The organism is Flammeovirga aprica JL-4, from assembly GCF_012844305.1.
Classification (GTDB): domain Bacteria; phylum Bacteroidota; class Bacteroidia; order Cytophagales; family Flammeovirgaceae; genus Flammeovirga; species Flammeovirga aprica.
Genome location: NZ_JABANE010000076.1, coordinates 1 through 42153, shown reverse-complemented (window position 1 = coordinate 42153; position 42153 = coordinate 1). Strand labels below are relative to the sequence as shown.

The following is a 42153-nucleotide window of genomic DNA, read 5'->3' as shown; positions in this document are numbered from 1 at the left end:
ATGAAGATTTTATTAAATTTAAATTATCGCTGACTTACTTTTTGTCTAATTTAATGTCGGTGAGTAGTTACAAAATTTCAATACGATTACTAAATCAATTTTGTTATTGGCATGTCCATTTTTTTTGGTTGGTACTGCATTAATGACCTATTCCTTTGTTGACCCATTGTTCGATTCATCGAGTTTAGGAAGTTCTGAAAAACTAATTTCATATATAATTACAGTAATGTTGAGCCCAGCTCTTTGGGTGGGAGGACTTATTATCCATGTTGGTTTTTTAATGCTTATTACCATGGGGCCAAGTATCGTAAAGGCCTACATGGATAAAAAAGAAAACTTTACAATTTCAGATGTCAGAAAGATCACTTTTGAGTATTTACCCAAAGTTTTTGTGATTTCAATACTGCTAGGCATCCTGATTATTATTTCTTCATTTTTCTTCTATCTCCCCGGCATATACGTAATGATCACCTATTCTATTGCTATTCCTATTATTGTATTTGAAGATCTTGATATAATGGGGACAATGAAAAGATGCTCTTACCTGATAAAACATAATTGGTGGTCTTCCTTTGGTTATATCTTTATGACTATGATGATCGTATCACTTATAAATCAGATCATTGGATTTGGTCTTACTGCAGTATCATTTATAGTACCTCTGCTCTACATTGGTGAAAGTATCGTACAGATTTATATGATAGTATTGATCAGCTGTTCGTGTTTAACATTGATGATCACACCATTGGTTGTGATAATTATGCAATTAGGCTTTACCGTTTTATATTTTTCATTAAAAGAAAAGAAGGAACTCACAAGCTTAGTGAGAGAAGTTGAATTGATGGCGTAGCTATTTCCTTTTTGATTGAAACCTTAGTATTTATTGCTGTAATCACCTTTACTGCATCTATACTATACAACTTCATCTCCCATTACTACAACATATTATTTTTCTAAGTATCATCGTCTTCTTTTTCCCTTTAAAAAAGAGAAAGAAGTCTTGCTTAATAAGTGTTGTAGAAAATAGAACATGAACACTGGGGAATTATAGTATCAATGTAATCATTTCATTCAGGTTTTTAATGAAGACAAATTTAAAATGAGAAAATATATAGTTCTAATTTACATATTCTTTGTCGCTTTTGCTGTCAATGCACAAGAGAGGGAATTCTCTAAAGAAAAGCTGAGTGATCTGAAGGAAAACGGTGATTATACTTATGAGTTACCGACACATAAAATATCAGCCAGTGAAAAATTCAGTGATTGGTTTGTAGACTACCTTTCAAAATTTTTTGATGTTGCGCCAGATATCAGCCTTGAATATGTTGTAGATATCATTAAGCTTTCCATCGCAATATTATTTATATGGGGAATATTTTTGGTTTTAAAATCAAATCATATTATTGTTTTTAGAAATCGTGAAAAATTTGATGAAAAAGGTTTCAATACTATCTATTCTCCTAACCAAGATATCATACCACTTAGCACTCAACTGAAAGAAGCTATTAAAGCAAAGGATTATCATGAAATTGTAAGACTGTATTATCTTCTTTCCATCGATCAATTGGATAAGAAAGGAATAATCAACCTGAAAAAAGTTGATCACCATAATGATATTTTACTTCAGCTAAAAGAAGAACTGATCAAAAAAACGTTTCATTCCATTGGGGTTTATTTCCAATACTGCTGGTATGGTGAATTTGATGCAAATGAGACAATCTATCAGCAAGTTAAAGATATGTACAACGATTTTGAAACTGCAGTAAGTCAATATGAAAAAGTTCAATAAGCAATACCTCATTTTAATTTTTGCTGTGGTGCTGTACCTCGTCATTAGTGTCAATTCAAAAAATGAAACAAACTGGACTGCTCATTACAATTCTAACTCCAAAGATCCCTACGGTACTAAAGCATTGATGGAACTGCTCAAGGATGAAGAGATGAAAATGAATATAAAGTATTCTAGATCCACAGCCTATGAAATATTGGTTACTGACAAAGAAGACTATTCAACCGAAAATCTTTTTATAGTAGGCAAAAAACTGACATTTGATAAAGAAAGCGTTGATGCTATGCTTCAGAGTGCATCATCAGGAAATACGATCATCATTGCCACTGAGAAACTTAATCATGACATGACGAAAGCTTTAGGGGTCGAACTTGATATTGATTACTCTAATATATCTATCAAAGAGATGATCCAAAAGAAGGATTTCAATTTTGACTTGGACACCACATTGATTGAGTTTAATGAACAGAAAGGCTATTTTTCAAGTTTTGATATGACTACTTCATTTGATAAGTATGATACTCTTGACACTGAAGTACTAGCACGCAATACCAATTTTGACGCTGTGTTTCTCAAAAAAAATGTAGATCAAGGAGCTATTTACCTTTTAAGTATACCTAAAGTTTTTACTAACATAGCACTTTTACATAATGACAATCACCTTCTTGTCAATGAAATAATAAAAGAATTTCCTGAGGGAGATTATATTAAAACGGAGTATTACTCTTTGGGAAGAAAAGGCCACAATTCACCTTTGCGTGTGCTTTTAGGGAATGATGGATTAAGAGAAGCCGTTTATTTACTGTTGTTGATCATCTTTATCTACTTGATTTTTGAAGCCAAAAGAGAACAAAGACCTATTCCTAATATCATTCCTCCTAAGAATGAAAGCCTAAAATTTGTAAATACACTTGGACAACTCTATTTAGGACAGAAAAATAACAAAAATATTCTAGACAAAAGAAAGCAGTATTTACTGAATCATATTCTTAATAAGTACAATATCAACCTAAACAAACAGGATAACTGGGAAGATTTGGAATTACTTTCATTCCGTTCTGGAATTGAAATTGAGAAAATAAAGAAGCTTTTCATCAGTTTAGACAAACTGGTAATGTACTCAATGAGCGATGAGAGTTTCAAAAATGTAAATGAATTAATAGACGACTTTTATTCAAACGAAATATAAATATGGAAGAAAATATAATTAACAAATTCACAAATAGAATTGATACTTCGGAGCTGGTTCATGAACTTAATAAACTTAGAGAAGGCATTAATAACGTTGTAAAAGGACAGCAAAAAACAATTGATCTTTTATTGACAGCCATCTTAGCAGACGGTCATGTTTTGTTGGAAGGCGTACCCGGTGTCGCTAAAACTTTAACGGCAAAAACACTGGCAACAATGATTGATGGAAAGTATTCTAGAATTCAGTTCACGCCCGATTTAATGCCTTCAGATGTTATCGGAACAAATATCTTCAATGCTTCTACCAATACTTTTGAATATAGAAAAGGACCTGTTTTCGGAAATATCGTTTTAACGGATGAGATCAATAGAGCCCCTGCCAAAACTCAAGCTTCTTTGTTTGAGGTAATGGAAGAACGTCAAATTACTTATGATGGGCAAAGATATGCAATGGAAGAACCTTTTTTAGTGATTGGTACTCAAAATCCAGTAGAACAAGAAGGCACTTATCCACTTCCTGAAGCTCAATTAGATCGTTTTCTTTTTAAAATAGATTTAGAATACCCTGAGGAACAAGATGAATTAGAGGTATTAAAAATGCATCATCAGCATCAAAACCCCTCTAATTTAATACAAGAAGAGTTTAAACTTTCTCCTGCTAAGTTGAAAGAATTTAGAGAGCTTGCCAAAAAAGTGATGGTGAAAGAGGATCTTATGACATATATCTTGCAACTGATCCGAAGAACTAGAATGAGCAGTGACCTTTATTTAGGGGCATCTCCACGTGCCGGTGTAGCTCTCCTGAATGCTTCAAAAGCTTGGGCTTGCCTTCAAGGAAGAGATTTTATCACACCTGATGATATTGCTTATGTGATAAAACCAGTTTTAAGACACCGTTTGATTATGACGGCAGAAAAAGAAATGGAAGGTGAAAATATGGACCGTATCATTGATAAGATCGTTCATTCTATCGAAGTACCTAGATAATCGGTTATGCGTTTTTATAAACAACTTTTCTTCTCAGACCGGTTCTATCAGATTGGGAGTAGTCTTGTTTTCCTTTTTATTATCGCTCACTTTGTTCCATTGCTTTATGGATTTGCAATTTTGCTTTGTTTGGCGTTTGGGGTATTGACGATTTTAGATATCATTCTTCTTTTCGGTTTGAAAAAAGATCTATATGCGGAACGTCAAACACCTGAAAAGCTATCAAACGGGGAAGAAAACGACATTCTACTTCATGCGGTCAATAAAGGAAATCAAACCCTTCACCTTGAACTGATTGATGAAGCTCCTATTGAATTTCAGCTAAAGAATCTCCGATTTAAGTTCAAATTAAAAGCAAATGAGGTAAAAGATATCTCATATACCATTGTTCCTAAAGAAAGAGGTGAATATCATTTTGGTGATCTGATTCTTTTTGTCAAATCAAAACTAGGGCTGGTCAGAAGAAAGATAAAACAGCACTGTGATATTCAATCTGTAAAGGTCTATCCTTCTTTCAGTAAGCTGAAAAAATATGAATTGATGGCCCTTAATACGGGACATATTGAGGGAGGAATTAAGAAAGTAAGGAAAATTGGACAGCAGAAAGAATTTGATCAGATAAAGGAGTATGTGGCTGGAGATGATTTTAGAACCATCAACTGGATGGCAACTGCCCGTTCACAACAATTGATGGTCAATCATTATCAAGATGAAAAAGCACAGCAGGTCTACGCAGTTTTGGATATGAGCAGAAATATGAAACTGCCTTTCAATGGAATGACATTGTTAGATTATTCGATCAATGCCAGCTTGGTTTTACTTCATATTGCTCAAGTAAAACAGGATTTGATTGGGGTTTCTGCCTTCGACTATAATAACAGTAATTTTCTGAAAGCCAGCCGAAATTCTGGACAGATGAAAAATGTACTTGAACAGCTTTATAACCTTAATCCAAGCTATAAGGAAACGGACTTTGCCAATATTACTACTTTATTGAGAAGGCAAATAAAACATAGAAGTCTCCTACTCTTTTTTACTAACATTACGCATAAGGAAAGCTTTAAAAGAAAACTCCCGTATTTAAAACGATTAGCTAAAAAACATTTGTTGGTTGTAGTATTATTTGAAGATACAGAAATCAAAAATGAGCTGAGTAAAAAAATAGAAAGCCTTGAAGATATTTATATTAAGGCGTTGCAGGAAGAAAATATTCTCGAAAGGAAATTTATGGCAAAGGAGTTACAACAAAATGGCATTCATACAATTTTGACCACTCCTGAAAAATTGAATGTCGATACGATCAACAAATACCTTGAACTAAAAGCGAGAGGGCTATTATAAAAATAGAGCATGCCTTGTGACATGCTCTATTTTTGGTTAAAAAGTAATTTTTGAATCAACGGCTAAAATCACCAATACAAAATCACTTCCTCTGCCAGAGGACCACGGTGTAAACGTTGGTTGCTCTGTCGTTTTATAATTCCCAATGACTAACTTTTCGCCAGATCTAGGATTAAACCAATAAGCTTTCACTTCCCGATTCCCTAATTCACTTAGATCTAACTGAACTGCTCTACCCCAAGGAGAATAAGCTAAAATAAAATCTTTATCCTGCCCCATAGAAGCCAAAATATAGCCTTGGTCTTCTTCATTATCGCTTAAAATTAAACGCTGATTATTTTCCATTTTCTGCCAAGGAAAGCTTGTAAATAGTTGCTTCATATATAGCATATGTTTCGAACCTGATAAATGTAAAGCCTCTTTCCATCCAGTTCTTACTTTATTGACCGGTTCTTTATCCAAAGTATACATTTGCAAAATATCATGACAACCATATGTATACCCTGCCGCTCCTGCCAACATCGTCCAGTAAGCAGTTGTTCTTACATCTGAGTCATCCATCCAGTCATGCTCTCCATCTTCCCAAAATTTCTCAAGGGAATTCTCGTAACGGGGTTCTGCTTCAATAACAGGACGAAGAGGTTTGACTTCTCTGCTTCTAAAAACAAATTCATATTCTTTAAGGTCTCTATCATGTCCGCTCTGAAACATATCAAAGTCCAGCCACGGTTCATTGACACTGTCAGTAGCCAAAAACGGAGCTGCAGGATGATAGGTAATAAGATGTCTTGTATCTTTTGATTGAATTCCTTTCGCCATCCCTTCTATCACTTCACGCTGCATTTCATCTTCTGGCATTCGATCGCCTCCCAATACCCAAATCAAGTTATTTTTATCAAGATATCTTTGGGCTACAATTTCTCCAAAACGTTCAGCATTTTCACCGTTGAAAATTATAGGACCTTCCCCCCATTTTAAATTAAACTTATCGCCCCATGTTGGAAGCAAAGCGATATACATTCCTAATTCATCTGCCTTGTCAATCACATAATCTACCAGTTCAAAATAATTCTCATTGATCTTGGTAGGATCATTATTGACCAACGGTTTATGTCCATAAGCATTGGGCGTATTCAAACCATCAAGTTCAGCCAACACTACGGTTTGTATCACTGTAAATCCTTTCGAGTGACGATCTTCCATGTATAGATCAATTTCTTCTTTTGTCAAACGATGGATCATTTCCCAAGCTGTACCGCCTAACCAGAAAAAAGGCTCATTGTCTACCGTCTCAAGGTATTTGCTGTTTTCTGAGACTTTTAAGAGTTTAGTGTTTTGAGCACTTACGGTATTAAAAAACATGCCAATACAAAGCATTAAAAAAAGTGGTCTCATATTCATTCCATTTAAGTTGTTTGCTAATTCTTACATTCATTTCATTGTAAAACTAATGGATTTATGAGATAATACCCTGTTAAAATCTGTGATATATAATAAACAATGTCCACATAAATACCCGCTAAACATTGTATCAAGTGTTATACTTGTAATTCATCAATTCTTGAATCACACTTGTTCTCAACTCATAATCATAAGAAGAAATACACGCATCAATCTCCCCTAATTTTGATTGTATTTTTCTATAGTTATTGTCCAATTCTCTATAATAATCAAGATAATTTACTGGTTTAACATAAAGCTCCTTACTCCATTCTAGCAGATCTTCAGTTTCATCATACAACTCAAGTGAGAATAATACTAAAAAGAGATTCATCAGAGGTTTTCCATCCGAAAAATCCCCATATTCATCATCCACAAGAATTTTAAAACTTTGGCCATCTATGGTGAAGTCCACATAAAATAAGTCCGCCCGGATCACCTCACTTTTTCTAATGAATATCTTATGTTGATTATAGTAACCTTTTAACTTTTCGATTTCAGGATAGCCCATTATTCACCTTCATTAGAGTCAATCGTTTGTAATTTTAGACGGTCTTTCTCCATCATCAAACGGTCTGAATTATTAATCAAAAGCCACTTTCCTTCAATATTCATCAAAACTATATAATAGGTAATATCAGAAGTCCGATCCAATTCCCCACTGTTCTCATCTATATATAATACCCTTTCAAGGTCAAGAGCAATTTCTTTATCATCTACTTTCACATGATCAATTCTATAAAAATAACTCCCGTGATCTTCCACATAAAAAATGGGGTAATCGCTATAATCTATATGTTCTAAGTTTAGATCATTTGATTGAGACACAAAAAAAGCTTCCAATTCAGCAAAGGCATTATCATTTACATACTCACCATTATCTTGCTTTCTTACTAATCCGAATATATTATCTCTATCATCAAATCTTGTCGTATAAATATCCATATCACTCATTAATAGATTGAATAAATGTGGATTGAATGCTCTGTCAATGGTGGTAAAATACTTTTGATAAAGAAATTCATGAGTATCAAGAGAGGAATGCTCTTTCATATCTACTCCAAATCGATCATTGAACTTTTCAGTCTCACCAATATTATACTCCAAATTCCCTTGCTCATTAAAAGTAAGGTAATCGTGCTGAATTTTCTGAAAAGGCATCATCCCATCTCCGTTAGGTACCTCTTTCATTCCGAAAATTTCATAGGAAACAACCAATCCATTTTTATCATTAAAATCTATTGAAATTTCATAAGGCTTGATTGTAATTGTGGCCGCATTACCGTATTGATGCAGAACAGAAATCGATGAAGTATTAATTTTATCCAATACATAGGTTCCATCCTCTTGAGGCAAAAGGGTAAAATAATTTGTGGTTCCATCTTTTGTCACTACGATAAACACCCCTTCTTCCTTTTTAAACTCAGATAACTCAAATATTTTATAGATTTCATCTGGAGCTCCTCCTAAATATTGATTCCATGTAGCATTAATATTTTCTTCCCAAGTATACCTTGGATTTAGATCTATAGGAGAAATGGGAAAGGTAATTTCAGGGACTTTCTTTACTTCAATCACTGTCGTTTTTTCAAGATGTTCCTTTTCAGTGGAATTTTCTTTTTGCTTCTTTTGATTACATGAGAAAAATAAAAATAGCGTAAGTAGCAGTAGTAAAATTTTCATAGCAAGTTTCGAGTAAGTAAAATTGAATAGAGAATATTATAATTTAATAAGATTAGGTCTTACATTCAATTATACAACTTGATGAATACAAAAAAGGCCCTTCAAATTCTTGAAGAGCCCTTAATACTAATATGTCAAGGTATTTCAGATTTTATTTTTGATAAGGTCAAGTACTAGGACAAAAGTAAACGAGTGTTTCTTGCACCATAGTTAAAACTATGGACAGGTGATAAGGCAACCTAACCAAGACTAAAGTCTTGAAGGTCGTGATAACGGAGATAACACTTTAGTGTTGTCGGAGTAAATATACTAGCCCATGACTTCAGTCATGGTGAACGAAATTTTTGTTCCATTTCTTTTGTCACACTACTCAACTATTCTTTAGTCACCTCTGCCTTCTCCATTCTTAAAGACTTCCAATTGGAGTTGCCATGATGCATCACTTCCTGAAATTCTTTAAAAATCGCATCCAAAATTTTATCATCATTTCTTTGTTGCTCATCCATCATTTTCATTTTAAGTTGAATGGCACGCAGTTGATTTCTTGATTCGCCATAATTGATCCAAAGCTGTTTATGATTATAAAAACCATCCCAAGCGGCTAAAACAGTAGTTACTCCACTCAATAAAAGTGTGAGTATTTTTGCATGCAATTGGTATTCTTCTGGGACATCGCTAGAGATTGCCACCAAAATAGTGATCAATGCAGAAGCTATGGCTATTCCCAAGTAAATTCTGAATGACTTTAATTTATTTTCCTGACTACGATAAGAAGCTCTATCTGCAATGGCTGAAATTTCATCAAATAGAACATCGTATTTTGCTTTTGTAGTACTCATTGTTTAGCTCAAGTATGAAAAAATTGAAGTTTTTACTTTTTGAACTATCAATTTACATAATTGAACTTTAAATATCACACCGTTTTACATTTTGGAGCTTAATTCTTTTTATTCAATTCCTCTTCTGTAGTAGCGTAGTATTTTTTCTCTTCTGCATATGGAGACTGACCTCCTGCAAAATAGTCCTTTATTTCTTGAACAGGAATTGTATCTTTTAAAGATTCAGCCGCATGGAAAATGTGATTACCATGGAAATCATGACACTGTAAACACGTATTCCATCTATTCTGCCCGATCAATTCTTTGTGTGATACTTCTAATGGATCATTTTTCATTTCTGTATCCTCATGACATGACTTACAGTAACCAATATTAGTCTGCGTAATACGAACGCCATTATGTTCCTGATGACATGATTCACATTCGGTAACTCCTATATCTTTTCTGGCTTGAGCAAAACGAGGTTCTTCAAAACGGTGCAATGGATGTCTGTCGTTTGCTCTGTCATGACAATCCAAACATTTTGTATTATCTACATTCTGTGTTCCAAAATCTGCCTCTGATCTTCTTAAACCTACTGTGTGCATTAAATTGGCTTGTGCTTGCTGAAAAACATTTCCTTTTGCTGGAGTATGGCAAGTTTCGCATTGGAGATTTTCATGCCCTGTATTTAATGGTCCTTTGGACAGAAAATCATCATTTTGAGGAAGAGAAAGCGTAACATAAGTAATGGCAGAAATAAAAATCCCTGTACATATCCCTATGAACTGCCTTTTTCTTTTTCTACTTATTTTAAACATTGTATTGATGCCTTTTTAAAGTTTTTTTGGGAGAGAATCAAATGCTACAAGGTTGACTTTTGCTAACTCCCATAACGCATTGTGAAAACCATTCATGTAGCATTGATTCAATAAGATCTTATATTTTGAAAATGAAAATTATGCATATTCAATCACCACATTATTGGTAACTGGATTACAAATACAAGGCAGTATATAACCTTCATCTACCTCCTTAGGTGTAAGAACATGTCCTTTTCGCATATACACTTCACCTGAAGTCACCTTCGCTTTACAGCTGCCGCATATGCCATCCATACAGACATATGGAAGTTTTAATTTTTCATCCAATGCTGCTTCTAGAATATTACTTTTTGCTAGAACTGTAAATTGATGAGAAGCACCTTTATGCTTGATTTCAATTTCTCTATTTTCCAAGAAGGCACCTTGGGTTTGCATTTCTTGAGCTGTTGGAGGCGGTGCTGAAAAACGTTCGATATGAATAAACTGTTCTGGAACATTACATAACTTCAAACCTTCTTCCGCCTCATTCATCATTCCTGAAGGACCACAAATGTAATATTCAGTTTCTTCCACCGCCCATTTAGGCACTTTCTCTAAGTAAACGGGCACTTGTGTCCTCTCTACTCTTCCTTTGTAACAATCACTGAAATCACCTGGTTTTTCAAGAATATGAATCAGATTTAAACGTTCTGAGAATTCGCTTTTCAGATTAGCCAAAAGTTCATTGAATATGATCGATTCAATATCTCTATTCCCATAAAATAAGGAAACAATACTTTTAGGCTCTTTATATAAAGTTGATTTTAAAATAGAAAACAAAGGTGTAATTCCACTACCTGCACCAAATAATACAATATGTCTCTTTGCATTAGGGTCGGGTTCCATTGTGAATTCACCCATTGGGTAAAGTACCTTTATTTTATCTCCTTTTTTTACAGTATCAAAAAGGAAATTGGACACTTTACCATCTTTAATTCTCTTCACTGTCACACTAATCGTTTGATCCACTTTAGGTGCACTATTTAGAGAATAACAACGTCTGATCACTTTACCATCAATGTTGACCAATAGTGTCAGAAATTGTCCTGGAGTATATTTTATTTTTTTGAAAAAAGGCTGTTTGAAATGTATACTGATGGCATCACTTGTTTCTTTGATGACATCAACAACTTTTAGCGTTTTAATTTTTTCCATGGGAGTTGATTTAAAGGATTATTCGTAAAAGAAAACGACCCAAATATGATAGAAAGTAAGAGAAGTGATAAACACCGACAAAGAGACATGTACAATCATCCAACCTTGAAAAAAGAGCTGTGATTTGCTTCTAATAACATCAAAATTGAACATTCCCATTATGAAATTACTAAAGAACGTAATACTCAACACTAGTAGATAGGCAAAGCCTAATTCCATGGAATGTACATAAAAAATCAATGGTGTAAATGCTCCAAGCCAGTTATGTATTTTATGAAATACAATAGATTTATCTTCCCACCTTGGTACACTCCTTACCAAACTTAAAGTCCACTGAAAGAGGATGACAAGCAAAACCCCCAGTCCGGACCACCTTCTGTACATTTGCTCCTCCTGCAACTCATATAAAGCTTCCCATCTCAATTCAAATACATCTTGAATTACAAATAAAGCAAACAGAAAAGAGCCTATATATATAAATTTTAATTTATGCATAACCAAAATATTTAAATGTAGACTCCCCTCAAAAGATGAAAAGTAGATTAGAATAGATATACGTATTTGTAAAAAAAATATGAAACCTAGAGGGGAGTCGCACAACAACAGGTAATTAAGTACTTGGACTTAACAGATTACAATTTCAGAATACCGTTTAATGTTTCTTCAGAAGTCAATAATCCTACACTGTCTAAGAAGATATTTGGACTAGGCAATTGATAACCACCTGATGGCCACTCTTCTCCTACTACAGGAATATCGCTTTCTTTGAATGTTTTAGTTTTGTCAATATATTTTTGGAATGTATTAGCAGCTCCGTTTCTGTAAGCCATAATAATACCTTCTAATTCTTCAAAACTTACTGAATCTTCAGGATACGTCCATGTTGTAGCACCTTGAATATCACCCAATACCCAATCTGATTTAGTAGTTTCAGGGTGTTGGTTGTGACAGCTTACACATGCACCAGCAGAAGCAAAATCAGGGAACATTGCTGTATATAATTTATTTTCCGCATCGTAGAAGAACTTTGGTTTTTCGTCCTTTCTCATTTCAGCAAATAACTCTGCTTGCTTACCTTTGAACTTATTTGATTTTCTAATCGGGAAGTCTGAACCTAAGAATAATCCTAAAGGCACCTCACCTTTCTTACGGATATCACCTGCAATTCCTCTTAAAAATAATGCTGGAAGTGGACCTGCTTCAATGTGATCTTTTTCCCAATCCTCATCGAATTTCAATCCTTTTTTCTTACCTGCACCAACAATTGCTTTTGTATAAAGTGTTCTTGCAACATCGTTTTCCTTTGATACAATTGTAAATGCTTCTTCAATAGAATATTTTTTATTGGATACCTCAGCGGTAGAATCCTCTGGCAATGGCTGGCAATTATAAAATCCTACAGTGGTTAATGATAGTAGAATATAACTTTGTAGCTTATTAAATTTGAAGAAAGTTTTCATGAATCTATTTTTTAGTGTTTAAATGTTTGTTTAAAGTTTTTTTGGGAGTTGTTGTAGGAAGTAATAGTAGCAAAGGAGCCATGGCGAATGAACCCCTCTGCTATGGAACTATATTACTCAAGAAAAGAGATTTTCAATTTTAAGAAAGACTATTCTTCTACTGTTTCAACAGTAGCTGCAGCATCTTTCATTGTAGTAGCTAACACTACATATACAGTGGTCCAAGCCTCTTTCACTTCCTCATTCCAGTTGTCACCAAGACCTGTCTCCAAAGTGTATAATAAAGCGGCAGCCACAGTATCATAATGAGAATCCTCTACATTATAACCTACGTGTCTTTTACCTAAATCCTGTACTACAGGCACTAAAGCTTCCAAGTTGTTCAAGCCATTTACAGCGGCCGCCAACATTGACATCAACTTTTTACCCTGTTCTGCCATGTCTGATGTAAACATAGATTTAAGCGAAGGGTCCAGCTCAAAAAGTTTTGCATAAAAGATTTCCGCGGCTTTGTCTGCGATTGGAGCGACCATTGCAAATGTACTTTGCACTAACTCAATTTGTTTTGCGGAAACTGGTCCTTCTTCTTTTTTTGTTTTCTTGCCGAAAAGTGATTTAAAAAAACCCATAGTAAATTAAATTTTTGAAGTGTGAATACTAGGCTCTTCAAGCATAAAAAGTGCTTTGAGTGCCTCATTTAAAGTAGCAACATTACCTTGCTTACAAGCTTCTTTGAGTTGTAGTGTTGGGAGTTGTACAATCTTTTGAATCATCCTATTCGAAACCCTTTCTATGGCCTCCAATTCAGACGAATTAAATTCTTTTTTAAAAGTAGCTAACGAATCTCTCCTTACCTCTTCTAATGCATTTTTTAAAAGTAATACAGTAGGTGTGAAATAAGTTTCTTTGAGCCACCCGTTGAATTTGATCAGTTCCTCCTGAAAAATTACGTTGACATCAGGTAATGCGGCCTTACGCAATTTTATCGTTTCATCCAGTTGCAACCCCAGATCATCAATATTCAATACTTTAGTACCTACCTTATTAAATGCTGGAGAAACTGTTCTTGGAGAACACAAATCAATGATTAACTGAGGTGATTTCGCTTTTGATGTTGTTGGCTCATAAACTATTTTCTCGTGATGAGCTGATGTTATTACAACATCAAATTCTGATAGTTTATCTATATGCTGTTTGTAGTCTATTACTTCGAAACCAAATGTTTTATTGATTTGAAGAGACCTTTCAACAGATCTATTTGTAATTGAAACGTTCTTGATTTCTTTTTTCTGAAGATATTGACAAACATCTTTTCCCATCTCTCCTAACCCTATAATCAATACTTTAGCTTCAGGCTGATGCGTACAAAACTCATCCGTTACCTTCACTGCAGCGTATCCATTCGAACTTATTCCTTTCTTAAAGGATGTTTCATTTGAAATTCTTTTATGGAAATGAAAGAAGGTGTGCATCAAACGATGTAAAAAAGCCTGACACATATTTTCATCTGTTGCAGATTGATAGGCATTCTTCAGTTGTCCGTATATTTGCAAATCGCCGAGTAATAGTGAATTCACACCTATCCCAGTAGAAAATAAATACTCTACAGCATCATCACCTTCTTTATCGTCAATATATTGAGTGTATTGATCCGAAGGAATAAGACATTTTAAAGCACAGAGTAACTTTAGAATATCTGTAGTTTGCGATAATTTAGAGACATAATATACTTCAACTCTGTTACAAGTTGACAACACAATGGCTTCCTCTATTGATAGCACCTCTTTTAATTTTTGTAAGAAATGCTTTACCTCTAAATTATTTAAAGAAAATTTTTCACGTACCAACACAGTAGCTTTATGATGCGATATGGAAAATAGCTTTAAATCATTTGTCATGTTAATTCGAGTGTTATGAGAGTTGTTTTCATAGTGTGCGTTAGCTTGCTATGTATTACAAATGTAGAGGGATTAAAAAAGGCAAACTATGTCATATTTCATTGTTAATCTAGTTTTTTAAGGGGTAAAAAACTGTTTTTCAGCAGGAAATATTACGTAACACTTTAAGTATATATACTTATACAAATGTAGTTAAACTGGCCATTAAATACGTATATACACTTTGTTTTATACTTACAAATAATCCTTTATTTTTATTTACTTACCTATTACTTAAAAAACTACAGTTTTTATTATTTTGTTTTTTGCACCATATTTTTTGAGTTTCTATTTCTCACCTTACCTAAATTAAAATCTAATGTACATCCATAATTAACTTCTTGACTTAGTACTAAAAATGGAGAAAAGGAAATGCCGAAAAACCTTGAAAAAGGTATTTCTAACTTAGGTTTTAAAATCAAACCTGCACTCCAATAACTCTCTTGTTCATAAAGATAATTTTCAAGAAATGCTCCCTGATTTACCCAAACCCAATTGGATGGAGATTGCTTCTCACTAATTGATAAACCTAACATTAGATTCGCCCTTACATCTTTATCTTTACTCAATATGAATGTTCTACCGACAAGAAATTGAAATATATTAGTATAATCCATGGGTCTGTTCGTTCCAAAAGTAAAGATGCCGTTTATGACTCCCATGTCATAGTCCTCTGGAGTGGATTTAGCATTTCTCATTCCAGATAACCCGGAGATACCAATGGAATACTTTTCATTAATTATATAATCAAGGCTTACACCAAAGTAGAAATAGTCACCTCCTCCAATTGAAGGACTGATGTACAATGCATCATCTTTTAAAAACTGTCCGAAAGAAGCAAGAGATGTTAGAGTAAAAGCTAGCGTTAAAAAGAGATTTTTCATAAATATTAGTTTTTATAATTTGCTTTGCATTAAGACAAATAAGAATTGTAATTAGACATAAGTAATAAGAAAATTAGTTATCAATTATTTTTGGCTTAGTATTTAGACGATTTTCAGATAGTATATTTGAGTTTAAAAAATTAATATGTCTAGGTCAAATTAAATCCTAGTACATCTTTTTATAATGAAGAGCTATGAGCAATAAAGCATCCAAAGAAGATATAGAAAAAACATTCGGACACCGACTAAGAGTGAGAGTCTGTGGTGTATTGGTAGAAAATGATAAAATATTGATGGCTGTACATCATGGTATTGGTAAAAGAGGTATTTTCTGGGCTCCTCCTGGCGGTGGTTTAGAATATGGAGAATCTGTGGAAGGAGCTTTGAAAAGGGAGTTCCTGGAAGAAACAGGTCTTGAGGTTGAAATTGATGAATTTATGTTTACTCATGAGTTTTTTGATCTTCCATTACATGGTATCGAACTTTTTTTTAGGGTGAAAAGAGTGAAAGGTGAATTGGTGACGGGAATTGACCCTGAAATGGCAGAAGACAAACAAACGATTGATAATATGGTCTTTACTTCTTTTGAAGAACTAAAGGAAAAACATGTAGATGAAAAGCATCATTTGTTCCGTCATTGTAATTCTTTTGAAGAACTCATCAAAATGCGAGGATTTTATACGAATTTGAAAGAAAATTCATAGATTTACAGGTTAGAATCGAAGGGGTAAATTTCCCCGTAATGAATTCTAGAAATAGAAAATGGCAAAAGTAAGCATATTACAAAGTCAATTACTTGACATTACGATAAGTAGACTGAGTCAACAGTTGATTGAGAATCATGGAGACTTCTCGAATACTGTGATTATTGGTCTTCAGCAAGGCGGTATTATTCTTTCTGAAAGAATAAAGAAACGTATTTTAGAACTGGCAAAGATAGAAGTTCCTTTGGGTCAGTTGGATATTACTTTTCACCGCGATGACTTCAGAAGAGGTCAAAGTATCCTCACTCCTAGTAAAACCGATATTCCTTTCCTAGTAGAAGATATGAATGTTATTCTTATCGATGACGTAGTCTTTACAGGAAGATCTATCCGTTCGGCTTTAGATGCTATGATGGCATTTGGTCGTCCTAGAAAAGTGGAGCTACTTTGTTTAGTAGACAGAAAATATAGCCGTGATTTACCGATTGAACCTACTTACGTTGGTAAGGTGGTCAATTCAATTCAATCACAATACATTCAAGCAGAATGGAAAGAGGAGGGTCATCAGGAAGATAACCTTTGGCTTATTAATCAATAATTTTACAACGGCGTTCGTTAGAATGACCGTTTTTTTATATACATCAATTTCTTGCAGATATTCATATAATGTTAAGTCAGAAACATCTACTTGGAATAAAAGATCTCACTAGAGAAGACTTAGAACTGATCTTTCAAACCGCCGATCAATTTAAAGAGGTGATTAATCGCCCCATCAAAAAAGTCCCTTCTCTGAGAGATATTACTATCGCCAATGTTTTCTTTGAAAACTCAACCCGTACAAAATTATCTTTCGAGCTGGCTGAAAAAAGACTATCAGCAGATGTGATTAACTTCTCTTCGAGTGGTAGTTCAGTAAAAAAGGGAGAAACCCTTCTTGATACGGTCAACAATATCTTATCTATGAAAGTAGATATGATTGTGATGCGTCACTCTAGCCCTGGTGCTCCTCACTTCCTGGCTAAGCATATTGATGCTACGATCTTAAACGCTGGTGATGGTACACACGAACACCCTACTCAAGCGATCTTAGATACTTACTCTATTCGTGAGAAATTAGGAACTGTGGAAGGTAAGAAAGTCGTAATTGTGGGTGACATCCTTCACTCTCGTGTGGCATTATCCAATATCTTCGCTTTACAAAAGCTTGGTGCTGAAGTAATGGTTTGCGGACCTCATACTTTAATTCCTAAATACATCAAAGATCTTGGCGTTATCGTTGAGCATGATTTGATGAAAGCTTTGAAATGGTGTGATGTAGCCAATATGCTTCGTATTCAAATGGAAAGACAATTGGTAAAGAACTTCCCATCGGTAAGAGAATATTCTCAGAACTTTGGATTGACAAAAGAGATTTTAGAATCATTGGATAAAGAAATCGTTGTGATGCACCCAGGTCCAATCAACAGAGGTGTGGAAATCACTTCTGATGTGGCGGATGCTGAAAATGCGATCATCCTTGATCAAGTAGAGAACGGCGTAGCTACTCGTATGGCGGCGTTGTACTTGTTGGCAGGGAAGAAAGATGTTTAGTCTTATCTAAGCAAAAATATAGATGGCAGTTATCATGAATATGGTGACTGCCTTTTTTTGTGTTTTGACGTGGGTTGGTCGTGGGTTTCTAGTGGTTCGCAAGGACGTTTTACTAAAACGTCCCTACAGGGAGTACATCCGTTTGGTTATTATTTTGAAAATTATTTCGTTATGATGACTTACTTAGATTGAAAGAGTGCCGATTTGTAGGGATGTTACATTGCAAATTCCACTGAACCACAAGCTAAACCTACATAAAATTCGATTCAAAAAAAGTCGCTCCCAGATTTTACTCCAAAAGCGACTCATATATTTTAATCTAAGATTGATTACCCTTTCAAGAGGTCCACAATCTCATCTGCTGAAAGCATATTCTGCTCGCCTGTACTCATGTTTTTCAATGAGTATTTATTTTGAGCCATTTCATCTTCCCAAGCTAAAACTACATACTGAATACCTTTTTTGTTCGCAAAGTTCATTTGCTTTTTCATTTTGGCATTATCAGGATATAATTCAGCAGAGATTCCAGCATTACGCAATTTTTGTAACAATGGTAATGAATAGTCTCTTCCTTGATCATCAAAGTTTGTCAACATTACTTTTGTTGTCTCAACAGCTGATGACGGATATAAATCCAACTCCTCTAAAACGTCATAGATTCTATCTACACCAAATGAGAAACCAACGCCAGACATTCCGTCTAAACCGAATACGCCAGTAAGGTTATCATAACGACCACCGCCACTGATGGAACCCATATTGGCATTGTTTACCTTCACTTCGAAGATCGCACCTGTATAGTATGAAAGACCACGAGCAAGAGTTACATCAAATTCTACTTTTTCAGTAGGAACACCCATTTTAGTTGTGTAATTGAATACTTCTTCCAACTCCGCTAAACCTTTCAATCCTACTTCTGAAGAAGCTAAAAACGTTTTCATCTTCTCGATTCGCTCGGCAGTTGAACCGCTCATTTCATAGATTGGCGATAATTGATCTACTGCTTCTTGTGTAAAACCTCTTTGTTCTACTAATTCAAGGTTTACTTTCTCCACACCGATCTTGTCCAATTTATCGATCGCAACACAAAGTTCTGACTCTTTACCGTTTTCACCGATAGCTTCAGCGATACCTGTCAAGACTTTTCTGTTGTTCAACTTGATCGTGTGATCTGTGATTTGAAGATTCGTCAACGCCTCACCCATCATTGCTAGGATTTCAGCTTCACATAATAATGAATCTGTTCCTACCACATCGGCATCACATTGATAGAATTCTCTATAACGTCCTCTTTGAGGTCTGTCTGCTCTCCAAACAGGTTGAACTTGATATCTTTTAAATGGAAAGCTTAATGTACCTTGGTTCATCACAACGTATCTTGCGAAAGGTACTGTAAGGTCATATCTTAAACCTTTGTCAGAGATTTTTGGAAGCATATGCTTCGCTCCTTTTTCAAGATCATCTGCATTCACTTTTTTCAAGTAATCACCAGAGTTGACAATCTTAAATAAAAGCTGATCCCCTTCGTCACCATACTTACCTGTCAATACTGAAAGGTTTTCCATTGTTGGTGTCTCCAGGTTTTGAAAACCATATTTCTTGTAAACGTCTTTAATTGTTTCCAAAATATAAGTTCTCTTGGCCATTTGCTCGGGCCCAAAATCTCTAGTACCCTTAGGTACGCTAGGTTTCTGCTTTGCCATTTATATAATTATATAGTATTCTTTTTCTATTAAGAATGCGCAATTACATCATTTTTGAAGGAAAATGAAAATAGAATTACAATGATGACATTTATTTAGAGGGAAGTTCATTGAAATCAATATGAATTCTCTTCAAGTGTATCTAATATTGATTGCAACAAAATGTTATTGATTAGGGGTTACTTTTAACACACTTCCTTTTTCATCAAAAAAAACTGTAATTGATCCTCCTGAAAAGAAAAAATCAGAATGCTCATATATTTCTTCAAAATCCTCAACTAATAATATTTCATCATCATTTGAAAGTCTCAAAAAACAATCTTTGCTTTTTAACAATCGTTTTTTAGTCACACTAGTAACACTTTTAATAATAAGAGTTTTGTTATCATCAAAATACGCTACACTATTTTTATTATAGTACTCTATTAACATCAAATCATTTTTAATTGAAGTGTGATTACAAGCAAATAAAATAAATAGAAGTATGTTCATTTTTTTTAGTATTAGCTGTTTGATATAAACTTGATTCGTTGAGCAAGTGGAGTTACTTAAACCTTTACAAATAAACACTCCTATCCTTCAACAACAATGACAACCCTAACCTTTTCATTAAAAAACATTACAGAATACATTATATTAATCACCTTTTTTGGCAGTTAATCGGTCATCATTTTTCATTTACTCTCCTTCTATCTTTACATCATAATTTTAAGGTTAATATTAAATAACACATCATCATTGTGTAACTTTTTGAGACCTATTCGAAGAGAATTATTACACTTAATAGAAATAAAAATTCGTTTAAAAGCAAAGACAAAATATGCCATTTAAAATTTTAACTCCGGAAGAAGCGGCGGAATATGTACACCATAATACAACAGTCGCATTTAGTGGTTTCACTCCTGCAGGATCTCCTAAAGTAGTTTCTAAGGCTATTGCTGAGAAAGCGAAAAGAGAGCATGAAGCTGGTAGAGAATTTAAAATTGGAATGATTACAGGTGCATCTACTGGTGATTCTTTGGATGGAGAATTGGCAAGAGCAAATGCTGTTAAATTCCGTACTCCATATCAGTCAAACAAAGATATGAGAGGTGCTATTAACAACGGTCATGTTGAATATTTTGACATGCACTTATCAGCATTAGCACAAGAGATGCGTTATGGTTTCTTTGGCGAAATTGATGTGGCAATTATTGAGGCAGCTGATATCACACCTAATGGTGAGGTTGTTCTTACTTCAGGTGTCGGTATCTCTCCAACAGCAACTAAATTAGCGAAAAAGGTAATTATTGAGTTAAACAGTAATCACCCTAAATTTATCAAAGGTCTTCACGATATTTATCAGCCATTAGACCCTCCTTACAGAAAGTCAATTCCAGTTTACTCTCCTGATGCTCGTATCGGTGAGCCAGTATTAAGAATTGATCCTTCTAAAATCATGGGTATTGTAGAAACAAGTGCTCCTGACGAAGTAGGTGGTTTTGCTCCTGTAGATGAGGTAACTCAAAAAATTGGTGATAACGTTGCCAACTTCTTGTCGGGTGAATTAGCAAAAGGTACTATTCCTAAAGAATTCTTACCAATCCAATCTGGTGTGGGTAATATTGCGAATGCTGTATTAGGTTCATTAGGTAAAAACCCTGGTATCCCTCCATTCAGAATGTATACTGAGGTAATTCAAGATGCAGTTATCGAATTAATGAGAAATGGCGATATCACTTTCGCTTCTGGTTGTTCATTAACTGTATCTCCTGATGTATTGAAAGACATTTACGGTGATTTCGATTTCTTCAAAGACAAATTAGTATTACGTCCTCAAGAGATCTCAAACAACCCAGAGATTGTTCGTCAGTTAGGTTTGATCACGATCAACACTGCAATTGAAGCGGACATCTTCGGTAACATCAACTCTACTCACGTATTGGGTACGAAGATGATGAACGGTATCGGTGGTTCTGGTGACTTCACTCGTAACTCATTCTTATCGATCTTCACTTGTCCTTCAGTGGCGAAAGGTGGTAGCATCAGTGCTATTGTACCAATGGTATCTCACGAAGATCACTCTGAGCACTCTGTGAAGGTGATCATCACTGAGCAAGGTGTAGCTGACTTAAGAGGTAAATCTCCTCGTCAACGTGCTGAAGCGATCATTGAGAACTGTGTTCACCCTGATTACAAAGAGACTTTAAGAGAGTACTTAGAAGTAACTTCAGGTCATCCACAAACGCCTCAAGCATTGGATAGAGTATTCAACATGCACTCGGAGTTCATGACTTCTGGTGACATGAGAAACACGAAATGGTAATTCATTTCCTATATTTTTTAAACTTAAAAAGCCGTTTCAACTTAGGTTGGAACGGCTTTTTTAATGATTATACCTGATTTATTTTCTGAAGATTAAGCTACTACAGAGAGCATTCTTCACTCTTAATTCTTCATGCTTACCTCATACCTCCCTATCTCATTCTCTGCCTTTTGAGCATGTAAGGAATGATGATTTGATCTATATCTTTTTTACTGTCTACCTCAACGTAATCAATTTTATATTGACCGCACTTCACATTTAAATCATGATAAAGCTGTTGAATAGTTTGCTGATATTGTTCTCTTACTTGTGATGGACGAAGTTTTTCCTTTTGACCAGATTCAACATCCACAAATACCATAGGGCGCTCTGGAAATTCCAATTGCAATTCCGTACTATGATCGGCAACATGGAATAACAACACCTCATGATTATTGTGTTTCAAATGCTGTAAGGCAGCAAACATTTCATCTCTGTTGCCCATTTGCCCCATCATATCAGAGAAAATAATCACCAAAGAACGTTTATGAATTGTTTCTGCTACTTGATGTAAAACCTTAGCAATGTGAGTTCCTTTCTGTGGAGGCGGCTTTTCCAGCATCTGCTGTAGTTTCACAAAGATCTGATGTAAATGCGTTCTTGTAGATTTCACCTGTGTCATTTCTTCCAAGTCATCAGAGAAAGTACACAAACCCACTGCATCCCTTTGTTTTTGCAACATATAGCCCAATGACGCTGCCGCCATGGTACTGAATGCCATCTTATCAAAGGTTTTATCAGGATAGTACATGGAAGGCGAACGGTCCAAAACAATCATAGCCCTCAGGTTCGTTTCCTCTTCATATCGTTTCGTAAAAAGCTTGTCTGTACGGGCGTACACTTTCCAGTCAATATGCCTTGTACTTTCGCCAGGGTTATAAAGATTGTGTTCTGCAAACTCTACCGAAAAACCATGATAAGGTGATTTATGTAATCCAGTAATAAAACCTTCCACCATTTGCTTGGCTAAAAGTTCAATATTACCGTATTGTCGTATTGTATCAAAAGAGATTTCTTGTAACATCTATAGTCTTACTTTAACTGAATGAAGTGTGTAATGTTAGCTGAAACAACTAACGTCAGTGTTAGGCATCAAATTATTTCTTGAATACCTAAAAGTTCTAAGAAGTCTCAACTTCCATTCTATTAAGTTACAAATGCTTTTTGACAAAGGCACCCTTATACCCTTTTGATTTTACCTTTTTAATACTATTTTTTGCTTCTTTCTGTGAAAAATCTCCATAAAGCAAACGGTAAATCACTTTACTCTTATGGTAACCCGATTGAATGTAGATTTCAGTCAGTCCTTTTTTATTGGCTATTTTCCCAGCTTCCTTCGCTTTTGAAAGGCTTGAATAAGATGCTAATTGCACTCCATATCCCTTTTTGATGTTTTTTGAAGTTCCCCAAATACTATAAGTACCTGGAGCTTTGAAAGACTTTGTCGAATGCTTTGGTGTATTACTAACTGTAACAGGTTTTTCTTTCTTCTTTTTGTCTTTTTTGATGTCTTTAGAAGATATGCTCTGTCCTGCACTACCCGATGTACCTTCTTTCACTTTTGTCCCTTGCCCGTTCGTTGCTAATATCTCAATTTCCACTTTAGCAATTCCATCTTCAATCATACCGATTTTGGAAGCGGCTGCTTTTGACAGATCAAGAATTCTGTTGGATTTAAAAGGCCCTCTGTCATTTACTCTTACTACAATCCATTTTCCGTTTTTAAGATTGGTTACTTTTAAATAAGTATCAAAAGGAAGCTCTCGGTGTGCACACGTGTAAGCATACATGTTGAAACGTTCTCCATTGGCCGTTTTTCTTCCATGGAATTTATTGGCATAATAAGACGACTGTCCTCTTTTTTTATCACCTACTTTAGTTTGTCCGTGAAGTGTAGTTATAGTCACTAAGCAGGATAATAGTAAAATTATCTTCTTTAGGTTCATCATTATAAAAAGTATGATTTAATTGTTATGGTGCTTCTTTTCAAAGCAGTCTGAATAGCCCCCTTTCTGGAACAATTGCAATAATGGCTGAGCGGCATCCGAAGATGAAAAGCACCCAATAAGCAAGCGGTAAACCTTTTGACCATTAGACCATCCTGTCTGCACAAAAATAGAGGAAATTAGATAATTTGATTCAATTTTTTTCCCTTCAGATAGCACGTATTCAATATCTGGCGAAGTAGCAAACTGAATACCAACACCTTCAATCGATTTTTTATCACCTCTTAATGTGTAGGTTCCTACTTCCGTAAATAATGTCTTATCAATATCTATGCTATTATTCTCTTCCTTTGCTTTAGCTTTGGCCTGTTGCTGTAATTTTCTTTTCTCTCTCAAAGTTGCTGGAGTATCTTTCAAAATGACTTCCACCATACTTTCAGTTTCGCCTATGATATCTAATCGCTGTGCCGCTTCATAAGTCATATCAATAATTCTTGAAGACGTATAGGGCCTGTCTACCACTTTTAACAACACTGTTTTTCCATTATCAATATTTCTTACTTTAATGATACTCCCAAAAGGAAAGTATTTGTGAGCAACATACATAGAGTCTTTGCTGAACTTCACTCCTCCTCTAGTAATAATTCCATCCCGATCATCAGGATAATATGAAGCTTTGCCCATCTCTTTATAACCAATTTTAGTGATGGTCTGAGAAAGCATAAAGTGATTGAGAGCTAAAAAAAATACAAGGAACAATAAAAGTTTTCTCTTCATTAAAGGTTAGTGTTTCTTAGAATCTTCATTTAAAATCGGGGGCAAACTTACAATTTTTTTCTCCTTTTACTTAATTTTTGCATTAAAGTAGAAATAAAATGCATTTTTTTTCGATTTGATTTGGATAATCGAAATGTTATATAAAAATTAGGATCGTAAATAAACTAAAAGATTAGGACTGTGGAAGAGAGAAGAGAAGAAATCTTTTCAAGGAAAGTTCGTGCCGGCAAGCGTACTTACTTCTTTGATGTTAAAGCAACTCGTTCGAACGACTATTACTTGACCATTACGGAGAGTAAAAAGCGTTTCAAAGATGATCAGCCTGTATTCGAAAAGCACAAAATTTTCTTATACAAGGAAGACTTTGAAAAATTTGTTGATGCTTTGGGGGAATGCGTAGATAAGGTCAAGAATGATCTTTTACCTGGAGAGGACTACGAATACAAAGAAAGTTTCGACGATGGATTCAAAAGCGAACCACTAGATAATGATTTATCTTACTAGGCCTTTGATCATCTCAAGTGAAAAAGACTCTTACTTATTTTCTTTAAGTAGGAGTCTTTTTTATCTTTAAACTCTAATTTGACCCTATTCCTATTATTTATTTTTTTGATGTTCTAAACGGTCTATATGATACCTGATAAACTCTATAATTCTATAAAATCAATTGCATCTGTTGCAAAGTATTTCCGTTCTTTCACAAATTTATTTTTGTTTATCGCAATCATAGCGGTACTTGGATGGCTTTCAGTGCAGTTGAAAGATATTTTAGCGTATATCATCATATCAATGATCATCTCATCTATATTACAAACGCCCACCAATTACATTGCAAACTTCCATGCGTTTGGATATAAGTTTCCCCGGACATTGGCGGTGTTTTGTTCATTTATCATCCTTTTTGGCATCATCGGTTTGTTTGTCTTCCTCTTTTATCCTTTGATCAAAAGTCAGATTGAGGTATTGACAGATAAAAATACGCAAGAATTGATAATGGTAGTTGAAGGACCTATTTATAGCCTTGAGAACTTAATAAGGGAATATATATTACAAGATGCAGAGAAAGGTTTCTTACTTGAGCAACTCACTGAGAGAATCACTTCTCTGATACAAAGTGACAGTATTAGAACTTTTGTGAATGGATTGATTGCCTTAACGGGTAATTTCTTTGTAGGTACTATGGCTGTGCTCTTTATCACTTTCTTTTTCCTATATGATCCAAGTTTATTAAGAAGACAGTTGATTATTCTTATTCCGAACAGGTATTTTGAGGTATCAATTTCAGCACTGATAAAAACGGAGAAATTACTTTCCAGTTATCTTCTAGGATTATTCCTTCAGATGCTTAGTATCTTCTCGATTGCCACTATCGGTTTAAAAATAGCCAATATTGAATATGCTATCACGATTGCTGTTTTTGCAGCTGTGGCCAATCTGATCCCCTATCTTGGACCCTTTATCGGAGGTTCCTTTGGTGTCCTTGTAGGCGTGCTTACAGACCCGTCTTTAACAGAGATGTCTGATTATATATTCTTGGTAGCAAAAGTACTCTCTGTATTTGGTGTAGTTCAATTAGTAGACAACGTAGTTGTACAGCCAATTATCTTCTCACGAAGTGTGAAAATGCACCCCCTTGCTATTTTCTTAGCAGTATTCGTAGGATCAGCTTTAGGCGGAGTAGTTGGGATGATTTTCGCTATTCCAACACTTACGATTTTGAAAGTAGGATCTGAAGAGTTTTGGTATGGCTATAAGAGATATCAGATTTTCAGGGATAAAACTCCTAAGTTGAAAAAAGAATAAAGCTACTATCTATCCATCCTATTTTTTAAAATGAGAAAACTAAAACTTCTAATTTTATCTTTTATCACTTTAGTTTTTTTAGGTGTTAATTATCAATTGCATACACAACACTTTTCTAAAGCAGGATCAAAAAGGGATATACTTTTACAGCTTAATTTTTTAGAAAATGAATTAAAAGAAAATCATTTAGGTGAGCAGATGCAAAATCTTTTTCCCGAAGGTTTTGTATTCGTCAATGCACTTTATGGCTTGTCTTGGTGTGAAATTTCATTAGCTCAACCCTATGACACTCTTCTACAAAAGAAAAGTATTGAAGAAGCCTTATTTGCCTATAATGCAATTCAAACACCTGATGCAAAAGTAATTTTTGCTCCATTTCTAAAACCGGAATATGGTGTTTTTCACACGGGCTGGTCCACCTACTTACTCTCAAAAATTCTAGCAGTAGATACTACTTTTCAAGACCATGAAAAGTATTCCATTGAACTGCAAAAGCAATGTGATAAAATTGCGGAGGCCTTTGAAAAGTCTTCTATCCCTTTTTTAGAGTCGTACCCTATGCAATCATGGCCTGCTGATAATTTTATCGCTATGGCTGCTTTAGCAAATTACGATAAAACATTTACTCCTCGATATAAGGGAATCATTGAGAAATGGATTAAAAAAGTCAGGAATTCTTTAGAGTCAGAATTAGGTATGATTCCTCATCAAACCCATTATGAAACTTCACAAATTATAGAAGGGTCAAGAGGTTCTTCCATGGCACTTATCTTAAGAGTACTGCCTGAAATTGACTCCGAATTTGGCAAGGCACAATACCAATTATTTAAAGAACATTTTGTTGAAACCACTTTTACTTTTCCATCCATCAGAGAATACCCTAAAGGTGAATTTGGATTGGGAGATATTGATTCAGGGCCTGTAATTTTTGGGGTTAGTTTTGCTGGAACTATTGTCGGTATTGGCACTTTTGCCGTTTTCGAAGACATTGATCTTTCAACCCAACAGTATCAAACAGTTAACGCTTTTGGGTTAACCGTCAAAAATGAACATGAAAAAATGTACTTAATTGGACGTCTGCCAATGGCTGATGCTTTTATTGCCTGGGGACGAGCAACGGCTTTAAAATACCAAAAAAGCAATAATATCAATTTTCTATGGAATTGGAAATTTCACCTCTGCTCTTTTCTTATTTTGATGCTATTATGGGGTGTATTTTTCAGAAAAAAACTTAGAAAACTCATCTCTTTTTAAACAACAATTAAAGCCTCTAATTAAAAATCAGGAGAACACATAAAGCTTATATCTCTTCTGCCTGAATAATACCTTTTACTGTCTTTAGTATCAATGTAGATTTTTATTGGCAGTATCTTATAAGACCTCTTTAACTCCTCATTATTAAGTTCATCGACATTACTTTTCTTGGCAAGAAAAGACCAACAATCGAAATAGGCTTCCTGTATAATTTTAATATCCTTGATCATTTTATCAGTAGAAAATGACTCTGAATAAGATAGCATAATAGTTGCTTTCTGTGGAGCTTCTGAAAAGCTCCTTTCCTTTCCATTATTCAACATAAAGTTTGTAATATCATTTTTATTGAATACAGAACTGTCAGATATATTGACCTGATTTCTAAATTTATGGTCACCTCTATCGCCTTCTTTCTCAATACATGAATAACTTACATTAACTGGAAACTCCAATCCGTTCTTATCACTTTTCACTAACAAGTAATGATTCCGAGGAAGAAATCTATTTTTACTCGATTACAAGGAGCAATAACTACATCATAAAAGTCTCCGAACGTATTGACAGTATCTAAATTTAAAATTGGTAGCTTTTCATCATTTAATAATTTAGAATAGAACTCATATTTGGTTGATTTCTCCTGACATGAAAACAGAAGGATAGAGAAAAGAAAAATAATGAAGTGTTTCATAGTTAATAAAAAAGATAGTTTGCTTTAAAAATAAGAGCATGTTTGAAACATCTCTTTTAGTAAAAATATATATTCCAAACATGCTCTAAATGACAGTGCTTTTTTGTACTGTCATTTTAATAAAATTATTTATTTCTGAAGAGAACAGAAACTAGAACCTGTGTTACTACAATCAATGGCAATGCAGCAACTTGCAAGAAGATCAATAATAATGCGGTTACTCCTATTAAGATATACCTTGCTTCATTTCCTTTCCATCCGAAATTCTTAAACTTTAATGAAACTAGAGGAATCTCGGCGTTCATCAAATAAGACATCACTAGAGCTATTCCTATCAGAAGGTACTTATTCAGAATATAGGGAGAAAACTCAGGATAGAATTTCAAGATTAACGGCAAGGAACCAATCAATAGTGCATTAGCTGGAGTTGGCACTCCTATAAAGCCATCCGATTGCCTTTCATCAATATTAAAGTTCGCTAAACGAATTGCTGAAAATGCTGCGATCAAATAAGCGATATATGGCAAATAAGTGGTCTGTGAATCTGATAGCAGTTCGACCTGTAAAAGCAATTGATAAAGAATTACCGCAGGCAAAACACCAAACGTAACCATATCTGCTAGTGAATCAAGCTCTTTTCCCATTGGAGATGAAACTTTCAACATTCTTGCGGCAAAACCATCAAAAAAGTCGAATGTGGCTCCAATCAAAATCATTGTAGCTCCTAACACCAAATCACCTTCAAAGCAAAATGAAATACCAATACAACCACTGATAAGGTTGCCACAGGTAATTGCATTAGGTATATGCTTTTTAATTCCCATAATTATCCTCTTACAAATGGATTACTTCTTTTCTCATCACCGATAGTTGTAAATGGTCCATGTCCTGGATATACAATTGTTTCGTCAGGCAAGGCATACATTACATTTTTGATATTATCTAATAATGTTTGATGATCTCCACCCGGCAAATCTGTTCTACCGATAGACGCTTTGAACAATACATCACCACCTAAAGCAATCTTTTGATCCTTATCAAAGAATACTAAGTGACCTGGAGAATGACCTGGGACATATAAAATTTGAAGTGATGTATTACCGAAAGTCAACTCTCCCTCATTTTCCAAAAGTTCATCATGCGTAGAAGTCACAAAACCAGGGATACCATATCTCGCCGCCGCATCAGCTCCCATTGCTAATGTTTCAATCTCCCCTTTTGGAATATATAATTTCACCCCAAATGTATCTTGACAGAATTTATTTCCGAAAACATGATCCAAGTGACAATGTGTATTTACTATCTTCACTACTTTCAGCTCATTGCTTTCAATAAAACCCTTCAACGCTTCTTCCTCAGAAGCATCATAACAACCTGGGTCGACAATAATTGCTTCTTTAGTTTCGTCCCAAACTACATAAGTATTTTCCTGAAAAGGGCTAAAAGTTAATGTATGTACGTTGATCATTCTATTTTATTACATTATAGATACTCACCTAAAGATCAGCTATTTGAAATAACTACTAAAGGCAGTAACTTTATTTTTGATTAAAATTTCTTCGAACGTACAAATTTTAACGTAGATATACTACCTTTTAAATGATTTTAGGGGTGTTAAGTGCTAATTCGATTTGCAATATTTATCGATATATTCCTGAGATTTTTTGTTTCCCAATTCATTTGCTTTATTAAAACCAACACATGCTTTATCCTTTTTCCCTAATCGTAAATAAGCTACTGCTCTTAGATGAATTGCATCAAAATCTTCGTCATCTTCTTCAATCAATACTATTAAATCATGGATGGCATTCGTATAATCCTTCAAATAAAAATGACTTACAGCCTTATTGTAATAACAACTTTGGGTATTGATCGGGAATTCTGGATTTAAGTTCGCCAATGTAATTTCATAATTCTGTACAGCCTTTCGGTAGTCTTTCATTCTGAAATAAATATTACCTGCTTTTAAATGGTAATCTGACTGATTGCGTTCTAGCTTGATTGTAATTTCAATGTACTTTTTGGCGTTTGCATAATCTTTCAACTCATAATAAGAACTTGCCACACCATAAGAATAATCAGAGAAATTGGGATTGAGTTCATAAGCATTAATAAAGTTTGTCAATGCCTTTTCATAAGCTTGATTACTGTACTCAGTTTTGGCTTTTTGATAATAATCAATAGCCTTGTTTAGTATTTCGTTTTCAATAATAGTTTCTTGTCCTGAAAGTAATTGTGACGACAATAGAAAGAAGAAAAATAAGATAGTTTTTTGTAACATTATTTTTAGATTGAAAGATAAAAAATGTAATATAAATTATAATTCAATTAAAGTGCCAATACTTCTCTTCCAAGCTTTTATTATGATATATAAAGAAAGGGTAAGTTTCTACTCTTGAAAAATCTATTCCGAATATGCTCTAAAGAACGTTATTCGAAATTATTAAAATGGTAAATAGTATTATTTTAAGGAATAGAATAAGATATTTGCATCAACATTGATTTTTTTGAGTATTCAGAATGACAGAAATAACAGATTATCTAATTGTAGGGCAAGGACTTGCCGGAAGTATATTAGCAGAGACAATAGCAAAGCGTCAGAAAACCTTTATGCTTATTGATAATGGAAGCCTTCAAAACTCATCAAGAGTTGCTGGGGGTTTGTATAATCCTATTACTGGTAGAAAGATGGTGAAGACTTGGCTTTGTGACCTGATTTTTGATAAAATAGAAGACTTTTACCCTGCCTTTGATGAAAAGTATAAGATCAAAAGTTTTATCAATATCCCTCTGTATTTCCCTTTTGATTCTCAAGAAAAACAAACAGACTGGATAGCAGCAAGTGCTGATGAGAAATATAATTCTTATGTAAAAGGTTTTGCCAAAGAAGGTCTTTATAGTGAATTTATAGATGGTACTTTTGGAGGAATGGAAGTACAAAGAAGTGGCTACTTGGATATTCCTGTTTTCCTAGATGCGTTTAAAAAAGCAAATAAAGAAAATATTCTTGAAGAAGAGTTTGATTACATTGCTCTTGAAGCGCATGACGGCTTTGTAAAATATAAAAATATTAAGGCAAAGCATGTAATCTTTGCAGAAGGTAACAAAGTAGAAAATAATCCCTACTTTACAGCGTTAGACTTTAGACCGGTAAAAGGAGAATTACTGCTTATTAAGTTCAAAAATGCAAGGTTTCAGCATATCATTAATCGAAATGGATTTATACTTCCTATTGATAATGAAGGGACCTGCAAATTAGGAGCTACATATGAAAGAGTGGAAGAAATGGACTCCCCGACACCTAAAGGGAAGAGACAGCTTCTTGAAAAAGTAGAGCCTCTGATAAAAGATGAATTTGAAATATTAGAGCATTGGTCAGGTATCCGTCCGGCTACATTTGACCGCCGTCCTTTTATTGGAACACATGAAAAATATAAAAATATTCATATATTTAATGGACTAGGTGCCAAAGGAGTTTCACTTGGACCGTATTTTTCTGAATTACTGCTAGAAAGCATCGAAAATGGTAAAGATTTACCTTATGAGGTAAGACTAAACAGGCTTTCTAAACAACAAAGAATTGAACAAAACTCGAAATAATGAATACTCAGCTCAATACCATTTTTTCAAAGTTACAGTTTAAGACTGTCCTCTTGTTTATTTTTTCACTGGTATTACTATTAGCTGCAACAGGTGCTAAAATTTATTTTGATGTTAAACTTGAAAAACTTCAATTCCAGAAGATAATTGGCAACTCAAAGGCATTAGCCAATTACAAAAATGCTTCTACTGAAATTGAAAAAACTATTCAAGAAATAAAGTCAGATGCTTTTGATTTATATCAAATCACGTTAGCTGATATCTATTATTTAAACGATAATGGAGCGGCTCTTTATTGGATCAATCAAGGTCAGGAAAGAAGCATTTTGAATAGAAGTCAGTCTAATGAGATACCCGATGAATTAAAAGTTTTTTTCAAAAATAATGAGGCTAGAAAAAGTCAATCTGTAGACGAATGGTATGCAGTGAGAGCGAAAATTAATAATGACTCTAATAAATCAATTGTCATTGTTGTCAATGAATTTGATTTATGGATGAAAGTTTCTTTGGCTTCTCTCCCATTAACAGCGCTTTCTATTTTGCTCTTCAGCATCCTTTTTATCTATCAATTATCAAGTTCCAATACTTGGTTAAGAAAACCTCTTTATAAATTCTTCAAGCACCTTGAATATGAAAGTCAGGGAATCAGCAATGAATTGGAAAGAGATGTACCTAATGAATGGCAGGATTTATTTTTAGAATACGATCTTTCTTTCAATCGAAAATTAAACAATAACGACCTTCCACAAGAGTCTGAGCAGGAAGCAACACAACGATTCCACGCGCAACTGCAAGAACTGAGATGGGCAAAAGAACAATTGGCAGAATGCCAGAAAAAAGCGGCTCAAGCACAATCTCCTTACCCTAATTCCAAATTAAAAGGCTTTTTTGACAGCTTTGAGAACGCCACAATTGGTATAATGGTGGCTGATGCCGACAGTATTCCTATTTTCCTCAATAATAAAGGGAAGGAAATATTAGGAAGAGGTGTATTGCCTAAGGATGAAAGTGATTTGACTGATATAAGAAAAATTTATGTGTCAGGTACAGATGTGGAGATGCCACAGGAACAACATCCTATCATTACAGTGAAACTGGAAAATAAACCTCAGATAGTCAAACACATTGATGCTTTTAACCCTGTAACAAAGGAAAGAAAAAAGATTCAAATGTACGCCACTCCTATAACAGCATACACTTCAATGAATGAATATTACCTAATATTAATAGCTGAAGAAAAGTAATTTTTCTTATTTTTAGAAAATAATTTGTTGTTCAAATAGAAAGCGAAGCTGCTAAAGCCTTGCTCCAATGGTCATAATAAGAAAACATGCCAATATTTCAGCTAGAAGAAGACAACGTACTATTTCCTCCTGCACGCTTAACAGATGAAAGCGGTATTCTTGCCGTTGGCGGTGATTTATCTGCCAAAAGAATTATAGAAGCCTACGCAAGTGGCGTTTTCCCTTGGTTCAATCCTGAAGACCCTCTACTCTGGTGGTCTCCTGATCCTCGTTGTGTTTTATTTCCTGAAAATATTTATGTTTCAAAAAGCATGCGTCAACTTTTAAGACGTAATACTTTTAAAGTCACTTTTGATCAGGACTTTGCTGGTGTAATTTCATCCTGCAAAGAAATCTATAGACCCGATCAAGGAGGCACATGGATTACAGATGAAATGGAGGAAGCCTACAATCATCTTCACAAAATTGGTTTTATGCACTCAGTTGAGGTATGGGAAGGAGATGAATTAGTGGGTGGATTATATGGAGGTGCTATGCAAAAAGCTTTTTTTGGCGAATCTATGTTTTCAAAAAGAAGCAACGCCTCGAAATATGGCTTTATTATGCTCTGCAAAAACCTGATTGAACAAGGTTATGAGATCATTGATTGTCAAATGCATACACCACATTTGGAAAGCTTAGGTGCAGAAGAAATACCTAGAGATGCTTTTCTTTTATATACAGAAAGAAATCAGCAGAGGGAATTTGACAGACAAAATTGGAATGAAATCTTTAGGACAGATTTCTTTACAAATCCGTAAGATCTATTATTTTTGAATTGAATTTGAATAGAGGGTTAATTTTATGATTAATTCTCAGCATACTAACATATACAAAACATGAACAAAGAAGTCGCTCAATTGAATCCCGTTGATATTTGGGAAAACTTTGAGAAAATGAATGCGGTTCCAAGAGGATCTAAGAAAGAAGAAAGAATTATTGCTTTTACAAAGAAGTTTGGAGAAGATTTAGGATTACCTACTTTCGTTGATAAGACAGGTAATGTGATCATCAAAAAACCTGCTACTCCAGGCATGGAAGACCGTAAAGGTATCATCATTCAGTCACATATTGATATGGTACACCAAAAGAATGCGGATACTGATTTTGATTTTGACAATGATGGAATTCAATCTTACATTGATGGTGATTGGGTAAAAGCAAAAGGTACAACTTTGGGTGCTGACAACGGTATTGGCGCTGCTACAATGATGGGTATCTTGGCTTCAAAAGATCTTGTACACGGTCCTATTGAAGCTTTATTTACGATAGATGAAGAAACAGGTATGACAGGTGCTTTCGGTTTAGAAGGCGGCATGCTTGATGGCCATATTTTATTAAACCTAGACACAGAGGACGAGCACGAATTGTGTATTGGCTGTGCAGGTGGTATTGACACAAATATCAATTATAACTACGAAGAAGTAACTGCTGAAGGTGCTGCTTTCAAAATTGATTTGAAAGGTTTGAAAGGTGGGCACTCAGGTTGCGAAATTCACTTAGGCCGTGGTAATGCGAATAAATTGATGAACCGTTTGTTATGGAGAACAAACCAGAAATTCGGTTTAGAGATTGCTGAAATTGATGGCGGTAGTCTAAGAAATGCTATTCCTCGTGAATCATTTGCTACTGTTGTTATTGCTGAAGATAAAGTAGAAGAATTCAAAGCTTACATTGCTGAATTTGAAGCTACAATCAAACAAGAATTACACGCTACTGAACCAAATCTAGTAATCAAACTTGATGCTGTTGAACTGCCTGCCAAAGTTATGGAGGTGAAAGCTCAAGAGGCATTGCTTAGTGCCGTTTACGCTGCACCTTGCGGAGTAATCAGAATGTCTGATGACTTAGAAGGTTTAGTAGAAACTTCTACGTCGCTTTCAAGAGTGATTGTAAAAGAAGGAAATGTTGTTGTTCAGTTCTTGACAAGAAGCTCAGTGGATTCAGCAAAATATGATGTTACTTATCAAATCGAAGGTGCATTTGCAATCACTGAAGGAAATGTTGAGCATGGTGGTGCTTACCCAGGTTGGACTCCAAACGCAAATTCTGAAATACTGGAGGAAATGAAAGAGATCCATCAAGAGCTATTCAATAAACCTGCAATTGTCAATGCAGTACACGCAGGTTTGGAATGTGGTATTATCGGTAGCCACTACCCTAACTTGGATATGATTTCCTTTGGCCCAACAATCAAAAACCCACACTCACCTGATGAGATGTGTGAAATCAATACAGTTCGTAGATTCTGGGACTTTATTAAAATCACTTTAGAAAGAGTTGCAAAGAAATAATCTTTCAAAGAAAATAGAAATGGTGAATTAGAATTCAAAGATTGTTTTCTGATTCACCATTTTTGATGTTAAGTACTAAGACAAAATTATTGAATTATTTTTGGCTTAATACTTATTTCGATTTGGAATAAGGTGAAGTATACTTTTGTTTAAAATCTTCAAATGAGATATTTTCAAAAGCTCCTTCCTCTATGTAAGAAAGAATAAGATGCATGTTTTTCTTGTCTTGAAAACCAGGTACTGGAACAGGGTTCGCTAAGAGTTGTTCCTTTTTATCCACTACAATAAATACTGTAGTTGGAAAACTCATTTTCCCATTCAATAAAGTGGCCGCCAATTCATGATATCCCTTCTTTCCTTGATTGATAAACTCATAAGTATCTCCTTGAAAATGAATTGCCTTTCGTGATTCTGCATTAAGTTTCACCGCATAGTAATTTTCATTGACATACTGCACAATGGAAGGATCAGAAAAAGTAGCTCTATCCATTTTCTTACACCATCCACACCAATCTGTATAAACATCAATAAATATTTTCCGAGGTTCTTTTTTACTTTTAGTGATGGCCTCCTCAAAACTCATCCACTTGATTTTATCTTGTGCCTGTAGACTTTGAGATAGTAGTAACACAAAAAATGCTGATAATAGAAATCGCATATAAATAATAATATTCAAAATGAAACGACTGTACAGTTTAACAACCCTTTGTCTTTTGATTTTAGGTGCTTTGAGTGTTCAAGCACAAAAGAAAACCTTAACATTAGAGGAATCCATCGTTGGAAGATGGTCCACTTTTTACCCTGAAAGAGTAAGTGTTCAATGGCAACCTGATGCAAAAGGTTATTATACCGCTATTGAAGATAACGCTTTAATTGCTACTTATGCTAAAAAAGGAACCAAGAAAACCTTAATTACTTTAGAGGAAGTAAAAAAATCTAATGAAAACTTAGAGGGTTTAAAAAGATTCCCTCGCTATAAATGGGTTGCTAAGAATGAATTCATTTTCAAAAATAGCAATCAAGTTTTTAAAACTGATATCATTTCAAAACAGTCTACATTAATAGGTACTTGGAATGATGATGGAGCAAATGCTGACTTTACTGCTGATTATTCAAAAGTAGCTTACACCATTGAAAACAATTTATTTTTAAATGTAGACGGAAAGGAAATCCAAGTTTCAGATGAAGCAAATAAGGAAATCGTTTTTGGACAAGTTGTACATAGAAATGAATTTGGAGTTCACAAAGGTACTTACTGGTCTCCGAAAGGAAATGCTATTGCTTATTACAGAAATGATCAGACGATGGTCACTGACTACCCTTTAGTCAACTTGACCACTACTCCAGCATCTGCAAATCCTACAAAATACCCTATGGCAGGGATGAAAAGTGAAGAAGTAACATTACACATTTATAATGTTGAGTCTCAAAAAAGCATTCAAGTGAAAACAACTGGACCGAAAGAACAGTATTTGACGAATGTTGTGTGGAGCCCAGATGAGCAATTCATTTACATTGGTATCTTAAATAGAGCTCAAAACCATTTAGCACTGAATCAATACAATGCTTTAAATGGTGAGTTTATCAAAACATTGTTTGAAGAGAAGGATGAGAAATACCTTTCAATCACTCATCCTATGGAATTCTTACCAAACAGTAATGATCAGTTTATTTGGAGAACTGAAAAGGACGGTTTCGAGCATGTGTATCTTTATAACACCGATGGAAAAGAATTAGCTCAATTAACTAAAGGTGATTGGGTTGTAATGGATATGATTGGTTTTGATAAGAAAAAGCAAAATCTGTTTGTTTTAGGAACTGACAATAACGGATTGGACAGACAAGTTTACAAAGCGAACTTGAAGTCACAAAAAGTTTCTAAAATCACAAATCAATCAGGTGTTTACAGTCAAGTACAATATGATGCGTCAAGCAATTTATTTTTAGCAGCTTTCACTAGCTTGAGTACAGCTAATACTCAAACTGTTTTTGATGGCAATGGTAAAACTTTGAAAACAATTCTTGAAGCTGAAGACCCTTTCAAAGAGTACAACGTTTCTCCTATCGAACTGTCAACTATCAAAGCAGCAGATGGTACTTCTATTTTAAATACTAGAATGATTAAGCCTGCTAACTTTGATCCGAATAAAAAGTATCCTGTAATTGTTTATGTCTACGGCGGACCTGGTGTTCAGCTAATCACTAACAGATGGCAAGCTGGTGCGGCACTTTGGATGCAAAAAGCAGCACAAGACGGTTATATCATTTACACTGTAGACAGCAGAGGTACTGAAAACAGAGGTAAAGACTTTGAACAAGCTACTCACTTAAAATTAGGAACTGAAGAAGTGAAAGACCAATTATTGGGTGTTGAATACTTAAAATCATTGCCTTATGTTGACGCTGAAAGAATGGCTATCCACGGATGGAGTTTTGGTGGTTTCATGACTACTTCATTAATGACTAAAGCGGCCGATACTTTCAAAGTTGGTGTTGCAGGGGGACCTGTAATGGATTGGGAACTTTATGAAGTGATGTATACTGAAAGATATATGTCAACTCCTCAGTTAAATGCTAGTGGTTATGAAGAGTCAAAACTATTGAACAAAACAACCTTATTAAAAGATAAATTACTGATTATTCATGGTTTAATTGATGACGTTGTTGTACCACAGCATTCTTTCTTATTCTTAGAAAACTGTGTGAAAAATGGGGTTCAAGTGGATTTCTTTACATATCCTGGACACCCTCACAACGTTAGAGGAAAAGACCGTGTACACTTAATGCAAAAAGTATTAATGTACATTGATGATGCTCTAGCTAAATAATATTCCACCTCCTCAATTTCAGCGCTTCAAACGCTTAAGTTGGGGAGGTCTTTTTTCTTTGAAATCGAATCCTTAATATTTTCAAAAAATAAAGCATTTTTGGCTTTACTGCATTATCTTGTGACGTTTTTGAAATCAAATTCTTAAACAAACTCTTTATTTTCAAATGACCAGTGAATAAAGTACACTATTTTCAAAAGATGTCTTTTGATATTTTTGTCCATTAAGTAAGTGAAAACAACTTGGCAAGGCAAACCCGGTCACTACCTCCTATTCAAAAAGCACGAAAGAATAGGAATTTTAAACGTGTAACATTAGAAACAGGGCATGTATTGATCATGCTCACAGATCCTATCTTTACGAAACAACAATAATGAAAAAACTTGCACTGCACTGGAAAATAATCATCGGGATGGTATTAGGACTCCTCCTAGGATTATTTATTAGCTACACTGGAAACGCTCAATTCTCAAATGATTGGATCAAACCCTTTGGTACTATCTTTATTCGATTACTGAAATTAATTGCAGTTCCCCTAGTTCTTATATCTTTGGTAAATGGTGTGGCTTCAATGACCGACCTTTCCAAATTATCAAAAATGGGTGGACGTGCTGTAGGAATATATTTAATCACAACCATAATCGCAGTCACTATTGGCCTTATTCTAGTCAATGTATTCCAACCTGGAGCAGGCTTCTCTGAAGAAATGAGGGCCAGTTTCATTGAACGTTTTGCTGATAGTGCTTCAACTAGAGTAGCACAAGCTTCTGAAGTACAACAAAGAAGCCCACTACAACCGCTCTTAGACATGGTGCCTGGTAATATTTTTAATGCTATGAGCAACAATAGCAATATGTTACAGGTTATCTTCTTTGCTATCTTATTTGGAGTTTCATTAGTTGCAATACCAACTGAACATGGAAAGGCTGTAAAAGATTTATTCCAAAGCTTGGATAAAATCATCTTGAAAATGGTAGATCTAATCATGCAATTTGCACCGTTTGGTGTCTTCGCATTGATTGCTTCATTAATCACAGACTTTACAGGAAATGATCCTTCTAAAGCTACTGAGTTATTACTGACACTTGGTTTCTACTCACTTGTTGTAATTATTGGCTTGCTGATTATGGTAGCCGTAGTATACCCTTCTATCTTAAGAATTTTTGCTAAAGTGAATTTCTCTCGATTTATCAGAGGTATTTTCCCAGCACAAATGATGGCTTTTTCTACAAGTAGTAGTGCTGCAGCCCTGCCCGTTACGATGAAACAAGTGGAAGAAGAATTAGGTGTATCAGAAGAAACTACCAGCTTTGTGCTTCCATTGGGAGCTACGGTAAATATGGATGGTACAAGTTTATACCAAGGTGTGGCCGCAGTTTTTATCGCTCAAGTATTTGGAGAAGATTTAACGCTTGCTGATCAAATATCTATCGTAATTACTGCAACATTGGCTTCAATTGGTTCTGCCGCGGTTCCCGGTGCAGGTATCATTATGCTGATTATTGTACTTGAACAAGTGGGCTTACCAACTGAAGGTATTGCATTAATCCTTGCTCCTGATAGAATTCTAGATATGTTCAGAACAGTAGTCAACGTAACCGGTGATTCCACTGTGGCTATATTAGTAGATAAATCTGTGGGTAATAAACCTTCCATCGAAGGTACTGAAGTAGAATTAAAGTAAATAATACTGCACTTAAAGCAGTTATAATCTATAGATTGAAAGCTGATTCATTGACTTGGATCAGCTTTTTTTCCAAATAAAACATTCCAATTCACATTTCATTTCAAAAACACTCCTAACTTTGCAGCATGAAGAAGAAATCTCTAGAATTATTAGCACCCGCAAAAGACATTGAAATTGGATTCTCAGCAATCAACCATGGTGCTGATGCAGTATATATTGGACCAAAAGCATTTGGTGCAAGAGACGGTGTAGGCAACTCTATTCAGGATATTGAAAAACTGACAAAACACGCCCACCGTTTTAATGCAAAGATTTTTGCTACAATGAATACCTTGCTGTTTGATCATGAATTAGATCAAGCACACCAACAAGCATGGGATTTATATCATGCAGGCGTAGACTCTTTGATTATTCAAGATATGGGTCTTTTAGAGATGGACCTTCCTCCTATTCCTTTGCATGCAAGTACTCAAACTCACAATTACGACCTTGAGAAAGTCATGTTCCTTGAAAAAGTAGGATTTGACAGAGTTGTACTTGCTAGAGAGCTTTCTATTAAACAAATCCAAGAGATCGGTGAAAAAACAAATGTTGAATTAGAAGCATTTGTGGCCGGAGCTCTTTGTGTTAGTTTAAGTGGTCAGTGTTATATGAGTAACAATGTAGGAGACCGTTCTGCCAACAGAGGAGCATGTGGTCAACCCTGCCGTTTGCCTTATGACTTAGTGGATAACGCAGGTCAAAAATTGGCGAATCAAAAGCACTTACTTTCATTAAAAGACCTCAACTTGAGTGATTATGTTTTACCATTGGCAAGAGCTGGTGTAAAATCATTCAAAATTGAAGGACGTTTGAAAGATGAAGCCTACGTGAAAAATATGGTTGGTAATTTCAGAAAACGTATTGATTTCGTATTAGATAAATATGGTGATGAGTTTATTCCTGATTCACAGGGTAAAGTGACTCTTGGTTTTGATCCGGCACCAGAAAAGACATACAATAGAGAATTCACCACTTATTTCTACGAAAAAAGAAAAGATACTATTGCCAATTTTGATACTCCGAAAGCGATTGGAGATCGAATTGGTGTAGTAAAACAAATAAAAGCCAATCAATACCTGATTGAAACTGATAAAAAACTGATTCCTGGTGATGGTTTATGTTTCCTAGACAAGCATGAAAAACTCCAAGGAATGAAAGTGGAACACGTTGATGACAAAGGATGGATCAAAACATCTTTAGTAATGGGTGTTCGTGTTGGTGCTGAAATCTTCAGAAACTACGATCAGCAGTATAATAAAGAATTAAAGAGTGAAAAGACAGTCCGTAAAATTGATGCTGACATTCGTTTAGACTGGCATGATCATCAAGTTGATCTTTCTATTGAAGATATTTACTGTAATAAAATCACTCATCATTATAAAGAGCCTTTTGAATTAGCTTCTAACAAAGAGAAAGCTGTTCAAAACTTGACTAAATCTTTGAAAAAGTCAGGTAACACTATCTTTGATGTGATGAATGTAACACTTCCTGAAGGAGATATTCCATTTATCCCTGGCGGAAAAGTGAATCAATGGAGAAGAGATCTTATTGAAGCATTAGAAGAGAAAAGAAACAGCAGTTATAAACAACCTTCAAGGTTAAATACAGAGATTGATGATACTTATCCTTTCTACCAAAAGAAATTTGATCATCATGGCAATGTATTAAATCAAAAAGCTAGAGAATTTTATACTCGTCATGGTGTAGAAGAAATTGCTGAAGGTTTTGAAGGGCGTGAAGATAAAAGTAAGCTTCGTCTAATGACGACAAAGCACTGTCTTCGTTATCAAATAGGTATGTGTGATGAACACGAAACTTTTGTCACTCCTCCTGATAATGTACAGTTTCCTCTTTTCCTAAAATATAAAGACGTTAGGTATAAGTTGAAATTCAATTGTAAAGATTGTGTAATGCTTATTGATGATGCTCCTGAAGAAGAGCCATCTAAATAAAACATTTCAAAATATAATAAATCCCAAGTTTAGTAAATTTGGTAGATAACTATTTAAGTGTTGTTATACCACCTATCTATTAATATTTGGTCTTTTTTAGATGGACGTCC

Annotated in this window: 40 protein-coding genes; 19 read left to right on the top strand and 21 right to left on the bottom strand. The window is 34.7% G+C overall.

The window, feature by feature from the left end; translation table 11 throughout:
• Window positions 1-106 precede the first annotated feature (106 nt).
• From HHU12_RS23045 to HHU12_RS23025, 5 genes are all read left to right on the top strand, one after another.
• Window positions 107-850, top strand: a complete 744-nt coding sequence (locus HHU12_RS23045; protein WP_169659099.1) for a hypothetical protein — start codon at window positions 107-109, stop codon at window positions 848-850.
• Window positions 851-1099: 249 nt separating this feature from the next.
• A complete protein-coding gene (locus HHU12_RS23040; protein WP_169659098.1) occupies window positions 1100-1789 on the top strand; it encodes a hypothetical protein in 690 nt (229 codons plus the stop codon).
• A complete protein-coding gene (locus tag HHU12_RS23035; protein WP_169659097.1) occupies window positions 1773-2978 on the top strand; it encodes a DUF4350 domain-containing protein in 1206 nt (401 codons plus the stop codon). Before HHU12_RS23040 ends, HHU12_RS23035 begins: the two co-directional genes overlap by 17 nt.
• A gap of 2 nt (window positions 2979-2980) precedes the next feature.
• Entirely contained in the window at window positions 2981-3967 is a 987-nt protein-coding gene (locus tag HHU12_RS23030; RefSeq protein ID WP_169659096.1) for an AAA family ATPase, read from the top strand.
• A gap of 6 nt (window positions 3968-3973) precedes the next feature.
• The gene (locus HHU12_RS23025; RefSeq protein ID WP_169659095.1) at window positions 3974-5308 is read left to right on the top strand and encodes a DUF58 domain-containing protein; all 1335 of its coding nucleotides are present in this window, start codon (window positions 3974-3976) and stop codon (window positions 5306-5308) included.
• Between the two features lie 36 nt (window positions 5309-5344).
• Here the strand turns inward: HHU12_RS23025 and HHU12_RS23020 are convergent, their stop codons facing one another.
• From HHU12_RS23020 to HHU12_RS22970, 11 genes are all read right to left on the bottom strand, one after another.
• The gene (locus HHU12_RS23020; protein WP_169659094.1) at window positions 5345-6703 is read right to left on the bottom strand and encodes a glycoside hydrolase family 140 protein; all 1359 of its coding nucleotides are present in this window, start codon (window positions 6701-6703) and stop codon (window positions 5345-5347) included.
• 136 nt (window positions 6704-6839) lie between these two features.
• Window positions 6840-7259, bottom strand: coding sequence for a hypothetical protein (locus HHU12_RS23015; RefSeq protein ID WP_169659093.1), 420 nt, complete (start codon window positions 7257-7259; stop codon window positions 6840-6842).
• A complete protein-coding gene (locus HHU12_RS23010) occupies window positions 7259-8431 on the bottom strand; it encodes a hypothetical protein (RefSeq protein WP_169659092.1) in 1173 nt (390 codons plus the stop codon). Before HHU12_RS23010 ends, HHU12_RS23015 begins: the two co-directional genes overlap by 1 nt.
• A gap of 374 nt (window positions 8432-8805) precedes the next feature.
• Window positions 8806-9270: a DUF4231 domain-containing protein gene (locus HHU12_RS23005; protein ID WP_169659091.1), complete on the bottom strand. Its 465-nt coding sequence runs from the start codon at window positions 9268-9270 to the stop codon at window positions 8806-8808.
• A gap of 98 nt (window positions 9271-9368) precedes the next feature.
• The gene (locus tag HHU12_RS23000) at window positions 9369-10070 is read right to left on the bottom strand and encodes a cytochrome c3 family protein (RefSeq protein WP_169659090.1); all 702 of its coding nucleotides are present in this window, start codon (window positions 10068-10070) and stop codon (window positions 9369-9371) included.
• Between the two features lie 138 nt (window positions 10071-10208).
• On the bottom strand, window positions 10209-11267 hold the full coding sequence (locus HHU12_RS22995; protein WP_169659089.1) for a ferredoxin--NADP reductase: 1059 nt from the start codon (window positions 11265-11267) through the stop codon (window positions 10209-10211).
• Window positions 11268-11285: 18 nt separating this feature from the next.
• Entirely contained in the window at window positions 11286-11762 is a 477-nt protein-coding gene (locus HHU12_RS22990) for a hypothetical protein (protein ID WP_044203818.1), read from the bottom strand.
• A 137-nt stretch (window positions 11763-11899) separates the two neighbouring features.
• A complete protein-coding gene (locus tag HHU12_RS22985; protein WP_169659088.1) occupies window positions 11900-12727 on the bottom strand; it encodes a c-type heme family protein in 828 nt (275 codons plus the stop codon).
• A gap of 149 nt (window positions 12728-12876) precedes the next feature.
• Window positions 12877-13356 (bottom strand): globin family protein, encoded by a 480-nt coding sequence (locus HHU12_RS22980; RefSeq protein WP_169659087.1) that lies wholly within the window; start codon window positions 13354-13356, stop codon window positions 12877-12879.
• A 6-nt stretch (window positions 13357-13362) separates the two neighbouring features.
• Window positions 13363-14625, bottom strand: a complete 1263-nt coding sequence (hemA, locus tag HHU12_RS22975; protein WP_169659086.1) for a glutamyl-tRNA reductase — start codon at window positions 14623-14625, stop codon at window positions 13363-13365.
• A 293-nt stretch (window positions 14626-14918) separates the two neighbouring features.
• Window positions 14919-15548 (bottom strand): hypothetical protein, encoded by a 630-nt coding sequence (locus HHU12_RS22970; RefSeq protein WP_169659085.1) that lies wholly within the window; start codon window positions 15546-15548, stop codon window positions 14919-14921.
• Between the two features lie 194 nt (window positions 15549-15742).
• Between HHU12_RS22970 and HHU12_RS22965 the strand changes: the two genes are divergently transcribed.
• From HHU12_RS22965 to HHU12_RS22955, 3 genes are all read left to right on the top strand, one after another.
• Window positions 15743-16252, top strand: a complete 510-nt coding sequence (locus HHU12_RS22965) for an NUDIX domain-containing protein (RefSeq protein WP_169659084.1) — start codon at window positions 15743-15745, stop codon at window positions 16250-16252.
• Between the two features lie 58 nt (window positions 16253-16310).
• Window positions 16311-16850, top strand: coding sequence for a bifunctional pyr operon transcriptional regulator/uracil phosphoribosyltransferase PyrR (gene pyrR / locus HHU12_RS22960; RefSeq protein WP_169659083.1), 540 nt, complete (start codon window positions 16311-16313; stop codon window positions 16848-16850).
• Between the two features lie 68 nt (window positions 16851-16918).
• Window positions 16919-17842: an aspartate carbamoyltransferase catalytic subunit gene (locus HHU12_RS22955; RefSeq protein WP_169659082.1), complete on the top strand. Its 924-nt coding sequence runs from the start codon at window positions 16919-16921 to the stop codon at window positions 17840-17842.
• A gap of 329 nt (window positions 17843-18171) precedes the next feature.
• On the opposite strand, the gene hisS is transcribed toward HHU12_RS22955, so the two are convergent.
• Window positions 18172-19545, bottom strand: a complete 1374-nt coding sequence (gene hisS / locus HHU12_RS22950; protein WP_169659081.1) for a histidine--tRNA ligase — start codon at window positions 19543-19545, stop codon at window positions 18172-18174.
• A gap of 165 nt (window positions 19546-19710) precedes the next feature.
• A complete protein-coding gene (locus tag HHU12_RS22945; RefSeq protein ID WP_169659080.1) occupies window positions 19711-20037 on the bottom strand; it encodes a hypothetical protein in 327 nt (108 codons plus the stop codon).
• Window positions 20038-20365: 328 nt separating this feature from the next.
• Here HHU12_RS22945 and HHU12_RS22940 point away from each other — a divergent pair, with 328 nt between their 5' ends.
• Complete coding sequence (locus tag HHU12_RS22940; RefSeq protein ID WP_169659079.1) at window positions 20366-21850, top strand: acetyl-CoA hydrolase/transferase family protein; 1485 nt, start codon at window positions 20366-20368, stop codon at window positions 21848-21850.
• A gap of 151 nt (window positions 21851-22001) precedes the next feature.
• On the opposite strand, the gene HHU12_RS22935 is transcribed toward HHU12_RS22940, so the two are convergent.
• The 3 genes from HHU12_RS22935 to HHU12_RS22925 all read right to left on the bottom strand — a co-directional run bounded on the left by HHU12_RS22935 (window position 22002) and on the right by HHU12_RS22925 (window position 24612).
• The gene (locus HHU12_RS22935; protein ID WP_044203801.1) at window positions 22002-22913 is read right to left on the bottom strand and encodes a DUF58 domain-containing protein; all 912 of its coding nucleotides are present in this window, start codon (window positions 22911-22913) and stop codon (window positions 22002-22004) included.
• Between the two features lie 127 nt (window positions 22914-23040).
• Window positions 23041-23838 (bottom strand): septal ring lytic transglycosylase RlpA family protein, encoded by a 798-nt coding sequence (locus tag HHU12_RS22930; protein WP_169659078.1) that lies wholly within the window; start codon window positions 23836-23838, stop codon window positions 23041-23043.
• Window positions 23839-23853: 15 nt separating this feature from the next.
• Window positions 23854-24612, bottom strand: a complete 759-nt coding sequence (locus tag HHU12_RS22925; protein WP_169659077.1) for a septal ring lytic transglycosylase RlpA family protein — start codon at window positions 24610-24612, stop codon at window positions 23854-23856.
• Between the two features lie 180 nt (window positions 24613-24792).
• On the opposite strand from HHU12_RS22925, the gene HHU12_RS22920 reads away from it, so the two are divergent.
• The 3 genes from HHU12_RS22920 (at window position 24793) to HHU12_RS22910 (ending at window position 27669) form a co-directional block, all read left to right on the top strand.
• On the top strand, window positions 24793-25116 hold the full coding sequence (locus tag HHU12_RS22920) for a DUF3276 family protein (protein ID WP_169659076.1): 324 nt from the start codon (window positions 24793-24795) through the stop codon (window positions 25114-25116).
• A gap of 126 nt (window positions 25117-25242) precedes the next feature.
• Window positions 25243-26415 carry an AI-2E family transporter gene (locus tag HHU12_RS22915; RefSeq protein WP_169659075.1) on the top strand — a complete coding sequence of 391 codons (1173 nt, stop codon included), beginning with the start codon at window positions 25243-25245 and terminating at the stop codon, window positions 26413-26415.
• 30 nt (window positions 26416-26445) lie between these two features.
• Window positions 26446-27669 carry a hypothetical protein gene (locus HHU12_RS22910; RefSeq protein WP_169659074.1) on the top strand — a complete coding sequence of 408 codons (1224 nt, stop codon included), beginning with the start codon at window positions 26446-26448 and terminating at the stop codon, window positions 27667-27669.
• A 20-nt stretch (window positions 27670-27689) separates the two neighbouring features.
• Here the strand turns inward: HHU12_RS22910 and HHU12_RS22905 are convergent, their stop codons facing one another.
• From HHU12_RS22905 to HHU12_RS22890, 4 genes are all read right to left on the bottom strand, one after another.
• Window positions 27690-28142 carry a hypothetical protein gene (locus tag HHU12_RS22905; protein ID WP_169659073.1) on the bottom strand — a complete coding sequence of 151 codons (453 nt, stop codon included), beginning with the start codon at window positions 28140-28142 and terminating at the stop codon, window positions 27690-27692.
• 340 nt (window positions 28143-28482) lie between these two features.
• On the bottom strand, window positions 28483-29181 hold the full coding sequence (gene pssA, locus HHU12_RS22900) for a CDP-diacylglycerol--serine O-phosphatidyltransferase (protein WP_169659072.1): 699 nt from the start codon (window positions 29179-29181) through the stop codon (window positions 28483-28485).
• A gap of 2 nt (window positions 29182-29183) precedes the next feature.
• Window positions 29184-29825: an MBL fold metallo-hydrolase gene (locus HHU12_RS22895; RefSeq protein WP_169659071.1), complete on the bottom strand. Its 642-nt coding sequence runs from the start codon at window positions 29823-29825 to the stop codon at window positions 29184-29186.
• Between the two features lie 153 nt (window positions 29826-29978).
• Window positions 29979-30638, bottom strand: a complete 660-nt coding sequence (locus HHU12_RS22890; protein ID WP_169659070.1) for a tetratricopeptide repeat protein — start codon at window positions 30636-30638, stop codon at window positions 29979-29981.
• A 239-nt stretch (window positions 30639-30877) separates the two neighbouring features.
• Between HHU12_RS22890 and HHU12_RS22885 the strand changes: the two genes are divergently transcribed.
• The 4 genes from HHU12_RS22885 (at window position 30878) to HHU12_RS22870 (ending at window position 35534) form a co-directional block, all read left to right on the top strand.
• Complete coding sequence (locus HHU12_RS22885) at window positions 30878-31957, top strand: NAD(P)/FAD-dependent oxidoreductase (protein ID WP_169659069.1); 1080 nt, start codon at window positions 30878-30880, stop codon at window positions 31955-31957.
• Window positions 31957-33201, top strand: a complete 1245-nt coding sequence (locus tag HHU12_RS22880; protein WP_169659068.1) for a hypothetical protein — start codon at window positions 31957-31959, stop codon at window positions 33199-33201. Before HHU12_RS22885 ends, HHU12_RS22880 begins: the two co-directional genes overlap by 1 nt.
• An 86-nt stretch (window positions 33202-33287) precedes the next feature.
• Window positions 33288-34001, top strand: a complete 714-nt coding sequence (gene aat / locus HHU12_RS22875; RefSeq protein WP_169659067.1) for a leucyl/phenylalanyl-tRNA--protein transferase — start codon at window positions 33288-33290, stop codon at window positions 33999-34001.
• Between the two features lie 78 nt (window positions 34002-34079).
• Complete coding sequence (locus tag HHU12_RS22870; protein WP_169659066.1) at window positions 34080-35534, top strand: aminoacyl-histidine dipeptidase; 1455 nt, start codon at window positions 34080-34082, stop codon at window positions 35532-35534.
• A gap of 112 nt (window positions 35535-35646) precedes the next feature.
• On the opposite strand, the gene HHU12_RS22865 is transcribed toward HHU12_RS22870, so the two are convergent.
• Window positions 35647-36192, bottom strand: a complete 546-nt coding sequence (locus HHU12_RS22865; RefSeq protein WP_169659065.1) for a thioredoxin family protein — start codon at window positions 36190-36192, stop codon at window positions 35647-35649.
• Between the two features lie 19 nt (window positions 36193-36211).
• Here HHU12_RS22865 and HHU12_RS22860 point away from each other — a divergent pair, with 19 nt between their 5' ends.
• The 3 genes from HHU12_RS22860 (at window position 36212) to HHU12_RS22850 (ending at window position 42043) form a co-directional block, all read left to right on the top strand.
• Entirely contained in the window at window positions 36212-38362 is a 2151-nt protein-coding gene (locus tag HHU12_RS22860) for a S9 family peptidase (protein WP_169659064.1), read from the top strand.
• Between the two features lie 373 nt (window positions 38363-38735).
• Window positions 38736-40046 (top strand): dicarboxylate/amino acid:cation symporter, encoded by a 1311-nt coding sequence (locus HHU12_RS22855; protein ID WP_169659063.1) that lies wholly within the window; start codon window positions 38736-38738, stop codon window positions 40044-40046.
• A gap of 128 nt (window positions 40047-40174) precedes the next feature.
• Window positions 40175-42043 (top strand): peptidase U32 family protein, encoded by a 1869-nt coding sequence (locus tag HHU12_RS22850; protein ID WP_169659062.1) that lies wholly within the window; start codon window positions 40175-40177, stop codon window positions 42041-42043.
• The last annotated feature ends 110 nt before the right edge of the window (window positions 42044-42153 follow it).

What these genes read in the sequence shown, in the direction of transcription:
- aat (WP_169659067.1), top strand. Translation starts at nt 33,288, where the DNA reads ATGCCAATATTTCAGCTAGAAGAAGACAACGTACTATTTCCTCCTGCA.
- HHU12_RS23005 (WP_169659091.1), bottom strand. Translation starts at nt 9,270, where the DNA reads ATGAGTACTACAAAAGCAAAATACGATGTTCTATTTGATGAAATTTCA.
- HHU12_RS22890 (WP_169659070.1), bottom strand. Translation starts at nt 30,638, where the DNA reads ATGTTACAAAAAACTATCTTATTTTTCTTCTTTCTATTGTCGTCACAA.
- HHU12_RS22995 (WP_169659089.1), bottom strand. Translation starts at nt 11,267, where the DNA reads ATGGAAAAAATTAAAACGCTAAAAGTTGTTGATGTCATCAAAGAAACA.
- HHU12_RS22980 (WP_169659087.1), bottom strand. Translation starts at nt 13,356, where the DNA reads ATGGGTTTTTTTAAATCACTTTTCGGCAAGAAAACAAAAAAAGAAGAA.
- HHU12_RS22970 (WP_169659085.1), bottom strand. Translation starts at nt 15,548, where the DNA reads ATGAAAAATCTCTTTTTAACGCTAGCTTTTACTCTAACATCTCTTGCT.
- HHU12_RS22945 (WP_169659080.1), bottom strand. Translation starts at nt 20,037, where the DNA reads ATGAACATACTTCTATTTATTTTATTTGCTTGTAATCACACTTCAATT.
- HHU12_RS22910 (WP_169659074.1), top strand. Translation starts at nt 26,446, where the DNA reads ATGAGAAAACTAAAACTTCTAATTTTATCTTTTATCACTTTAGTTTTT.
- HHU12_RS22850 (WP_169659062.1), top strand. Translation starts at nt 40,175, where the DNA reads ATGAAGAAGAAATCTCTAGAATTATTAGCACCCGCAAAAGACATTGAA.
- HHU12_RS23030 (WP_169659096.1), top strand. Translation starts at nt 2,981, where the DNA reads ATGGAAGAAAATATAATTAACAAATTCACAAATAGAATTGATACTTCG.
- HHU12_RS22880 (WP_169659068.1), top strand. Translation starts at nt 31,957, where the DNA reads ATGAATACTCAGCTCAATACCATTTTTTCAAAGTTACAGTTTAAGACT.
- HHU12_RS23040 (WP_169659098.1), top strand. Translation starts at nt 1,100, where the DNA reads ATGAGAAAATATATAGTTCTAATTTACATATTCTTTGTCGCTTTTGCT.
- pssA (WP_169659072.1), bottom strand. Translation starts at nt 29,181, where the DNA reads ATGGGAATTAAAAAGCATATACCTAATGCAATTACCTGTGGCAACCTT.
- pyrR (WP_169659083.1), top strand. Translation starts at nt 16,311, where the DNA reads ATGGCAAAAGTAAGCATATTACAAAGTCAATTACTTGACATTACGATA.
- HHU12_RS22965 (WP_169659084.1), top strand. Translation starts at nt 15,743, where the DNA reads ATGAGCAATAAAGCATCCAAAGAAGATATAGAAAAAACATTCGGACAC.
- HHU12_RS23020 (WP_169659094.1), bottom strand. Translation starts at nt 6,703, where the DNA reads ATGAGACCACTTTTTTTAATGCTTTGTATTGGCATGTTTTTTAATACC.
- HHU12_RS22855 (WP_169659063.1), top strand. Translation starts at nt 38,736, where the DNA reads ATGAAAAAACTTGCACTGCACTGGAAAATAATCATCGGGATGGTATTA.
- HHU12_RS22940 (WP_169659079.1), top strand. Translation starts at nt 20,366, where the DNA reads ATGCCATTTAAAATTTTAACTCCGGAAGAAGCGGCGGAATATGTACAC.
- HHU12_RS22930 (WP_169659078.1), bottom strand. Translation starts at nt 23,838, where the DNA reads ATGATGAACCTAAAGAAGATAATTTTACTATTATCCTGCTTAGTGACT.
- HHU12_RS22895 (WP_169659071.1), bottom strand. Translation starts at nt 29,825, where the DNA reads ATGATCAACGTACATACATTAACTTTTAGCCCTTTTCAGGAAAATACT.
- HHU12_RS22915 (WP_169659075.1), top strand. Translation starts at nt 25,243, where the DNA reads ATGATACCTGATAAACTCTATAATTCTATAAAATCAATTGCATCTGTT.
- HHU12_RS22985 (WP_169659088.1), bottom strand. Translation starts at nt 12,727, where the DNA reads ATGAAAACTTTCTTCAAATTTAATAAGCTACAAAGTTATATTCTACTA.
- HHU12_RS23015 (WP_169659093.1), bottom strand. Translation starts at nt 7,259, where the DNA reads ATGGGCTATCCTGAAATCGAAAAGTTAAAAGGTTACTATAATCAACAT.
- HHU12_RS22865 (WP_169659065.1), bottom strand. Translation starts at nt 36,192, where the DNA reads ATGCGATTTCTATTATCAGCATTTTTTGTGTTACTACTATCTCAAAGT.
- HHU12_RS22955 (WP_169659082.1), top strand. Translation starts at nt 16,919, where the DNA reads ATGTTAAGTCAGAAACATCTACTTGGAATAAAAGATCTCACTAGAGAA.
- hemA (WP_169659086.1), bottom strand. Translation starts at nt 14,625, where the DNA reads ATGACAAATGATTTAAAGCTATTTTCCATATCGCATCATAAAGCTACT.
- HHU12_RS22860 (WP_169659064.1), top strand. Translation starts at nt 36,212, where the DNA reads ATGAAACGACTGTACAGTTTAACAACCCTTTGTCTTTTGATTTTAGGT.
- HHU12_RS22935 (WP_044203801.1), bottom strand. Translation starts at nt 22,913, where the DNA reads ATGTTACAAGAAATCTCTTTTGATACAATACGACAATACGGTAATATT.
- HHU12_RS22870 (WP_169659066.1), top strand. Translation starts at nt 34,080, where the DNA reads ATGAACAAAGAAGTCGCTCAATTGAATCCCGTTGATATTTGGGAAAAC.
- HHU12_RS22925 (WP_169659077.1), bottom strand. Translation starts at nt 24,612, where the DNA reads ATGAAGAGAAAACTTTTATTGTTCCTTGTATTTTTTTTAGCTCTCAAT.
- HHU12_RS23035 (WP_169659097.1), top strand. Translation starts at nt 1,773, where the DNA reads ATGAAAAAGTTCAATAAGCAATACCTCATTTTAATTTTTGCTGTGGTG.
- HHU12_RS23025 (WP_169659095.1), top strand. Translation starts at nt 3,974, where the DNA reads ATGCGTTTTTATAAACAACTTTTCTTCTCAGACCGGTTCTATCAGATT.
- HHU12_RS23010 (WP_169659092.1), bottom strand. Translation starts at nt 8,431, where the DNA reads ATGAAAATTTTACTACTGCTACTTACGCTATTTTTATTTTTCTCATGT.
- HHU12_RS22990 (WP_044203818.1), bottom strand. Translation starts at nt 11,762, where the DNA reads ATGCATAAATTAAAATTTATATATATAGGCTCTTTTCTGTTTGCTTTA.
- HHU12_RS23000 (WP_169659090.1), bottom strand. Translation starts at nt 10,070, where the DNA reads ATGTTTAAAATAAGTAGAAAAAGAAAAAGGCAGTTCATAGGGATATGT.
- hisS (WP_169659081.1), bottom strand. Translation starts at nt 19,545, where the DNA reads ATGGCAAAGCAGAAACCTAGCGTACCTAAGGGTACTAGAGATTTTGGG.
- HHU12_RS22885 (WP_169659069.1), top strand. Translation starts at nt 30,878, where the DNA reads ATGACAGAAATAACAGATTATCTAATTGTAGGGCAAGGACTTGCCGGA.